The sequence below is a fragment of the Bradyrhizobium manausense genome, from assembly GCF_001440035.1.
GTDB classification, from domain to species: Bacteria; Pseudomonadota; Alphaproteobacteria; order Rhizobiales; family Xanthobacteraceae; genus Bradyrhizobium; species Bradyrhizobium manausense.
In genome coordinates this window covers 154767-212260 of the sequence record NZ_LJYG01000094.1, presented here as the reverse complement: position 1 = coordinate 212260, position 57494 = coordinate 154767, and the positions used below count along the sequence as shown (strand labels likewise).

General features: G+C 62.5%; 51 protein-coding genes and 1 pseudogene (1 of these 52 only partly in view). 47 read left to right on the top strand and 5 right to left on the bottom strand.

What is annotated here, in order from left to right:
- From AOQ71_RS22675 to AOQ71_RS22565, 22 genes are all read left to right on the top strand, one after another.
- Positions 1-194, top strand: the end of a protein-coding gene (locus AOQ71_RS22675; RefSeq protein ID WP_057751246.1) for an ABC transporter substrate-binding protein. Its footprint begins 1036 nt before the window's first position; the window shows 194 of its 1230 coding nt (coding positions 1037-1230); its start codon lies off the left edge, out of view; the stop codon is at positions 192-194.
- A 28-nt stretch (positions 195-222) separates the two neighbouring features.
- Positions 223-1131, top strand: coding sequence for an SMP-30/gluconolactonase/LRE family protein (locus AOQ71_RS22670; RefSeq protein WP_057751243.1), 909 nt, complete (start codon positions 223-225; stop codon positions 1129-1131).
- Complete coding sequence (locus tag AOQ71_RS22665; RefSeq protein WP_057751240.1) at positions 1131-3248, top strand: acetate--CoA ligase family protein; 2118 nt, start codon at positions 1131-1133, stop codon at positions 3246-3248. The genes AOQ71_RS22670 and AOQ71_RS22665 overlap by 1 nt, the downstream gene beginning before the upstream one ends.
- A 37-nt stretch (positions 3249-3285) precedes the next feature.
- Positions 3286-3825, top strand: coding sequence for a nuclear transport factor 2 family protein (locus tag AOQ71_RS22660; protein WP_157083627.1), 540 nt, complete (start codon positions 3286-3288; stop codon positions 3823-3825).
- Between the two features lie 25 nt (positions 3826-3850).
- Complete coding sequence (locus AOQ71_RS22655) at positions 3851-5431, top strand: glucose 1-dehydrogenase (RefSeq protein ID WP_057751233.1); 1581 nt, start codon at positions 3851-3853, stop codon at positions 5429-5431.
- A 154-nt stretch (positions 5432-5585) separates the two neighbouring features.
- Positions 5586-7220, top strand: a complete 1635-nt coding sequence (locus tag AOQ71_RS22650) for a flavin-containing monooxygenase (RefSeq protein WP_057751425.1) — start codon at positions 5586-5588, stop codon at positions 7218-7220.
- Positions 7221-8689: 1469 nt separating this feature from the next.
- Entirely contained in the window at positions 8690-9148 is a 459-nt protein-coding gene (locus AOQ71_RS22640; protein ID WP_063958288.1) for a hypothetical protein, read from the top strand.
- A 1107-nt stretch (positions 9149-10255) separates the two neighbouring features.
- On the top strand, positions 10256-15928 hold the full coding sequence (locus tag AOQ71_RS22635; RefSeq protein WP_057751222.1) for a beta strand repeat-containing protein: 5673 nt from the start codon (positions 10256-10258) through the stop codon (positions 15926-15928).
- An 84-nt stretch (positions 15929-16012) separates the two neighbouring features.
- A complete protein-coding gene (locus AOQ71_RS22630) occupies positions 16013-17725 on the top strand; it encodes a type I secretion system permease/ATPase (protein ID WP_083514414.1) in 1713 nt (570 codons plus the stop codon).
- A 10-nt stretch (positions 17726-17735) separates the two neighbouring features.
- Complete coding sequence (locus AOQ71_RS22625; RefSeq protein ID WP_057751219.1) at positions 17736-19103, top strand: HlyD family type I secretion periplasmic adaptor subunit; 1368 nt, start codon at positions 17736-17738, stop codon at positions 19101-19103.
- 547 nt (positions 19104-19650) lie between these two features.
- A complete protein-coding gene (locus AOQ71_RS22620) occupies positions 19651-19866 on the top strand; it encodes a hypothetical protein (RefSeq protein ID WP_057751216.1) in 216 nt (71 codons plus the stop codon).
- 93 nt (positions 19867-19959) lie between these two features.
- Positions 19960-20175: a hypothetical protein gene (locus tag AOQ71_RS22615; RefSeq protein WP_057751213.1), complete on the top strand. Its 216-nt coding sequence runs from the start codon at positions 19960-19962 to the stop codon at positions 20173-20175.
- A 101-nt stretch (positions 20176-20276) separates the two neighbouring features.
- Positions 20277-20783 (top strand): A24 family peptidase, encoded by a 507-nt coding sequence (locus AOQ71_RS22610; RefSeq protein WP_057751211.1) that lies wholly within the window; start codon positions 20277-20279, stop codon positions 20781-20783.
- 1 nt (position 20784) lies between these two features.
- Positions 20785-21750 carry a Flp pilus assembly protein CpaB gene (gene cpaB / locus AOQ71_RS22605; protein ID WP_057751208.1) on the top strand — a complete coding sequence of 322 codons (966 nt, stop codon included), beginning with the start codon at positions 20785-20787 and terminating at the stop codon, positions 21748-21750.
- On the top strand, positions 21750-22955 hold the full coding sequence (locus AOQ71_RS22600; protein ID WP_057751205.1) for a CpaE/TadZ family protein: 1206 nt from the start codon (positions 21750-21752) through the stop codon (positions 22953-22955). The genes cpaB and AOQ71_RS22600 overlap by 1 nt, the downstream gene beginning before the upstream one ends.
- Positions 22952-24397, top strand: a complete 1446-nt coding sequence (locus AOQ71_RS22595) for a TadA family conjugal transfer-associated ATPase (RefSeq protein ID WP_083514412.1) — start codon at positions 22952-22954, stop codon at positions 24395-24397. Before AOQ71_RS22600 ends, AOQ71_RS22595 begins: the two co-directional genes overlap by 4 nt.
- Positions 24394-25326: a type II secretion system F family protein gene (locus AOQ71_RS22590; protein ID WP_057751202.1), complete on the top strand. Its 933-nt coding sequence runs from the start codon at positions 24394-24396 to the stop codon at positions 25324-25326. The genes AOQ71_RS22595 and AOQ71_RS22590 overlap by 4 nt, the downstream gene beginning before the upstream one ends.
- Entirely contained in the window at positions 25323-26231 is a 909-nt protein-coding gene (locus AOQ71_RS22585) for a type II secretion system F family protein (protein WP_057751199.1), read from the top strand. Before AOQ71_RS22590 ends, AOQ71_RS22585 begins: the two co-directional genes overlap by 4 nt.
- A gap of 47 nt (positions 26232-26278) precedes the next feature.
- Entirely contained in the window at positions 26279-26881 is a 603-nt protein-coding gene (locus AOQ71_RS22580; protein WP_245317073.1) for a methyltransferase family protein, read from the top strand.
- A 56-nt stretch (positions 26882-26937) separates the two neighbouring features.
- On the top strand, positions 26938-27369 hold the full coding sequence (locus AOQ71_RS22575; RefSeq protein ID WP_057751418.1) for a hypothetical protein: 432 nt from the start codon (positions 26938-26940) through the stop codon (positions 27367-27369).
- 8 nt (positions 27370-27377) lie between these two features.
- Positions 27378-28796 carry a pilus assembly protein TadG-related protein gene (locus AOQ71_RS22570; protein ID WP_057751193.1) on the top strand — a complete coding sequence of 473 codons (1419 nt, stop codon included), beginning with the start codon at positions 27378-27380 and terminating at the stop codon, positions 28794-28796.
- Positions 28793-29212: a TadE/TadG family type IV pilus assembly protein gene (locus AOQ71_RS22565; RefSeq protein WP_057751190.1), complete on the top strand. Its 420-nt coding sequence runs from the start codon at positions 28793-28795 to the stop codon at positions 29210-29212. The genes AOQ71_RS22570 and AOQ71_RS22565 overlap by 4 nt, the downstream gene beginning before the upstream one ends.
- Positions 29213-29253: 41 nt before the next feature.
- Here AOQ71_RS22565 and AOQ71_RS22560 read toward each other — a convergent pair whose 3' ends face one another.
- The gene (locus AOQ71_RS22560; protein ID WP_057751187.1) at positions 29254-29454 is read right to left on the bottom strand and encodes a hypothetical protein; all 201 of its coding nucleotides are present in this window, start codon (positions 29452-29454) and stop codon (positions 29254-29256) included.
- 196 nt (positions 29455-29650) lie between these two features.
- Here AOQ71_RS22560 and AOQ71_RS22555 point away from each other — a divergent pair, with 196 nt between their 5' ends.
- The 3 genes from AOQ71_RS22555 to AOQ71_RS22545 all read left to right on the top strand — a co-directional run bounded on the left by AOQ71_RS22555 (position 29651) and on the right by AOQ71_RS22545 (position 32336).
- Positions 29651-31300, top strand: a complete 1650-nt coding sequence (locus AOQ71_RS22555) for a type II and III secretion system protein family protein (RefSeq protein ID WP_057751184.1) — start codon at positions 29651-29653, stop codon at positions 31298-31300.
- Between the two features lie 12 nt (positions 31301-31312).
- A complete protein-coding gene (locus tag AOQ71_RS22550; protein ID WP_057751181.1) occupies positions 31313-31717 on the top strand; it encodes a hypothetical protein in 405 nt (134 codons plus the stop codon).
- Positions 31718-31886: 169 nt separating this feature from the next.
- Complete coding sequence (locus AOQ71_RS22545; protein WP_240543397.1) at positions 31887-32336, top strand: tetratricopeptide repeat protein; 450 nt, start codon at positions 31887-31889, stop codon at positions 32334-32336.
- 37 nt (positions 32337-32373) lie between these two features.
- On the opposite strand, the gene AOQ71_RS22540 is transcribed toward AOQ71_RS22545, so the two are convergent.
- Complete coding sequence (locus tag AOQ71_RS22540; protein ID WP_245317072.1) at positions 32374-33288, bottom strand: hypothetical protein; 915 nt, start codon at positions 33286-33288, stop codon at positions 32374-32376.
- 333 nt (positions 33289-33621) lie between these two features.
- Here AOQ71_RS22540 and AOQ71_RS22530 point away from each other — a divergent pair, with 333 nt between their 5' ends.
- The 5 genes from AOQ71_RS22530 to AOQ71_RS22510 are packed head-to-tail and all read left to right on the top strand — an operon-like array spanning position 33622 to position 38428.
- On the top strand, positions 33622-33984 hold the full coding sequence (locus AOQ71_RS22530) for a VOC family protein (protein WP_057751176.1): 363 nt from the start codon (positions 33622-33624) through the stop codon (positions 33982-33984).
- Positions 33985-34022: 38 nt separating this feature from the next.
- Positions 34023-35048 (top strand): LLM class flavin-dependent oxidoreductase, encoded by a 1026-nt coding sequence (locus AOQ71_RS22525; protein WP_057751173.1) that lies wholly within the window; start codon positions 34023-34025, stop codon positions 35046-35048.
- A 35-nt stretch (positions 35049-35083) separates the two neighbouring features.
- Complete coding sequence (locus AOQ71_RS22520) at positions 35084-36184, top strand: flavin reductase (RefSeq protein ID WP_063958294.1); 1101 nt, start codon at positions 35084-35086, stop codon at positions 36182-36184.
- A gap of 3 nt (positions 36185-36187) precedes the next feature.
- Positions 36188-37066, top strand: coding sequence for an alpha/beta fold hydrolase (locus AOQ71_RS22515; RefSeq protein WP_057751168.1), 879 nt, complete (start codon positions 36188-36190; stop codon positions 37064-37066).
- Positions 37067-37102: 36 nt separating this feature from the next.
- Positions 37103-38428 carry an MFS transporter gene (locus AOQ71_RS22510; RefSeq protein WP_083514409.1) on the top strand — a complete coding sequence of 442 codons (1326 nt, stop codon included), beginning with the start codon at positions 37103-37105 and terminating at the stop codon, positions 38426-38428.
- Positions 38429-38490: 62 nt separating this feature from the next.
- Here AOQ71_RS22510 and AOQ71_RS48310 read toward each other — a convergent pair.
- Positions 38491-38568: pseudogene (locus AOQ71_RS48310) on the bottom strand (YciI family protein); the annotation flags it as partial.
- Between the two features lie 234 nt (positions 38569-38802).
- Between AOQ71_RS48310 and AOQ71_RS22505 the strand changes: the two are divergent.
- The 8 genes from AOQ71_RS22505 to AOQ71_RS22470 all read left to right on the top strand — a co-directional run bounded on the left by AOQ71_RS22505 (position 38803) and on the right by AOQ71_RS22470 (position 48328).
- Complete coding sequence (locus AOQ71_RS22505; protein WP_057751162.1) at positions 38803-40176, top strand: ABC transporter substrate-binding protein; 1374 nt, start codon at positions 38803-38805, stop codon at positions 40174-40176.
- Positions 40177-40251: 75 nt separating this feature from the next.
- Entirely contained in the window at positions 40252-41130 is an 879-nt protein-coding gene (locus tag AOQ71_RS22500) for an ABC transporter permease (RefSeq protein ID WP_057751159.1), read from the top strand.
- Entirely contained in the window at positions 41127-42032 is a 906-nt protein-coding gene (locus AOQ71_RS22495) for an ABC transporter permease (RefSeq protein WP_057751156.1), read from the top strand. Before AOQ71_RS22500 ends, AOQ71_RS22495 begins: the two co-directional genes overlap by 4 nt.
- Before the next feature lie 2 nt (positions 42033-42034).
- The gene (locus AOQ71_RS22490) at positions 42035-43135 is read left to right on the top strand and encodes an ABC transporter ATP-binding protein (RefSeq protein WP_057751153.1); all 1101 of its coding nucleotides are present in this window, start codon (positions 42035-42037) and stop codon (positions 43133-43135) included.
- A 21-nt stretch (positions 43136-43156) separates the two neighbouring features.
- Positions 43157-43648 carry a (2Fe-2S)-binding protein gene (locus AOQ71_RS22485; protein ID WP_194479802.1) on the top strand — a complete coding sequence of 164 codons (492 nt, stop codon included), beginning with the start codon at positions 43157-43159 and terminating at the stop codon, positions 43646-43648.
- Positions 43649-43650: 2 nt separating this feature from the next.
- A complete protein-coding gene (locus tag AOQ71_RS22480) occupies positions 43651-46038 on the top strand; it encodes a xanthine dehydrogenase family protein molybdopterin-binding subunit (RefSeq protein ID WP_057751150.1) in 2388 nt (795 codons plus the stop codon).
- Between the two features lie 11 nt (positions 46039-46049).
- Entirely contained in the window at positions 46050-46847 is a 798-nt protein-coding gene (locus AOQ71_RS22475) for an FAD binding domain-containing protein (protein WP_057751149.1), read from the top strand.
- 17 nt (positions 46848-46864) lie between these two features.
- Complete coding sequence (locus AOQ71_RS22470; protein ID WP_057751409.1) at positions 46865-48328, top strand: amidase; 1464 nt, start codon at positions 46865-46867, stop codon at positions 48326-48328.
- Positions 48329-48418: 90 nt separating this feature from the next.
- On the opposite strand, the gene AOQ71_RS22465 is transcribed toward AOQ71_RS22470, so the two are convergent.
- Positions 48419-49318: a LysR substrate-binding domain-containing protein gene (locus AOQ71_RS22465; protein ID WP_057751146.1), complete on the bottom strand. Its 900-nt coding sequence runs from the start codon at positions 49316-49318 to the stop codon at positions 48419-48421.
- Positions 49319-49397: 79 nt separating this feature from the next.
- Positions 49398-50366 (bottom strand): LysR family transcriptional regulator, encoded by a 969-nt coding sequence (locus AOQ71_RS22460; protein WP_057751143.1) that lies wholly within the window; start codon positions 50364-50366, stop codon positions 49398-49400.
- Positions 50367-50470: 104 nt separating this feature from the next.
- Here AOQ71_RS22460 and AOQ71_RS22455 point away from each other — a divergent pair, with 104 nt between their 5' ends.
- The 9 genes from AOQ71_RS22455 to AOQ71_RS22415 are packed head-to-tail and all read left to right on the top strand — an operon-like array spanning position 50471 to position 57480.
- Entirely contained in the window at positions 50471-51415 is a 945-nt protein-coding gene (locus AOQ71_RS22455; RefSeq protein ID WP_057751140.1) for a ketopantoate reductase family protein, read from the top strand.
- Positions 51416-51419: 4 nt separating this feature from the next.
- Complete coding sequence (locus tag AOQ71_RS22450) at positions 51420-51806, top strand: VOC family protein (protein WP_057751137.1); 387 nt, start codon at positions 51420-51422, stop codon at positions 51804-51806.
- A 13-nt stretch (positions 51807-51819) separates the two neighbouring features.
- Positions 51820-52290: a MaoC family dehydratase gene (locus tag AOQ71_RS22445; protein ID WP_057751134.1), complete on the top strand. Its 471-nt coding sequence runs from the start codon at positions 51820-51822 to the stop codon at positions 52288-52290.
- Entirely contained in the window at positions 52287-53513 is a 1227-nt protein-coding gene (locus tag AOQ71_RS22440) for a CaiB/BaiF CoA transferase family protein (protein WP_057751131.1), read from the top strand. Before AOQ71_RS22445 ends, AOQ71_RS22440 begins: the two co-directional genes overlap by 4 nt.
- A 3-nt stretch (positions 53514-53516) precedes the next feature.
- Entirely contained in the window at positions 53517-54344 is an 828-nt protein-coding gene (gene aroE / locus AOQ71_RS22435; protein WP_057751128.1) for a shikimate dehydrogenase, read from the top strand.
- A gap of 15 nt (positions 54345-54359) precedes the next feature.
- Positions 54360-55214 carry a shikimate dehydrogenase gene (locus AOQ71_RS22430; RefSeq protein ID WP_057751125.1) on the top strand — a complete coding sequence of 285 codons (855 nt, stop codon included), beginning with the start codon at positions 54360-54362 and terminating at the stop codon, positions 55212-55214.
- 51 nt (positions 55215-55265) lie between these two features.
- Positions 55266-55934 carry an amino acid ABC transporter permease gene (locus tag AOQ71_RS22425; protein ID WP_057751122.1) on the top strand — a complete coding sequence of 223 codons (669 nt, stop codon included), beginning with the start codon at positions 55266-55268 and terminating at the stop codon, positions 55932-55934.
- A gap of 10 nt (positions 55935-55944) precedes the next feature.
- Positions 55945-56601, top strand: coding sequence for an amino acid ABC transporter permease (locus AOQ71_RS22420; RefSeq protein WP_057751119.1), 657 nt, complete (start codon positions 55945-55947; stop codon positions 56599-56601).
- A 51-nt stretch (positions 56602-56652) separates the two neighbouring features.
- On the top strand, positions 56653-57480 hold the full coding sequence (locus AOQ71_RS22415) for a transporter substrate-binding domain-containing protein (protein WP_057751116.1): 828 nt from the start codon (positions 56653-56655) through the stop codon (positions 57478-57480).
- Positions 57481-57494: the final 14 nt, after the last annotated feature.

The window sequence follows — 57494 nt, the reverse complement described above, 5'->3', positions numbered from 1 at the left end:
ACGATTTCGAGATGAAGAATGTCAGCATCCGTGCCGACGGCCAGGTGATGCGGCCGCTCTATGCCGCGCGCATCAAGGCGCCGGCGGAGTCGAAATATCCTTATGACTACTACGAGATCACGTCGACCATTCCGGCCGAGGACGCCTGGCGCCCAGCCTCGGAGAGCACCTGCGATCTGCTCAAGACCCAGTGAACCAAGAGAGTATAAGCGGGACTGCTTGATGGCGCTGCAAGTGAGCCGGATATCGGCGACAGCTGCCCAGTTGGGTGAAAGCCCGCTCTGGGATGCCGAGCGGCAACGGCTGTATTGGGTCGATGGCGTCGCGCGTCGCGTGCATGCCTATGAGCCAGCGAGGGATGACACGCGGCATTGGGATGTCCCGTCCATGATCGGCTCTGTCGCGCTTGTCCAAGGCGATGCGCTGGTCGTCGCGCTCGTGGACGGCATTTACCAGCTCGATCTCGGCTCCGGCTCACTGACATCGCTGTTCTTGCCCGAGCCTCGCGATATCCGCGTGCGCTTCAATGACGGCAAGGTGGATCGTTGGGGACGGTTTCTCTGCGGCACCATGGGCGTATATGCGGAGCCGTTGGGGCAGCTCTTTCGCATGGACGCTGCCGGTGCGCATACGGTGCTTGCCGATGGCATTCGCATTTCGAATGCGCTTTGCTTCAGCCCCGACGGCCGCACGATGTATTTTGCCGACAGTCTCGACCGCGCAATCCGCGCCTATCGCTATGGGCCCGGTGATAAGCCCGATCGAGAACCCCGGATAGTCATCGACACCGCGCCATATCATTCCGGGCCGGACGGCGCGACCGTCGATTGCGACGGCTGCCTTTGGGTCGCGCTGGTGCAGGTGGGCAAAATCGCGCGGTTTACTCCGGAAGGTACGCTTGATCGTCTGATCGACGCGCCGACCGACTTGCCCTCATCGGTCGCTTTCGGCGGTCCGGATCTATCGACGCTCTATGTCACCTCGATCAAGGATTCAGGATCCGGACGCGCGGTTTCGCGGCACCCGGACGGCGGCTTTCTGTTCGCGATCGAGGGTCTCGGCGTTACCGGTCTGCCGGAAGCGCAATTCCGGGTTCAGCCGAACTCTTTCCCAACCAGGACCACGTCTTGATGCGTCAGCCCCCAGCCTCGCTCGATCCGCTTTTCAAGCCGCGGTCCGTTGCCCTGATCGGTGCCTCGGACGATGTCGCGCGCATCGGTGGACGCCCGTTGAGGTACTTGCGCGAGGGCGGCTTCAAGGGCGCCGTCTACCCGGTCAACCCGAAGCGGGATACCGTCCAGGGCATCGGGTCCTACAGCTCCGTCGCGGCGCTGCCGGAGGTGCCTGATGTCGCCATCCTCGCGGTGCCGGCGCAAGGCACGGTCCAGGCGCTGAGGGACTGCGCGGATCGCGGCGTCAACGCAGCCGTGGTGTTTTCAGCGGGTTTTGCCGAGGCAAGCGAGCAGGGGCGTCTTGCGCAGGATGAGATCGCCGGCATCGCTCGCCAGAGCGGCATGCGTGTTCTCGGCCCGAACTGCCTCGGATTGTTCAACGCCGGCATCGGCTATTACGGGACATTCTCGGCGATCCTCGATGCCGCGTTCGTCGAGCCCGGTCCGGTCGCGGTCGTGTCGCAGAGCGGGGCCTACGGCTCGCATATCGCCCACTTGGCGCGCCAGCGCGGCCTTGGCATCGGGCAGTGGATCACGACGGGAAATGAGTGCGACATCGATGTCGCCGAAGCGCTGCGCTGGGTCATTGATCAGGCGGATGTCAAGGTCGTAATGGCCTATGCGGAAGGCATTCGCGATCGCGACACATTCGTCGAGGCGCTGGAGGTCGCGCGCGCACGGGAAAAGGCCATCGTCTTCCTGAAGGTCGGCCGCTCCGACGTCGGCGCGCAGGCTGTGAGTTCGCACACCGCGGCGCTGGCGGGATCGGACGCCGTGTTCGACGCGGTGCTGCGGCAGTATGGCGCCTATCGGGCGCGGACCACCGCCGAGCACCTCGACGTGGCCTATGCCTGCGCGCGCGGGCTTTATCCCGCGGGCAACAGGTTCGGCATCTTCACGCTGTCCGGCGGCTTCGGCATTCAGATGGCCGATGACGCTTCGGCGTGCGGGCTCGACGCCGCACCGATGCCTGAGGCGGCGCAGGAGGAATTGAAGGCGATGCTTCCTTACGCATCGCCCCGCAATCCCGTGGATGCGACGGCGCAGGCGCTTACCGACCTGCCGCTGATGACGAGCTATATCGCCGCGATGCTCGAGAAGGGCGGCTATCACCTCTTCGCCGGCATTTTCGGCAGCGGACCGGCCAGCCCCACCTTCTCGGCCAAGCTGCGCCAGACGCTGCGGACCGCAACAGCCGGACATGAAGGCCGGGTCCTGGCGCTGTCCATGTCGGCGCCGGCGGAGATCGTTCGCGCCTACGAGAACGACGGTTTCCTGGTCTTCGAGGATGGCTCGGCGCTGGTGAACGCGCTGGCGGCACTGGTCTGGTTTCGCCGCAGCTTCGATGCGGCGAAAGCGACGCGCCCGGCCGCGCCGGCCGCGATGCGCATCGCGCCACCGCACGGCGCGCTCAGCGAGCACGAGGCGAAATCGCTGTTGCGCGCGGCGGCCGGCATTGCGTTTCCGAAGGAAGCGCTGGTGCGGCCCGACGAGGACGCCGGCGCCGCCGCGGCAGCGATCGGCTTTCCGGTGGTGGTCAAGATCTGCTCCCCTGACATCGCGCACAAGACCGAGATCGGCGGCGTCATCGTCGGAGTGCGGAATGAGGCGGAGGCCCGCGATGCCGCGCGAACCATTCTGGCCCGCGCGCGCGACCAGCGGCCGGACGCGCGGATTGACGGCGTCATCGCCTCACCAATGATCAAGGGCGGGGTGGAGACCATTGCCGGTGTGGTGCGCGATCCGACCTTTGGTCCTGTGGTCATGTTCGGGCTCGGCGGCGTTTTCGTCGAGGTGCTCAAGGATGTGACGTTCCGCGCAGCGCCATTCGACGTTGCCGAGGCGCAGCGAATGATCCACGAGATCCGTGGGTTTGCGCTGCTGGAGGGCGTTCGCGGTGCGCCTCCCACCGATATCGATGCACTGGCGGAGATGCTGTCGCGGCTGTCGCAATTCGCTGCCGACAATGCCGAACTGATCGAGAGCATCGATCTCAACCCGGTTCTGGCGATGCCGCGCGGCGAGGGCGTCATGCCGCTCGATGCGCTGCTGGTCCCGTGCAGATCCGGGTCTTGAGCATGGCGATTCTGGTTGGGGGAAGAGATATATGACGATCGATGCAGCGAAGCTCACCGAACTCCTGGACCGCGAGGCGATCCGCGATTGCATCTATCGCTATTGCCGCGGAGTCGACAGGGCCGATGAGGCCACGCTGCGCGGCACCTATTGGCCCGACGCCACCGATCAGCATGGCATCTATTCCGGGCCGGTGGAGGGCTTCTTCCTTTGGGCCCGCGAGATCTTCAAGAGCGGCGCGCGCAACGTCCATCAGGTCGGCAACCTTCTGATCGAATTCGTCGGCCCGACGCGAGCCGTGGTTGAGACCTACTTCCTCGCCATGCAGCGCGCTCACGGCAAGGACGGCGTCGTACGGCAGTACGTGATGGCCGGGCGCTACTGCGACCTGTTCGAGAAGCGCGGCGGGGAATGGCGGGTCGCGCGGCGCATCGTGACGTTTGACTGGGTGGAAGAGCAGGCCGTGCCGACCGAGGGCGAGGAGGTGCGTTTTGGCCCGCGGACGCCGATCGGAACGCGGCACCCCGAGGATCCCATCTATGAAGTTCTGGCCGATGCGCGCGCTCTGCGCATGTAGGTAAACGCATCGAAGGAAGTGGGCGATGCAAAAGCCAAGGCGCGTTGTCATCATCACCGGAGCGGCCGGTGGCGTCGGCCGGGCGCTGCTCGAGGCCTTCCATCGGGACCGTGATGTCATTGCGGCCGTCGATCTGCCTGGCACCGACGTCGGCGATATCACGGTTGCGCTCGGCGGCGAGCATGCGGCGTTCTATTGCGACGTGGCTTCTGAAGACGAGGTTGTGGAGCTCGTCGCCGCGATCGAGCGGCGGTTTGGACGGATTGACGTTCTCGTCAACAACGCCGCGCTCGGGCCGACCATGGCGGCGACGACAGACACGGACGTCGCCTCGTTTCGCAAGGCGTTGAGCGTCAACCTGCGCGGCCCCTTCGTGCTGGCGCGCGAGGCGGCGAGGCGCATGATGGGGCAGGGCGGCGTGATCGTGAACATCGCGTCGCTGGCCGGCGTTCTCGGCAATCCCAAGCGCAACGCCTATGCGGCGTCCAAGGCGGGGTTGATTTCGGCGACGCGGTCGCTCGCTTGCGAATGGGCAAAACATGGCATTCGCGTCGTGGCGGTGGCGCCCGGCTATGTCCGCACGCCCATGGTTGCGGAGTTGGAGCGCTCCGGCAAGGCGAACCTCGAACTGGTCCGGCGGCGCGTTCCACTGGGGCGCATGGGACGCCCGGACGAGATCGCCGCAGCGGCGCGCTTCCTCGCTTCGCCGGACGCAGGGTATGTCACGGGCGCAGTCCTTGCCGTCGACGGCGGCTGGCAATCCTTCAATCAGCCCGGCGACGCGCATCCTCCGGTCATGGGGGCGCCGGACGCCGAACTGAAAAAGCCCGAGCCGGCGCTGAAGGAGCGTATCGTGGTCGTGACCGGCGGCGCCAACGGCATCGGGGCGGCGATCGTCCAACGATTTGCGTCCGCCGGCGATACCGTGGTCGTCGCCGACAAGGATGGCGATCGCGCTGCCGAGCTCGTGCGCGCGCTCGGCACGAAACACATGGCCTTCGTCTTGGACGTCTCCTCCGAACAGGAGGTGCTGGCGGTGTTTGCCGCGATCCGGCAGCGCTTCGGTCGCGTCGACGTGCTGGTCAACGATGCCGCGGTGGCCGACGGTTTCGTGCCGGCGCTCGCGCAGTCCGCAGCGGAGCTCGACAAGGTCTTGGAGGTCAATCTCGTGGGCGCCTTTCTCTGCGCGCGAGAGGCAATCAAGCTGATGGGGAGCGGCGGCGTTATTCTCAATCTCGGATCGATCAACACATTCCTGCCTTTCGCGCCGCGCCACGCCTACGGCGCGTCGAAGGCCGCCGTCGACATTCTGACGCGGTGCATGGCGGCTGAGCTCGGCCCTGCCGGCGTGCGCACCGCCACCATTGCGCCAGGCTATGTCCGCACGCCGGGCGTGGCTGCGCTTCAGGAATCGGGGCGCATCGACAGCGCGCGGATCCGCCGCCGCGTTCCGCTCGGCCGCTTCGGCGAGCCGGCGGAGATCGCAAACGCGGCATATTTCCTGGCCTCGCCGGAAGCGTCCTACGTCAACGGCTCGATCCTCTATGTCGACGGCGGCTGGACCTCGTTCGGCGATGCCGGCGATGCGAGCACCGCGAGCGGTTGAAGACGGCGGGGCAGGCTCGGGTCTTTCATGGATGTGAAACTCACCCTGCGTGGCCTCAAAGCCGTGGTGGCGCCGCAGAACTCATGAGATGGTTTTCAACGTCAGCGCGATCGCCGCGTCAATCGAACCAATAGGCAAGCGAGGAAATGCCGAGATGAGCAGCAGTGAGGTGGGCGCACGACGCCTGGACGTCGTCGTCGTGGGCGCCGGCTTCGGCGGCTTGTACGCCGTGTACAAATTCCGGGAGATGGGCCTCAAGCTCGCGGCATTCGAGGCGGGCGGCGATGTCGGCGGTGTGTGGTACTGGAATCGCTACCCCGGGGCGCGCGTAGACCTTCCGAGTATCGACTACAGCTATTCGTTCTGTCCCGAGATCGAACAGGAGTGGACCTGGTCGGAGGAGTTCGCGTCACAACCGGAGCTTCTCGCCTACTTCAACTTCGTGGCTGACCGGCTCGACCTGCGAAAGCACTATCAGTTCAACACCCGCGTCATCAGCGCTATCTGGGACGAGACGCGCAAGCTGTGGAAGGTGACGACCGATCGCGGTGAGACCGTCGAGGCGACTTACTGCGTGATGGCGACGGGCCCGTTGTCGATCCCCATGGATCCCCAGATTCCGGGCCTTGCGCGCTACAAGGGCGAGTTGCTGCGCGCCGGCAAGTGGCCGCACCATCCGGTCAGCTTCGCCGGCAAGCGCGTCGGGGTGATCGGCACGGGGTCGACCGGCATCCAGATCGTCCAGGAGGTCGGCCGGAAGGCCGGCGAGCTCTTCGTCTTCCAGCGCACGCCAAGCTTCACCATGCCCATGCGCAATCAGACGCTGGAGCCGGACTACGTAGCCGAGGTCAAGCGCAACTACGCCGGGATCCGCGAGGCCGCCCGTAACAGCCCGAATGGCGGCGTGCGTCCGTGGACCACGCGCGCTTTCTTCAGCGTGACGCCGGTACGGCGTCGCGAACTCCTGGAAGACGCCTGGAAGGCCGGCGGCCTTGCGATGCTCGGGACCTTCACCGATCTCCTGAGCAACGAGGAGGCCAATGAGCAGGTCGCCGAGTTCGTGCGCGGCAAGGTCAGCGAGGTCGTCAAGGACCCCGTTACCGCGGAAAAGCTCAAGCCCCGCGGCTATCCCATCTTCGCGCGGCGGCCGTGTCTCGACACCGAATATTACGAGACGTTCAATCTGCCCAATGTCCATCTGATGGACTGCGTCACCGAACCGATCCTCGAAGTCACCGAGAAGGGTGTGCGGACGGAGGCCGGAGAAACCGAGCTCGACATGCTGATCCTCGCGACCGGCTATGATGGGCTCACCGGTGCGCTGACGGCCTTCGACGTTGTCGGCCGTCATGGTGGCAAGGTGAACGATAAATGGAAGTATGGGGCGAAGTCGTATCTCGGCCTGATGATGGAAGGTTTCCCGAACCTGTTCATGACCACCGGGCCGAACGGGCCGGCGGCGCTCGCCAACATCGTCAGGATCAGCGAGAACGACGTCGACTGGATCGCGAACCTGATCACGCACATGGCCGATCGGGGCCTTGCGACCGTCGAGCCGACCAAGGCGGCGGAAGACGGCTGGATGGAGCTCGTCGCGCGGCTCGCGCAGCGCTCGCTGCTCAACAAGGCGAAGACCTGGTATCTCGGCGCCAACGTCAAGGACAAGCCGCTCGGGCTTACGCTTTTCACGGGTGGATTTCCGAAGTACAGGGACTATTGTGCCGCCGCCGCGCAAGCGGGTTATCGCGATTTCGTGTTCGAGCGCGGACGAACGCCAGTGGCGGCCTGAGGTCGCTATCGTGCACAGTTCGGATGAACCAGCGATACGGGCGGCAACCACATCTCCGTTCAGCAGGTGGGCTTCTGGGCGCCGAGGAAGGGGCGCGCACCATCATTCCGGTACAAGGAGTTCGTGGTGGACGGCAGCCGGCAAGTGATCTGCGCTGCAAAGCTCGACTGCATTGACGAGCAGACGGCGAGGCGCCGCGCCGAACGTGGGCAATCTGTTCATCGAACCGCGCGCGTGAGTGGGTCTCCGGACCCCACAGGTCTCTAAACGGCTCTTGCTCTGTCGCTCGCTTTGCTCCGCCGTCGTCTGCCGATTGTTTTTGCTTCTACATGCCTGAGCTTACTTCGAAGCTTCTCCAACGCTCGAAGCTCCTCCAGCAGCACCTGGTGCCGTTCGCTCAGAACAGCACTCGAAAAAACCCGACGCGTACTCGACATCGCATACCTCAGAAAACGACTTGAAGTAAGAAGTCGACGAAAAGCGAGAGACAAAGAACGTTCGACCCAAGCTCAATGAGCTAAAGCCGCAGCCGCCAGATGCTCCCAGTACTCTGCCTCTGCAAGCAGTTTCCAGCTTCTCTCAGGTTGCAGTCCGGCAGTCTGTCGGCAAAGCAACGCCATTGCGCGAAAGCGGCGGGCAGCTTCCATTCCAACCTCCCATGTTTCTTTTCCCCAAGATATTTTTCAATTTCACGATGGAGTCATCATCATTCTATACAATAATCAAATATATCATTTAATGGCAGTCGATCTGGTCGACTTCGCGAGTCAGTCGGAAATTGGTTTCGGTTTTAGCTTCACATGGATTGCGAATGCTGGCTTACCGGGGCTCTGTCGCGCATTAAAGCGAACGAGAACGTGCGCGGGACAGCAACAGGATATGCGAAGCTTCGTGCGCGAACATCGCAATGTCGGAAAGGCCAATGGGGTCTCTTCTCGTCGCACTCGGGGCACGTGTGCCGGATAGCAAGCCATAGTCCGTCACTGGATCGCGTCAGCGCTCTGGCGACGCGCCGCGGTCCTGGAGCGCGCTACGCCGCCAAGGGCTCGGTGCAACGGAACTAGGATCTGGCCAACGCGGCCGCCCACCACTTCGCTGCGGGCCAGATGATCCCCGAGAGCTTCGTGGCGACGATCAATGACGGCCAAAGCTCGACGGCCAGGGCTCGACAGATCGCCGGACGTAGTTGGCACGATCGCAGGCACAAACGATGCGGCCACGGTCCCTTCCGAGGCGAGGTTCGTCACCAAAGGCATACCGCGGCGGCGCTCAATACCAGCGGCCAGCTCAGCATCACCGGCCCGGATAACGGAAGCCCGTGTCGTGGCGCAGGGCAATGCGCACGGCGGCTACGGCGACCTCTGATGCGCCATGGAAGCTGCCGCAGCTTCCGCTCCGGCTCGTCCGCTCGGCTTGGTGGCTCTCTTTCCGGAAAGTGCTAGGCTGGTGGCCGCAACCGGGGAGCGGTGATGGCCGATCGCGCGAAGGATGCAGGCCTTATGGGGCTGATCAGCGGTATTCTGGGCGCCACGCGCACGGAGGAGCCGCCCGCTGAGGCTGCGCCGCCGGCGCCGACGAGCGCGCCCGCAACTCCTGCCCCGCCGCCGGAGATGGAGGCAGCGCTTCAACGGAAGTCCATGGTCCCGGCAGCGCCGCGAACCAAGCCTCTCATATCTCTCGGCGGTCTCGACGAAAAACGAGCGCGATTGCCCGCCGTGGCGGTCGGTGACCTCGTGCTTGGTGAGCTGCGCAAAGTGGATGGCTTTCCGAGATCCGGCGTCTCGATCACTATCTACGGATACCGGAATTGGAACGCCATGATCAGGTTCGCGCCGTTCTCGACCACACTCCAGAACGCGGCACGGCTGCGCGAGGCCTTACCCGATATTGTCCACAGGCTTCGGCAGTACGTCGAGCTGGAGACCTAGGTTCTGCCCGCCATAGTCCACGATCGTGGCGCGTTCTTTCGATTGTGCGACGTGGGGTGAGCGACTCGCTGCAGTCGCTCCGCGCGCAACGTACGCCCCCTGCATCGGCGGGCCGACATTCAGGTTTCGGCGTCTATGATAGCGCTGGCGCTCAAGCGACAAAATTATTTTGAAGATTAAATTAGAAATAGCCTCGCCCGGAGCCGGATCGGGCTTTAGCGGACGCGTTTCTCCGGCCTGCCGACATGGTCCGTGGCGCTCGCGCATCAACAAACCCCGTAAAAGCACGGCCCCAATGAGAAATTTTCGAGTCTTCTTTCCGCGAGACGTCTCTTCACTGGACGTCGGCGTGTCTTTTTAGTGGATTTAGTGGCGTTAATTCTTAAATCAGTTGACATTTAAAATTAAATGGACGGAGATGGAAATCTAAGGCAGATTTAATTCGCTCCAGGCCGCGGGATATGACCGCTCCTCATCGCTGCGTCAGTCCTCAGAGCCGAAGAGGCGAAAGTATTTGATGACAAGAACCATGAGTGCGTGTCCCGACCGCGGGCCGGACACGGGCGGCAGGGGGGCCGAGGATCCTTTTCGCATAGCTTAGCAGACAGGCGATAGTTGCTTGTGGGCGGAGGTGACGTGGTTCGTCCGTCCGAGCGCTCGTGCTTTGCGTGAATTGATCCTGCAGAACCTCCTTGCTCTGCACTCGCAGACGAGGGACGTAAATGAGTTGCGTGCATTTTATGTGGCAGTCCGAGCCAACATTCGACTGGTCTCAAGTCGAAGCGCGTTCCGAGGCCATCTCGTATTCTCCTTTGTCCAATTGCGATCCTTCGCTCGAGCGAGTCGTAGCGAACGACTTGCGAGCCTTCGTGCACGGCCCGACGCTCAACACCGCCGCTTGGTTCTGTCGAGCCGCGACGACCGCGCCAAGACATCGCGCCGGGCGAGATAGCGCCAGTTCCGAGTGCCACTGATTGAGTTCGCTGCCATGATCGCGAGCACTCCTCAACGACACGGCATTTTCTTCCGGAATAGGAACGACGTGGTGGCCGACCATCACTGCGCCATTTGCGATTTATTCGGATCATTAGCTCGAGGATTTTAGTTATGGCAACGCAGGCGACGGGCGGTGGCAGCACAGTTTCGTTCGGGAATACTCCGCAAGCCAATAACGACATCTTCTCCTTTACAGAAGACGCCGCCAACATCCTCGTTCTAAACGTGATGGCTAATGATTTAGGAGGCGCAGCCAAAACGCTGTTTTCCCTGGATGATGGAACGAGTGCCTCGGCGTCGACCAAGTCCTATGCACCTGCGGATCTGCTGGTCAAAGACGTAACCTACAGCAATGACGCAGCTGGTGCGGCCGGAACGAGCGATCATAGTGCGCTGGGAGCGAGGATTTGGATCGAGTCGGATGGCACGGTTCACTACGACAAGGGCGATATCAATGCCAAGCTTCAGGCGCTGGGCGTCGGAGAAGCTTTAACCGATACCTTCACCTACGCCATTCAGCTCGGCAATGGCACGCTCAGCTGGGCGACCGTCACGCTCCAGTTCACCGGACTGAATGATGCTCCCACGATCGTCTTGGGTTCGACAACGGCCAACGGCGCATTCAGCGAGGCTGCGAACACCACGGGGTCATCGACTTCGGATCAAGCGACCGGAACGATTGTGTTTTCGGACATCGATGCTCACGATACCCACGCCGTTTCGAAGGCTGGGCCGAGTTTCGCGTGGGCGTCAGGGGCGCTCACCTCAGCACAGACCGCCGCCTTAACCGCTGCGAGCAACCTCAATCTCGTCACGACGGACAGCACCAATTCAGCGACGGCGATGGGATCGGTTAAGTGGACGTATAGCGCTGCGGACAAGGCATTCGATTTCCTTGCCGCGGGCGAAACACTTACGGTCACCTACACAGTGACCATCGATGATGGCCACGGTGGCGTCGTTTCACAGCCCGTCACCGTCACTGTCACCGGCACCAATGACATGCCCACCATCGTGGCGGGCTCGACCACGGCGAGCGGTTCGATCACCGAGGCGGCCAACGCCACTGGCTCGAGCACGGCCGATATCGCCTCGGGTTCGATTGCGTTTGCTGATGTCGACCTCTCCGATACGCACACGACCAGCGTCACCGGTGTCACTACGAGCGGCACCACGTCTGGGCTGCCGGCACCCAGCACGCTGCTGAGCTGGTTCAGCCTGGGGGCGGAGACCGATTCCAGCAATGGTGCGACCGGCACGCAAGCCTGGAATTTCTCGGCCAAAGACAAGAGCTTCGATTACTTGGCTGCGGGCCAGACCGTTACGCTCACCTACAGGGTCCAGGTGGCCGACAATCATGGCGGCACTACCAGCCAGAACGTGGTGGTGACGGTGACCGGGACCAACGATGCGCCGACGATCGTGGCGGGCTCCACCACCGCGACCGGTGCATTTAGTGAGGCGAGCAACACCACCGGCTCGACCGGCACGGACAGCACCAGCGGCAGCATTGGGTTTGCCGATGTTGACCTCAGTGACGCGCATACGGTGAGCCAGGCGGCTCCGACCTTTAGCTGGTCGGGCGGACCGCTGAGCGGCGGTCAGATCAGTGCGCTGACCAGTGCCAGCACGCTGGCGCTGACCAAGACTGACTCGACCAGCTCGGGTTCGGGCAGCGTGGCCTGGACCTACAGTGCCCAGGATAAGACGTTCGACTTCCTGGCGGCCGCCCAGACGCTCGCGGTGACCTACACCGTGCAGGTCGATGACGGCCATGGCGGCGTCGTTTCGCAGCCCGTCACCATCACCGTCACCGGCACCAATGACACGCCGGTCATCACCTCCAGTGCCCAGGGCGCCGCGCTCACCGAGCTCGCCAACACCACCGGCTCGAACAGTGCCGATCAGGCCAGCGGCGCGGTCACCTTCACCGATGCCGATCTGTCCGACACGCACACCGTCACCATCACGGGGGTGGTCGCCAGCGGCGTCACCTCCGGCCTGGCCGACAACGCCACCGTCAAGAGCTGGCTCTCGCTCGGCACGCTGAGCGATGCCACCGGCGGCAAGACCGGCTCGGACGCCTGGAGCTTCGCGGCCGCCGACAAGAGCTTCGACTATCTCGCCGCCGGCGAGAGCGTCACGCTGACCTACACCGTGCAGGTCGATGACGGCCATGGCGGCGTCGTTTCGCAGCCCGTCACCATCACCGTCACCGGCACCAATGACACGCCGGTCATCGTCGCCGGCTCGACCACGGCGACCGGCGCCTTCAATGAGGCTGCCGGGCAGACCGGCTCGACCGCCACGGACAGTGCAAACGGCACGATTGCCATTGCCGATGTCGACCTGTCGGATGCGCACATGATCAGCCAGGGCACGCCGAGCTTTGTCTGGTCCGGCGGCAAACTGACGGCTGGGCAGCAGAGCGCGCTGACGAGCGCCAGCACGCTAACGCTGACCAAGACCGACTTGACCGGAACGGGTTCCGGCTCGGTGGCGTGGACTTACTCGGCGCAGGACAAGACGTTCGACTTCCTAGCCGCGGGTCAGACCCTGACGGTGACCTATGCGGTCACGGTTGACGACGGCCACGGCGGCACCACCAGCCAGAACGTGGTGGTGACGGTGACCGGGACTAACGATCAGCCGACGATCGTGGCGGGTTCGACCATCGCGACCGGTGCATTTAGCGAGGCGAGCAACACCACCGGCTCGACCAGCACGGACAGCGCCAGCGGCAGCATTGGGTTTGCCGATGTTGACCTTAGTGACGCGCATACGGTGAGCCAGGCGGCTCCGACCTTTAGCTGGTCGGGCGGCACGCTCTCTGCGGGCCAGATCAGTGCGCTGACCAGTGCCAGCACGCTGGCGCTGACCAAGACCGACTCGACCGGAACGGGTTCTGGCTCGGTGGCGTGGACTTACTCGGCGCAGGACAAGACGTTCGACTTCCTGGCCGCGGGTCAGACCCTGACGGTGACCTATGCGGTCGCGGTTGAGGACGGCCACGGCGGTACCACCAGCCAGAACGTGGTGGTGACGGTGACCGGGACCAACGATGCGCCGGTGGTGACCGACACCGGTGGCTCGACGACCTGGACGGAGGCCTCCGGCACCGGCGCGAACACGCCTGTGTTGATCGACAGCGGCGTGACCGTGAGCGACGTCGACAATACGACGCTGGCGTCAGCGAAGGTGCAGATCACCGGCGGTTTCCACTCGGCGGAAGACGTGCTGGCGTTCACCAACAACGGCAGCACGATGGGCAACATCGCCGGCAGCTACAACGCCGGCACCGGGGTGCTGACGCTGACCTCGTCAGGAGCGACGGCGACGCTGGCGCAGTGGCAAGCGGCGCTGGATGCGGTAACCTACAACGACACCTCGCACAACCCGAACACGGGTTCGCGCACGATCAGCTTCACCGTGAACGACGGCACGCTGGACAGCGTGGCGAGCACCAAGACGGTCATCATCACGGCAACCGACACGGCGCCGGTGGTGACCGGCACCGGTGGCTCGACGACCTGGACGGAGGCCTCCGGCACCGGCGCGAACACGCCTGTGGTGATCGACAGCGGCGTGACCGTGAGCGACGTCGACAATACGACGCTGGCGTCGGCGAAGGTGCAGATCACCGGCGGTTTCCACTCGGCGGAAGACGTGCTGGCGTTCACCAACAACGGCAGCACGATGGGCAACATCGCCGGCAGCTACAACGCCGGCACCGGGGTGCTGACGCTGACCTCGTCAGGAGCGACGGCGACGCTGGCGCAGTGGCAAGCGGCGCTGGATGCGGTAACCTACAACGACACCTCGCACAACCCGAACACGGGTTCGCGCACGATCAGCTTCACCGTGAACGACGGCACGCTGGACAGCGTGGCGAGCACCAAGACGGTCATCATCACGGCTGTGGATACGGCTCCCGTAGTAACGGATAGCTCTGGGCAGACTTCGTTCATAAAACAAGGAGGGAACTCCACCGGTCCCGTGAAGATCGATACTGGCTTGACAGTTACAGACGCGGACAACGCAACGCTGGCGTCGGCGAAGGTGCAGATCACGGGCGGTTTCCAGTCGGCGGAAGACGTGCTGGCGTTCACCAACAACGGCAGCACGATGGGCAACATCGCCGGCAGCTACAACGCCAGCACCGGGGTGCTGACGCTGACTTCGTCGGGAGCGACGGCGACGCTGGCGCAGTGGCAGGCGGCGCTGGAGGCGGTGACCTACAACGACACGAACAGTGGGAATAACATCAATACGGGCACGCGCACGATCAGCTTTACCGTTAATGACGGCACTCTAGATAGTGCAGTAAGTACAAAGCAGGTCACTGTGGCCAAAAACCCCGCGGGTGTCGCGGGAGCTCCAATAAATTTGGCTCTCTCAGATCCTACCGGCAGTAACACCCAGGTTACTCTGCAAATCAGCAACACCCCATCCGACTGGACCGTAAGTGGGGCTTTTAAGAGTTCGGACGGCTCATGGAGCATGACGACCAGCGATATCGGGGAGCTAACCATTTCGACGCCGTCAACATACAGCGGCGCACACGTAGTGACCGTAACGGAGACTTGGATCAATGCAGATGGTAAAGCCGGAACGGCGGTCATTTCTGACAATATCGAAGCTTTCGCTCCAGGCTCTCCGATCTTCGCGTGGTCTGGCGACGACACCCTGACCGGCTCGAGTGGTCACGACACGTTCGTATTCTCACGACCGATCGGGAATGATGTGTTGCACAGCTTCGAAGTGTCATCGGATACGATCGACCTCATCAGCTACGGCTGGCACAGCTTCAGCGACGTTCAGGCCCACACCGCTGACGACGCCAACGGCAATGCGGTGATCACATTGGCTGCTGGCCAGACGATTACGCTGGATGGCGTACATGCAGCGGACCTCACGGCGACCAATTTCGAGTTCGACATGGCCCCGACGACCGAAAATCCGGGCATGATGACCGTCGGCGATGGCGCGATGCTGCCGCTGTCTGGCATCATCGACAATACCGGCACGATCGAATTGCAGGGTTCCGGCGATGAGACTCTGCTGCAACTGATCCAGACCGGCATTGTTCTGAAGGGCGGCGGTCAGGTAATCCTGTCCGATGATGACCATAACGTCATCGCTGGCACGGCTCCCAACGTCACGCTCGACAACGTCGACAACGTGATCTCCGGCGCCGGCCAGATCGGGCAGGGCAGTCTGACGCTGAGCAACCAGGGCACGATTGATGCCACGGGCGTCCATGCCCTGGTGATCGACACCGGCGTCAACGCAATGGTCAACATCGGGACGCTGGAGGCGACCGGCCCGGGCGGGCTTGTCCTCGACAGTGCGGTCGCCAACAGCGGACTGATCTGGGCCAATGGCGGCACCGTCACCGCAATGGGCGAGGTCACCGGCAACGGCAATGCCCTGATCAGTGGGGCTGGCACCATCGAGTTCGAGGCGGGAGCAGCGGCAAAGATCAACTTCGACGCGACTGCCGCCGGCCACCTGATCCTCGATGACGCCTTCCACTTCTCGGGCACGGTGAGCGGTCTCGATGGCAACGACGACATCGACATCAAGGGCATCAGCTTTGGCGCTGGCACCACGGTGAGCTTCACGGAAACTCAGGCGGGGACGGGCGGCACTCTGACGGTCTCGGACGGTGCTCACACCGCAAACATCGTCCTCCTAGGGCAATATGATCCGACGGGCTTTACCGAGAAGGCGGACACAACGAACGGAACGGTGATCAGCTATGACCCGCACCACATCGCCTGAGCGGTATGACTCGAGGCCAGTAGGAGTCGGTTGCTGCAATGCTTTGGGTCTTCTCAATGAAGTCGATTGCGTGAGGAATCAGCCTTGACGAAACCGTCCAAACGACATGATGAGTTGCGGCGACTGCTGACGCCTTCGCATGGCTATTTCGTCACCGCCGCCATCTTCAGCCTGGCGATCAATCTACTTTATCTGGCGGGACCGCTGTACATGCTGCAAGTCTACGACCGCGTGATCTCGAGTGCGAGCGAGGTCACGCTTCTCATGCTCACGATCGCGCTGCTGCTGGCATTCGCTGCACTCGCCAGTCTCGACATGGTGCGCGCACGGGTGCTCACGCGCGCGAGCATCCGCCTCGACCGGAATATCGCGCCTCGCGTCATGAGTGCCGTGATCGATCGTTCGGCGGCTTCCGGCGGAGCGCGCAGCCAGCTGCTGCGCGATTTCGATACTTTCCGCCAGTTCATAACCGGCACGGGGGTCCACGCCATCCTCGATTTGCCGTGGACGCCGGTGTATCTCGCGGTGATCTTCGCGTTGCATCCACTCTTGGGCGCATTTGCGCTGGGCAGCGCGATCATTTTGATCCTGATGGCTCTCTTCAATGAGTGGTTCGTCAAGCCTCCACTGTTGGAGTCCAATGAAGCGGCAAGCAGGAACTACAACTTTTCCGAGATGAGCTTGCGCAACACCGAAGTGGTGCGGGCAATGGGGATGACGGCAGGCCTGCTGAAACGGTGGGGCAGGGACCGCAAGCGGATGCTCGAGCGCCAGGTCGCCGCAAGCGACCGCGCTGCGACGATCCAGAGCATGATCCGTTTCTTGCGCCTTTCGATGCAGTCCTTGATCCTTGGCCTTGGCGCCTATCTTGTGATCGAGCGCCTGTCGACGGCCGGCGCGATGTTCGCCGCCAGCATCCTGCTTGGCCGCGCCTTGCAGCCGGTCGAGCAGATTGTGGGATCATGGCGCGGTCTTGTCTCGGCGCGCGGCGCGTTCTTCCGGCTCCGCGAACTGCTGGCAGCCGCCCAAACGCAGGATCCTCGCCTCACGCTTCCGCGCCCCGAGGGCCGCCTTTCTGTCGAAGCACTTTCGTGTGTACCGCCCGGCTTCTCGAAGCCGATTCTGCGGAATGTCTCGTTTCAGATCGAGCCAGGCGAGGTGCTGGGAATCATCGGGCCGTCCGGTGCTGGCAAATCAACACTGGCGCGCCACATCGTGGGTGTGCAGGTGCCATCGGCAGGCGCCGTTCGCATTGACGGGGCGGATGTATCCAGCTGGATCAGAACCTCGCTCGGCCAGCATCTTGGCTATCTACCGCAGGACGTCGAATTGTTTGCCGATCGCGTCGCGGCCAACATCGGCAGGTTCAGCGACGGAGAGGACAGGGAGATTATCCTGGCGGCGCGCATGGCCGGGGTGCACGAGATGATCCTGCGACTGCCCGAGGGCTACGACACGCAAATCGGGGAGGGGGGCGCGACCCTTTCAGGGGGATACCGTCAGCGCATTGGGCTGGCTCGGGCAGTCTATGGCAATCCCAGCCTGGTGGTGCTGGACGAGCCAAGTTCAAATCTGGATTCCGATGGCGACGCCGCTCTCGCCAACTGCATCATGCAGCTCAAGAAACGCGGAACAACGGTCGTGATCATTTCCCATCGGCCGTCCACTATCGGCATTGTCGACAAGATACTGATGCTCCGCGAAGGCGTCGTCGAAATGTTCGGACCTCGTGCCGAAGTTCTGGCGCGCCTGACGCGCCCGGTACCGATTCACGCAGTGCGGGAAGTGACCACCTAGGAGACTACAGATGGCGCTGTCGGATTTTGCGCTTAAAACGGAACGACCCGCTCCGGCTCCGAGCTGGGTGAGACGTGAGAATGACAATGCGCCGCTCGATTCCATCCGCTATGTGGCGTTCGCCGGATGGCTGATCATCGCGAGCTTTTTCGGCGGCATCGGCACCTGGGCGCTAACCGCGCCGCTGAACGGCGCTGTGGTCGCCAACGCAGTCGTGAAGGTCGATGGCAACCGCAAGAGCGTCCAGCACCTGGATGGCGGCATCGTCAAGGAACTGCATGTCAGAGAAGGCGAGCGGGTGCTTGCCGGCGATCTCCTGATCGTTCTCGACGAAACCCAGGCGCGCGCCGAATATGAGGTGCTCAGCCAGCAGTACGCCGTGCTTCGTGCGACGGAAGTCCGGCTCCTGACGGAGCTGGATCATAGGTCCGATCTCAACATGCCGTTGGACCTGAAGGCGCGCTCGGACGATCCGTATTTCAGGAGTGTCTGGAACGGTCAAATTAGCCAGTTCGAAAGCCGACGGGCATCACTGGAAGGGCAAAGAAGCGTCATTCGCGAGAAGATCAACCAGCTTCGGTCGCAGATCCTCGGTGCGGAGGCGCAGGTCAAGTCGTTTACTGATCAGATCAACTCCGTCCGCAGCGAGTCGAAGGATATTGCGCCCTTGGTGGAGCGGGGCCTGATCGCGCGCCCGCGCATCCTCCAATTGGAGCGGACTGCGTACGGTCTAGATGGACAGATTGCCGATACCAATGCCAACATTGCCAAAGCAAGGCAGGCGATCGCCGAGCAGGAGCAGCAGATCGCCCAACTCGATAATGATCGAATGACGGATATCACCAAGGACTTGCGAGACACGCAGGCCAAATTGCTCGAAGTCATTCCTAAAGCGCTGAGCGCAAAGTCGGTACTCGGTCGCATGGAAATCCGGGCGCCCTATACCGGCCACGTCGTGGGCTTGAACGTGTTTTCGGTGGGCGGCGTCATACAGCGCGGCGATAAGATCCTCGACATCGTTCCGGACGAGGACTCGCTGACCATCGAGGCGCAGGTCGCCGTCGAAGACATCAGCGACGTGCACCCGGATATGCGCGCCGAAGTCCATCTTACGGCCTACAAGCAGCGCATCGTGCCAATCATTCATGGCGACGTTATCCAGGTCTCCGCTGACCGCCTTACGGATCCGAAAACGAATGCGCCGTACTACACGGCCTTCGTCCGGATTGATCAGCGCGAATTGGCGGGCATGCCAAACATCCGACTGTACCCTGGCATGCCCGCGACCGTCATGATTCCGACGGTCCAACGAACCGCCTTTGAATACATCGTTGGACCACTCGCAATGTCGTTCAACCAGTCGTTTCGGCAGAAGTAGCCCATCAAGCAACCTCTCAACGCTATGCTGGCTGCGTTGAATGCATCCGGCCGATTTTGAATATCTGGTATCTCGCGGGGCTTGACCGAATCTCGCTCGAATTGCGATCAGCGCGATTGGAATCTTCGGAAGGGATCACCTCACCAGTGGTGGGCAGATGTGTTGCACTTTGCTCTCCATGCACGCCGGACGGGTCGCAGCATCCGCCCGATCTGAGTGGGTTGACAGGTTGATGCACCACGATAATTCATAATAATCGAATGTCCAAATAATCGAATTATTACCCCCGCTTTACCCGTATTAATCCGGTGATTCTTTGGTTTCTCAGCCGGCGCTCTGCCCAGGATTCGACCAACTAACGTCCTTTTACTACGGCGTTTTTGCAGTTTCGCGACGGGTTAATTCAAGAACGGCATTAATACATTAAATGTTGACGATAATAAATGTTTAATGGATAGTTTATCGCTGGCGGGGCCGGACATAAATCCGCAGCCGCTGAAATTGCCGAGGTGTCTGCAAATCCATCTTGAAACAAGGGATTCTTCCTATGTTGCATCATTTCATCGAGACCAAGGAAGCTTTGAAGCGTCTGCGGACGGACCAGGACGGCGTGGTGTCATTCGAGTACATCATCGTCGCGGTTTGCATCGTTGGCGCAGTGGGTGCCGTGTTCGGCGGTGGCGCTGGCGGCCAGATCGGAAAAGCACTGACGACCGGGATCACCGCCATCGTCACTGCTTTCAACACAGCGATCGCCGGCTGACACGGCCATCGTTCGAGCGAAAAAAAGAGTGCGCCCCACCGTCGGCAAGGCTTTGTCTGGCGACGGAGGGGGCTTACAAGGAGGCGTTCTCACATGTTGAGATATTACGTTGTAACCAGGGAAGCTTTGAAGCACCTGCGTGCCGACGAGGGCGGCGTGGTGTCGTTCGAGTACATTATCGTCGCCGTTTGCATCGTCGGCGCAGTAGGTGCTGTGTTCGGTGGTGGGGCTGGTGGCCAGATTGGGGCAGCGCTGACGACCGGGATCACCGCCATCGTCACTGCTTTCAATACGGCCATTGCTGGTTGATACGGCCATCTAATGCTGGAGGGGACAATCCAAGTTGCCCCCTCTCGCTAGCTCACCCATTTTTTCGTGCGCGTTCGACCTTTTTTTGAGGCGTGCATTTCATGAATTGGATTGCTCCCGCAACCTCGCTTCTGGAAATCCTATTGTTGCTATATGTAGCGACGATCGACCTCGCCACGCGGTTGATCCGGAACGAATTGTGTCTGGCCTTGGCGCTGCTCGGGATCGCCGCGCAATTGACCAGCCCCGCGCTACTTGCCCAATCACTGTTATCAGCTGCGATCCTGTTTCTGTTGCTGTTGGTCGTCTACATGCGGGGATGGATGGGCGGCGGCGACGTCAAGCTGCTGGTTGCGCTTGCGGTTGGTCTCCCGCTGACCGGCGTGATTGACCTGCTGACCATCACGGCGCTGGCCGGCGGCATACTTGCCCTGGTGCATCTGCTGATGCGCCTCCTGCCATATCCCAAGCTGGCGCCGGCCGGATCGTCGCTCGCGCGTCGCGTTTACGCGATCGAGCGCTGGCGCAATTTGCGGCACGCGCCGCTGCCTTATGGGGTTGCCATAGCCTGCGGCGGCATTTGGACGGTATTGAGCAAAGGATTATGAGATGTCATCCGCGTTGCGTCTGTCGATCATCATGGTGCTTCTGCTCGCAACCACTGCGTTCGGGCTGATTGCCTATAACATGAACCTCCCGAAGGCGCCGCCGCCGGGCCCGGTACAGGCCATAGAGACGGCTCCACCGCCGGCGGCGCCGTCAACCATTGGATACTTTGTCGCGGCACATCCCTTGCCGAAGGGCACATTGGCCCGCGAAGAAGATTTCACCGTGCGATCGGTGTCGCCGGAGCACGTTCCACAGGGGGCTATCCTAGAGACGCCCGAATCCAAGACCGGACTCCCCGGCTCTCTCATCCGCAGGTTCGTCGAAGCGGGCAGCCCTGTCACGTTGCAAGACATTCTGCGTCCGCGAGATCGGGGATTCCTTGCCAGTGTCCTGGCACCGGACAGCCGCGCCATCAGCATCAAGGTTGACGAAGAGGCGGGTGTCTCGGGCTTGATCAGGCCGGGAGATCATGTCGATGTCGTGCTGACCCAGGTCTTCGAGAAGGCCGATCCCGCGCGGCGCGCGCTGAGCGAAACCGTTCTGCGCAATGTTCGAGTCATCGCGATTGACCAGGAGATCGCGGAGGGCGGGCGGCCCTCTAGCGGGATGGCAGGCAAGCAATCGCAAACCGTGTCACTGGAGCTTGCACAGGAGCAGGTCAAAAAGATCACTGTCGCAAAGCAGCTCGGAACGCTGTCGTTGGCCGTGCGCGCGGCAGTCGATCAGTGGGACAAGTCGGACACGGGCGCGATGTCCAGCTGCGATGTGTCGCCGGAACTTGCTCGACAGAATGCAATTGCAGCGCAGAGAACGGCGATCGTCATTCATTCGGGCGGAGAGGTCAAGCAATACACGGTCAGGAAGCAAGACGAAGATGCTCTCGTCAGCTGCGATGGGTCGTCGGGAATCGTCCGCCAGACTGCAACCGCTATGGGTGACGTTAGCAAGTTGCCGGAGAAACGTTGATGAACATTGCCATAGCCACTCCGCCCGAAGAATCGATATCGATCGTCACGCGTAACCGCGTCGTCTGCTTCGTAAACGACGAGATCAGCGCCGCGGCTTTGCGCAAGGGGCTCGAAGGCGCCAACCTTTTGATCAGGCGCGGTACCATCCGCCATGCGATACGGATGCTTGAAACCGATACTGACCTGTTCGCGCTGGTGACGGACATCAGCGGCATCGATGATCCCTTCACCGAACTGGAAAGGCTGGCCGGGGTCTGTCCACCCGATGTCCGCGTTGCTCTGATCGGCGAAAACAGGGAGATCACCTTCTACCGTGAGCTTTTGGAGCTCGGCTTGACCGAGTACCTGCCACGGCCGCTCACGCGCGATCTGGTGCTGGACCAGCTCCGCCCGAAATTACTCGGCGACATGGCGGCCAACCAGATCGATCGTGGTGGGCACGTGGTGTCGATCTGCGGCGCACAGGGCGGCGCCGGTGCCACGAGCATCGCGATCAATCTGGCACTGCAGCTGGCCGAGACCACCAAGGCCAAAGTGGCGCTGCTTGACCTTCATCTGCAGGGTGGAGAGGCCGCAGTGATGTTGGGGGTTCGTCCCGGGCCGGGGTTGCGCATAGCACTGGAAAATCCGGCACGGGCGGACACACTCTTCCTCGAGCGCGCCGCAATCGAGGTCAACGAACGCGTTTGCCTGGTCTCGGCCGACGAGGACCTCGATGCGCAGCTCGAAATCACGGAAGCTGGCGTGCGACACGTGCTGGGTCTCCTCCGCCAACGGTTCAACTACATCGTAGTCGACGTACCGGTCCCGTTCCCGCCATCAATCTACCCGGTGATTACGCTGTCCCGTCACGTGATGGTGCTGCTCGAAGCGGAGGTGACCGGACTTCGCAATGCCCACGCGCTGCGCGCCGCCGTGATCAACATCGCCGGCAAAGACCGGGTTTTTACCTTGCTCAACCGGGCCGATCGTCCTGGCGGCCTTCCGAGGGCGGCGGTCGTCAAGGCATTGGGCGCAGAACCCGACATGATCGTTCCGGATCTGGGTAAGGGGATGACCCAGGCAGTCAATCTCGGAATTCCGGCTCTGAAGCACGTCAGGAAGTTGCGACGTCACCTGGCGCCGATTGTGCGGGAGATCAGCGGTGTCGGTGCCGAGCGGAGTGGATGGTGGAGGAGGGTGCTCAAAGCACATCTGCGATGAAAAAGTTCGGCAGGCGTGATGACGACGCGCCCATTTTCGTAGCTGCTTTGGGGACTGAGCTGCCTGGTCCTGCGACAGGCTCGCCTCTGTCGATGCCCAACGTTGCCGCATCCGGACCGAGCGGGCCTCCACCCGCCTCAAACGTGTTCGCATCCGCGCCCAAGCGCGACGAACTCCCGATCCACCATCCGCTGATACCGGCTTCGTTGCGTGAACGGGTCATTGAGCAGATCGAGCCATCGGTGGCCGCAACCGTTTCGCGCGAGGTTCTTCGGCGGCAGATCGAAGAGATCATCCATCAAATCGCCAACCAGGAACGGCTCGAGCTGTCGGGGCGCGAGCAGCTTCAGCTTGCGGACGAGATTGCCGACGACATGACGGGCTACGGGCCGCTTCGTCCGCTGCTGCTGGATCAATCGATCAGCGATATCATGGTGAACGGTCCGAGTAACGTTTACGTGGAGCGAAACGGCAGGCTGGAACGAATTGCGGTGCGATTCCGCGACAATGATCACATCACCTCCGTCGCTCAGAAAATTGCCGCGCAGGTCGGCCGGCGCGTCGACGAATCCAGTCCGATGGTGGATTGTCGCCTGCTGGATGGCAGCCGCGTCAACATCATCCTGCCGCCGCTTGCGATCCATAGTCCGTGCATCTCCATCCGGAAATTTCCAAGTCGCCGCCTGGATATCGCCGGATTGATTGAAAATGGCTCAATGACCGCGGCCATCGGACAACTGCTGGAGATCGCCGCCCGGTCCCGGCTCAATGTTCTGGTTTCCGGCGGTACGGGATCCGGCAAGACGACGCTCTTGAACGCGATGAGTCAATTCATCGATCACAACGAACGCATTGTCACGATCGAAGATGCGGCAGAGTTGCAGCTTCAGCAGCCGCACGTGATTAGCCTGGAGACCCGGCCTCCCAGTCTGGAAGGCACAGGGCAGGTGACGCAACGGGATCTGCTGGTGAATGCCCTGCGCATGCGGCCCGACCGGATCGTCGTTGGCGAGGTCCGCAGTGCGGAAGCTTTCGACATGCTGCAGGCGATGAACACCGGCCATGACGGTTCGATTTCCACGGTCCACGCGAATAGTACCCGGGATGCCCTGACCCGCATCGAAAACATGGTCCAGATGGGACAGGTCAATCTACCGTCGCGCGCCATTCGAGCTCAGATCGTCGCTGCACTGGATCTCATTGTGCAGGTCGAACGGATGCGGGACGGACAGCGCCGTATCGTTCAGATCAGCGAGGTCATCGGCCTGGAGGGCGAGGTGATCACCACCAATGACATCGCAGCCTTCGAGTACCAGGAGGAGGATGTGCATGGGCGACTATCCGGCACCTATAGGTCCAACCTTGCTACCCCGAAATTCAAGAGTCGTCTTGTCTATTACGGGCTGGATGGCGTCTGGGCCGAGGCGATGAGGCAAATATGATGCCGGAGTCCGTGATCGTCGCCGTTCTGGCGCTTGCGATGTGCGCAGCAGCGATTTCGTTGTGGCTCGACGCTCGGGAAAGACGCTTCGATCGCCAGCTTGCGGTTTCCCTGCCGGATTCACATCCAGCTAGCTTGCCATCCATTCGCCGTTCGGAGACTGGGTCCCGGTCTCTGCTTCTCTATCGCCTCGCCAATTACAGGCCCGAGATACCTTACGCCTGGCATCCGGCCTATGTGTTGCTTGCGGGCGCCCTCGCGGCAGCGGCAATCTTTTATGCGAATAGCCAGCTGGGATATCCCCTTGTTTACGCGTCCATCGTCGCCGCAATCGTAGCCATCATCGTGATGCGAGGCCTGTTCGGATGGCAGCAACGTCGCTTCGCCCTTCGACTGTTTCGGCAGCTGCCGGATGCCATCCAGTTGGTGACAAGTACAGTTCGAACGGGCCTGCCTGTGAACGAAGCATTTCGCGCCCTCGCGCGCGACATGCCGGAACCAACGGCTGGGCAGTTTGCCATCGTATGCAGCGAAGTGAGTCTGGGGAGACCTCCGGAGGAGGCGGTCCAAGCTGTCTATCGACGAACACAAGTCCAAGAGTATGCGATGTTTGCAGTGACACTTGCAGTTCAATTGAAGTCCGGCGGCAGCCTGGCCGAAACCTTACAGAACCTGGGAGAGACTGTGAGACAGCGTGTTGCGCTGGCTGCTCGAGCCAAGGCGTTGGCGGGAGAGGTGATCTTTTCCTCACGCGCACTGACAGTCTCGCCCTTGATCGGCGGCGGAGTCCTATACGCGGCCAATCCGCAAACGGTTGATCTGTTGTTCACCGATCCAGTCGGAAACAAGCTGCTGGCTTACGCGGTCGCCTCGGTGCTTGTCGGAGCCGTGGTGATCAGTTGGATGGTCAGAAGGGAAACAACACTATGACGTTTGGTCTCGGTCTGGTGGCCCTCGCAATAGCAGCTGGGACTGCGACGAGCCTGTTGATCATCCGCGAAATACACCTGCGCGAATTGGACGCGCGTGTGTCAAGCGCCGTGCTGGGAATTGCCGGCGAGGCGGCAACTTTCAAGGACATGACCAGTTGGGTTTCATCGCTCGGCATGCGGTGGCGCCGCTTCTACGCCGAGGAAAATCTGGATCAACTGCGAGCCATCCTTCAATCGTCAGGTTTCAATCATCATCGAACCTTGCCGACCTGGATCGGTATCAAAACCGTCAGCATGTTCCTGTGCCCAATTATCGCCGGGGGGGCCGCTCAGCTCTCGGGAAAGGCACCGACGGATGTGTTGGTCTTCACCCTCATGGGCCTGGCGATCGGAATTGTAGCGCCGCGATTGATACTGGGGGTGCTGAAGCGGCGGTTTGATGCTGCTGTTCGGCTGGGCACGCCAGATATGATCGATTTGCTGGTTGTGTGCAGCGAAGCGGGAATGGGCCTGGAGAGCGGGCTGGCACGTGTCGCGCAAGAAATGAACGAGACCAATCCCTCGATAGCCCGGGTGTTGCACGGTCTTCTTGATGATCTCAGGATACTGCCAAACCGCAGCGACGCCTTCGAGAAATTGGGATCCACGTCAGACGGGCTTCGTCGGTTCGGCACCATGATCGCTCAAAGCCTGCAATACGGAACGCCAGTCGGCCAGGCTCTGCGGAACATCGCTGTCGACCTGCGGCGTGAACGCATTACCAAGCTGGAAGAAAGAGCGCACAAGTTGGGCGCCAAGCTGACCATTCCCATGGTCCTGTTCCTGCTTCCGGCCATGTTCGTCATCTTGGGAGGAAGCCCCATTCTGCATCTAGTACGTTCGTTTGCCAGCTTCGGTAAATAGCCATGAGCACCGTTGTCCTGTCGAAAACCTCCTCTTACGATCGGACGATGCAGCTGTTCGGCGGCATGTGGTTCATGTTGCTGGCACTTGGCGTCGCCATCAGGATTGGCTCGTCGCCCCATGATCCTTGGCCCTCGCTCTTGTCGAGTGTGTGCCTTGCGACCTTCTATGTCCTGCTGGCGCTGTTGACCATCACGCGGCCGCCAGCAAAGGCGCAGGCGGACGGTCTTCTCCCAAGGATCGCGGCGTTCGTCGGCACCTATATGCCGTGGACGATCGCGTTCTTCGGCAAGACCGACGAAGCGTTGCCAAACCTGGCATCCACCGCTTGCGTGCTGATCGGCATGATCATGATGCTGGTCACCATCAGACATCTTGGCAGATCGTTCAGTTTGGTGCCGCAGGCGCGCAACGTCGTGCAAACGGGCCCTTATCGATGGATCAAGCATCCGCTCTACCTCGCGGAAGAAGTCGCGGTTTTGGGTGTGGTGCTTAGAAATCCGACGCCCCTGACAGCAGCGTTGCTCGTCCTGCATATTGGTGTCCAGGTTTGCCGGATTTATTACGAAGAGGACCTGCTCCGACGCAACTGTCCTGAATATTCCAGTTACGAGACCTCGCGCTGGAGATTGATCCCGCATGTTTGGTGAGTGCTATTGATCCGGTCGACGACCCAGAACCGTGAGTATCGGTCGAGGTGGGGCTCATGAGCCACAAGAAGTCTTTCATGGCGGATCAGCGCGGTGCCGTCGCGCTTGAGACATTGATCGTCTATCCAGTCCTGGTGGCGTTCCTGCTGATGTCGCTCGCCGAGGTGGCCATCGCGGGCTTGCAGTTTAGCTCCGCCTGGGCGGCGCTGCGCGGCTTCGGGCAATACTTGCAGTACCATAATCCGCTCGGACCTGACGGGACGGTGATCTGTTGCTCGGGGCTACAGACAACAGTCGCCGGCTATCCGATCAGCAACATCCAGGTGATATGCGGAGACGCACGTGTTGCCTGCTCGTCGAGCAATATTGCTACCCCGAAATATTTTTCATTCACGACAACGGTCACCTTGTCCCCGATTGTCTGGCGACCGGTGCTGTGTCCCACGAGTTGTACATACACGCTGCTTTACTCAGAGCGCTTCCAATAGGTGCTTCCATGCGTGATCTGCTCCACTCACGACGAGGCTCGGTCGCATTTGCAACAGTCATCGCGCTCGTGCCGCTCATCGGCGTGGTCTCGCTCGGGGCCGAGGCCGGATCGTGGTACGTCACCCAGAAGAACGCGCAGAACGCGGCCGATGCGGCAGCCTATTCGGGCGCCTTGCGGCTTGCATGCACGATAGCTGGTGCGACGAACTGCGATCCACAATCGGTGGATTATCGCGGCAAGGAATTCGCGGCACAGAATGCGTTTTGCAACTCAAGTCCAGCGGACAACACGGCCTATCCCGACAGCCGGTGTGCGACGAGTCTTCCGAGCGGAATCTCGCGGGTCGTGCAGATCGATATCGGCGATTATGTCGGCGACTCCAATGCGGGCACGTTCACAACGCCCCCTGCAGGCACCGGTAATGCTGTTCGCGCCATAGTCAGGCAGCAACAGCCGGCCTACCTGGCGGCAGTGCTGGGTTTTAAAACCGTCACCATCCCCGCCCAAGCCATTGCTTTGGTCCAGAACCCGACGAAGCTGTGTGCGTTGGCACTCGGGCCTGACACGGGCGCGCTCAAGCTCGGTGGTAACCTCAGCAACAACGGAACTGGCTGCGGGATGATGTCGGACACCACCGTTCAGTTTGCCAGCACGCCAACTTTCACGGGTTCGGGATGGGCCATTTATGGTGTAAGTGGCTGCACCCCTTCAGGGACCTGTAGCAATCCTGGCGTGACGCACAACTATTTCATGCCGAACGCAACCAATCCACTTAGCAAGCTGGACAGCGAATCGTTCAACAGCAGGACTGGCAGCTCCAATCCAGAAACAAAGCTAACATCGTGTCCCACCTCGCCAGCGCCGCCCGCCGGCACCAAGACTTGTTTTACGGCGTCCCCGAATGCTCCCCCTGCCACGGGGGCGTACGGAAGCCTGAGCGTGACGACCGGGGACTGGCTGGATTTCGCTCCCGGCACGTACGTCTTTTACAATGCGACAATAAAGATCAATGGCGGAACAGTCACCTGCAACGCCTGCACAAAGTGGCCGCCTGCTGGCACAGGTCTGGGCGTAACCCTGGTGTTGTTGGGGGATTCGAGCCTTTCCATCAGCGGTGGCACGGTCGCTCTCTCTGCTCCCGTCACCAACAGTTTTTCGTCAGATCTGAACGGCGTTTTGATCGATGATCAGGCGCCGACGAAGTCCAAGAATGCTGTCACGATCAACGGTGGTGGTACGGTCGCACTTGGGGGAGCGACGTATTTCCCAAAGGTCGACGTGACCTGGAACGGAGGGACTCAAAGTTCGAACACGACGTGTTCAGAGGTGATCGCCAAAACGCTCACCATGAGCGGCGGCGGCTTCCTGAGTACGCAAGGGTGTGGTCCTATCGCTTACACCCAAGTTGTCGCTTTGGTGCGATGATGAGAAAGCTCGACAATCGCGGTGCCGCGGCGTTCGAATTTGTCCTCGTCTTCATAGCGTTTTTCACATTGATATTCGCCATCTTCGACCTCGGACGCTATGCGATCACCATGCAATCCTTGCGGACGCTCGCGAGCGCCGGCGCCCGGGCAACGATGATCAAGTGCTACACACCTAACGTAACCAACAACACGGCGCCCTCCGGCTGTATCGATATCAATACCTACCTGCCTGACCCACAGAGGCAAAATGTTGCGCCTTTCCTGTATTTCGGTGGTCTCACGCCGACGATGACCGCTGGGTCCAGCAGCAACAATTTGACGGTTACAGCTTCCCAAGCAAACTTTAAGATGCTGATGCCGATCTGGGGCACGGGATTGAACGCGCCGAGCGCCTCCACGAGCATTCCGTTTTAGCGGCGCCGGCCTGCATGCGGTGCCGACAAAGATCATCAGGATCAGGTCTGGTGGCCCACGCAGCAGCGGGCAAGGGCCGGCAGCGGAACCCGATCTTCCACGCCTGCGTGCAATACCTCCTGACCGACGGAAAAGTGGTGCGCGGGGGCAACATCCGTAAGGTTTTTCGGGTCTTGCGGCACTGCGGCAAACGTCTTTCCTTGCACGCAGTTGGTATGAAGGACGATGATCTGCCGCATCATTCGCAGCTCAGCTGGGGGTGTCCCGCGCGAGCGGGAGGTAAGGTTCCGTCTCAACTGATGTGCGCCGGGAAATAACGGTAACGGATTTGTAGTGGGAGAGACCGTAAACTCTACGATGGGCGCGAGGTGGAGTTGTGAGGCTGCCGAGGACGTAGATTTACGGGACAGCTGCAGAAGGCGGCGGGGGGAAACCGGAATGGATGGCGGTCGCGTTTCGAGTTGGACGGGAGCAGGGCTCCTCGCCTTGAGCGTCCTGGCTGCTGCGCTGACGGTGTTGAATTCCGGTGATCGCGCAACTGCGGCTGACCGGCGGAATACCTCGGGCGGGGTGTTCGTCAGCGAAATGAATGACGTCCAGCGGGTCAAGGTCGTCGTCAACAAGTCGCGTACGTTCAAGGTCGATACGGCCTTCGCGACCATCGTGGCCGGCTCGCCTGACATCGTCGACGTGAAGTCGCTCAGCGATCACCTGATCTACGTCCAGGGCAAGCAGACCGGCACCACCAATGTCATCCTGCTCGACTCCTCGATGAAGCAGATCGGCATTCTCGACGTCGAGGTCGTGATCGATACCGGTAATCTCCAGCAGAACATCCGCAGCAGCACTGGCGGGAACGGGATCCGCGTCTCCGCTTCCGAGGGGCAAGTGGTCCTCAGCGGAACGGCGGCCGACGCGGTTACGGCCGAGCGGGCCATGGCGATCGCCACCAGCACGGTTGCGAAGGGAGGCACTGTCGTCAACGCAATGAGCGTCGCGGCCCCGCAGCAGGTGATGCTGGAGGTGCGCTTTCTCGAGGTCTTTAGGCAGGCTGGCCGCGACCTCGGTGTGAACCTTTATGCGGCCAATGCCAATGGCACGAACGTCGGTAATACCGGGTTGGGGGGTGTGACACGCGCCGGTCGAGCTCCGATCGGTGGTATCAATACCGCCAACGGTCCCCTCGGTGCTGGGGGAGGACCTGTCGGCGATCCCCCGACCGGCAGTCTTCCGGTACTCGGAACATTGAATACCCTTATTGGCACCGCGGGCGGTGTGGCTCCGATACCGTTCGGAAGCTTGTTGACCAGCATCGTCCGAACAAGCAACGGCGGCTCGGTGGACTTGTTGATTTCGGCGTTGGAAACCAAGGGATTGGCTCGCCGGCTGGCGGAGCCCAACTTGACCACGCTTTCCGGCGATGCCGCCCGCTTCCTGGCCGGCGGCGAGTTTCCAGTTCCCATCCCGACTCAGACGACTAATGGTTTTCCCACCATCACGATCGATTACAAGAAGTTCGGTGTTGAGCTCGCCTTCGTCCCTACCGTGCTCTCGCGCGGCGTGATCAACCTTCGGGTTGAGCCGTCGGTCAGCGAGCTTGATTTCACCAATGCGATTACCATTCAGGGCACCACCGTGCCGGCACTTACCCGACGCGACGCCCGCACCACGGTCGAATTACGCGATGGCCAGAGCTTTGCAATTGCCGGCCTGCTCCAGACGCGCAACCGGCAGGACGTGTCGCAATTGCCATGGATCGGCTCGGTGCCCGTACTTGGAACCCTGTTCGGCAGCAAATCGTACCAGCAGGAAGAAACGGATCTGGTGATCATCGTGACGCCGCGCCTGGTGGCGCCGGCGGCGCCCGGTCAGCAATTGGCTTCGCCACTCGACTCGCGCCTGCCGGCTAACGACGTCGATTTCTTCCTCAACGGCCAGATGGAAGTTCGCAAGCGCTACGATGACTACGTCAATTCCGGTGGCGAGGTGAAGGGACCGTACGGACATATCATCGCTCCCGAAATCAGGGCGCCCGTCGTGGCTCCAGCCTCTGCTGCCGACCAGCCGGTCGTCAAAACCCTCAACTAGAGGACGCGCGAGATGATCATCAGATACCTGGCTGTGTTCGCGCCCATCCTGCTCGGCGGATGTTACGGCCTCGCCGGTCATGACGAGGTGGACCGCTACTTCCAGCGTTCCGACACCATCACGATGAGTGCCGGCAACGCCAAGGAGGTGAACGCCGTCACTCATACCATCCATCCCTGGCCGCGATATGTCGGCGATCGCCGGATCGCATACGACGCGCGTCGCGTGGGTGCTGCCGTAACGCGTTACGGCAATTCGCAACAGCCGATCGATCAGCTTCCTGATAACGGTGATCCGACGAAACAGATGGGCCAGCGCCCTCCTGTCACCCAGAATGTCAATGTAACTGGATTGGGAGCGGGAGCATCGTCGGGAATCTCGGTGCCGGTCGGCGGGCCAGCGGCAGGGACCAGGTAGCGGTGTTTTTGCAAGTGAGTTGAGCGACGGGCATTTGCGCTTGGTGCAGTGAATGCGCTGAACCGAGCGGGAGACGAGGGTTATGCGACGTGCCATTGTATTGCTGACCTGTTGCTGGTTGGCGCCAGGACTTGCGGGTTGCGACTACACAACGAGGGAAGCCGCCATCGTGGCTCCCGTTGACCCGCCGGGCGGGGACCCCGTGCAGGAGCCGACCGACGTCAAGTACTACCCGTCGGACGAGCCTGTGCGGCTGGGCCTGGAGCATTACAATCGCGGCAGTTACGGACTCTCGCAGCGCTATTTCAAGGATGCCGTCGAGAAATCACCCAAGGACGTCACTGCCTGGATTGGGCTCGCGGCGAGCTACGACAAGCTCCGTCGTTTCGACCTTGCCGACCAGGCCTACGCCCAGGCGATCCGGCTGGGAGGCGAGACGGTTCAGATCCTGAATGACCAGGGATATTCGTACATGCTGCGCGGCAATCTGAATGCGGCGCGCCGAAAGTTTGAGAAGGCTTATTCGCTCGATCCAGGCAACCCGGTCATCGCCAATAACCTCGAACTTCTCAACGGCAGCCGGCGCTTCATCGAAAGGCCGCCAAACAATCAGCCTTAAGGCGGCGATCGGCTCCTGCGATCGCGGCCAGTTCTCGTCAATTTGGCCCAATCACAGCGTCAGCTTGACGGCTGCCGCTGCGGACGATGACAACAACGCCATTGCGAACGGTAAATCGTGCGCCGAGCAGTTTCCGCACCTTGTCCGTGATCGCAGAGGGAAAGGGAACGGTTTCTCCCACGACGGGATCGCCGACCTTTATCGTCTCAGTCGCGGGGCCGGCAGCAGGTGCAGGCTTGATATAGTCCCGGACAAACTGAATCTCTTCACGTGACAGGATGAGCGGCGCCTGGTCAGGTTGGGTCTCCAACGGCGGCTTGGGTGTTCCACTGCTTGCCTTTTCGCGTATCTCATTGGCGCTTGCGATCTGATCGAGCCTGGCTACGCGTAGCTTGAGCGCGATGATATCACGTTGCAGTGTTGCGATCTCCAATTTGCGCGCGTTGACCTGCATGAAGACAATGATTACGCAGACGCAACTCACGACCAAGCCGACGCTCAGCAGTGCGATCAACCACCGCTCCAAGTTTCCCATCGACCCTCCGGTCGTCCGGGGGAGTTGATCGCGCTGGAGATGGCGTCGCCAGATGCGACCTGCTCGGTCGATCCAATTGGTAGAGCCCGTGACGCCGGTCGCCGCCTGGCCCGACCCAAAATGCGCGGGCGACGAGGCGGCTTCTTCTCGGGCCGCGTCAACGAACGAGGCCGCGTCGACTTGCTCACCTAGGTTCTCAGGGTCGCGATCCGCCGCCGTCAGATGACCGGCAGGGTGGAAGGGATCCATCTGCTTATCGAGCCTGCCCATCTCCGCTCTCATGCAGCCATCCATCAACTTCAGCAGTTCCGCCGACGCGGCTAGAATAGGGTAGCCGAGGATCCGATCAATCGGAACGGAAAAGGCTCCAAGCCGCCGCGTGAACTGCTCTAAGGGCAGCTTCAAGAGATAGGGCACCAACTAGAAGCCGGGTCGGTTAGTCACGGCTTTCGGTCTTGCCGCCGAACACCGCGCCCCACTCCCGCTCGATCAGATGTGCCGCGCTCGTCGTCAGGCCCGCCAGCGGCGCGATCTTCCTTCGAGGCCATGGCCTGCTGGCTCGCCTGCATAACGCGGGAGTCCGAAAGGCAATTTCGACCGACCGAATGCCTCGGCGCGGCTTCTTCTCCAGATCTGCTTCCTTCGACCCGCTCAGGGAATCGAGATTGACACAAATGAAGACGGGGAGCATGATACAACAATAGCGCATATATTCAACAATATTGAATACATGGAGAGGAGGAAAAGGAGATGCCCCTTGGTGCCATCAGCAGCGTCTACACGGTCGTCAACGACATGGATCGCATGCAGGCCTTCTACGCCGAGGCGCTGGAGCTGCCGCTGTCGTTTCGCGATCACGACAGATGGTGCCAGTTCAAGGCCGGGCCGCTTGCGTTTGCACTGAGTTCGGCAGCTGAGGCGGCGAAGGACGCGCGCGGCAGCGTGATCGTGTTCGACGCGTCCGACCTTGCGTCCGTTGCAGCAAGGATCGAGCGGCTCGGCGGCCGGCATCTGGCAAGCCGCGACATGGGCGCGCACGGCAGCGTCGCAACCTTCGCCGACCCCGAAGGCAATCGGTTTCAGCTTCATGTCCGGCCCGGCCCCTCGGCTTGACTCGGCCTGCGCACATCAATCCAACGAGGAGATCCATCATGAAATTCGGCGTCTTCGACCAGAATGACCGTTGCGGCCTTGCGCTGGCGGAGCAGTACGAGAACCGGCTTCAGCTCGCCGAACTCTACGATCGTCTCGGCTTTCATTGCTTCCACATGAGCGAGCATCACGGCACGCCGCTGAGCACGACGCCGTCGCCCAGCGTGTGGATGGCCGCGCTGTCGCAGCGCACCGAGAGGCTGAGGCTATGTCCGCTCGTCTATCTGCTGCCGACCTACAATCCGGCGCGCCTCTACGAAGAGATCTGCATGCTCGATCATCTGAGCGGCGGCCGGTTCGAGTTCGGGATCGGGCGCGGCGCCTCACCGCACGAGCTCGACGCAATCGGGATCGACTCCGCGAAGGCGGCGAAGATGTATGCGGAGGCCTTTGAGACGATCCAGCGCTGCTTTACGCAGGAGTCCGTCACGACGACGGGCGAGTTCTGGAGCCTGAATGATTATACGGTGGAAATGAAGCCGCTGCAGCGGCCGCGTCCGCCGATGTGGTACGCGGTTGGCTCGCCCGATTCCGTGGTCTGGCCGGCGCGCAACGGCGTGAACGTGGTCTGCGGAGGGCAGGTCTCGCGCGTGCGTGCGATTTCGGATCGCTATCGCGAGGAAATGGCCACGGCCGGCTTGCAAGACAGCTCGCCGCTCATCGGCGTCAATCGCTACATCATCGTCGGCGAGACCGACCGTGAGGCCCATGAGCTCGGTCGGAAGGCCTGGCCGACGTTCTACGAGAATTTCATCAAGCTCTGGCGCAAGCACGGCACGCAGCCCGTGAATGCGAAGCTGCCGCCCGCGTTCGACCAACTCGTCGAATCCGGCCATGCGATTGCCGGCTCGGCCCGGACGGTGACGCAAATCCTGTCCGACCAGGTCGCGTCGGGTGGACTGAACTATGTGATCGGAAGCTTCATGTTCGGGACCATGCCGCACGCCGAGGCCGCGGCCTCGATCCGCCGCTTTGCCGAGCATGTCATGCCGGCGGTGGAGTCGGCCGAAGCAGTTGCCGCGTAAACGCAAAAGAACGGATGAACGCTGAGGAGGTGGAAATGCCCGATGCTCCTTTGTTCGACAGCCGCGACCTCAGGCGCGTGCTCGCAAGCTTCGTCACGGGCGTGACTGTTGTCACGACGGTCGATGGCGCCGGCCAATTCCACGGCGTGACGGCCAATTCGTTCAGCTCGGTGTCGCTCGATCCGCCGCTGGTGCTCTGGAGCCAGGCCGTGAAAAGCGGCAGCCATCCGGCCTTCTTTGAGGCCGAGCGCTTTGCCGTGAATATCCTGGCTGAGGACCAGATCGAGCTGTCGAGGCGGTTTGCGAAATCCTCGCATGCGAAGTTCGCCGGCATCGAGGTCGATCTCGGCGCCGGCGGCGTGCCGCTGCTTCGCGATTGCAGCGCCCGGCTGCAATGTCGGGTCGTGTCCCGGGTGCCGGGCGGCGACCACACGATCTATGTCGGTGAGGTCGTCGCGATCGACCAAGCCGAGCGGAAGCCGCTCGTCTTCGGCAATGGCCGGTATCTGCTGGCGGATCCGCATGATCTGGCCGACAGCACGCTGTCGTCCGATCGCAGGCAGGTCCAGCTCTCGGCGATGCGGCTCGGCAGGCGTGCGATCGAGCGTCTGGTCAGGCGGTTCGACGAGACGATGGCGCTCGCCGTCTGGGGCGCCCACGGTCCGACCATCACCCATTGGGAGCCGGCATCCGCTCCGGTGAGCGAAGCGCTTCCCGTGGGGTTGATCCTCCCGGTGACATCGACGGCGACTGGTCTGGCCTTCGCTGCGTACCTTCCTCCTGAAGCAATTGCTGAGACGGCCTTGCCGGGTCAGGACCTGGCGAGGGCGGAGAGCGATTGGCACGAACGCCTCGCGGAGGTGCGCCGCCAGGGACTCGCCAGGCAGGGGCTGGAGACCTTCTATCGCAGCGAGACGGTCATCAACGCCCTCAGCGCGCCCGTGCTTGATGCGGATGGCCGCGCGGTGCTGGCGCTGACCGCGGTGGGTGAGGCGGGCCGATTCCGCGCCGAGCTCGACGGCGCATTCGCCCGCGCCCTGCGCGACGCTGCGAAGGATCTGTCGCACCGGCTTGGCTACGAAGCTGAGCGTTCTGCCGAGGCCGCCAGACGGCTCGATCTCGTGGTCGGGGCTTGAGTGATGGCTGATTTGTCTCCGGCCGATGCCGAGCTGCTCAGACAGGAGCTGCCGGCGCTCGCCCGGGTCGATGTCGCGTCATCGATCTATTCCGGGCAGCAGGGCCAGATCGAATATCGCGCCGCCGGAGACCCGAACAATCCTGCGGTGCTGATGCTGCACGGGCTGGGCTCCAGTTCGGCAGGATACCGCGCGCAGTTCGCCGGGCTATCACGCGATTTCCACGTGATCGCCTGGAACGCCCCCGGCTTCGGTGGAAGCTCACCAATCCCGGGGCAGGACGCAAAGATCGACGACTACGCGAGCGCAGTGGAAGGTTTGCTGCGTGCGCTCGGCGTGCGCCGGCTGGCGGCGCTGGTCGGCAGCTCCTGGGGGAGCATTGTCGCGACGGCTTTCGCCAGACGATATCCCGCGCTGGTCGGCAGCCTTGTTCTATCGGCACCCAACACCGCCAGAGGTCATCTCGTCGGCGATACGCGTACCGCCGAGCTCAACGCCTGGCTTCGTACGGCGGACGTCAACATCCCGGTGCCGCGTGCGACCATCGCGGACAGGCTGCTGACACCGGACACGCCGGCACTGGTCCGGCAGCACGTTGAGCGCCTGCGCGACGCAATGACGACCGAGGGTTGGCGACAGGCGATCCGGTCAACGTTCACCGTTTACACGCCCGACATCATCTCCGAGGTGCGCTGCCCGATCGCCATCCTCTCCGGCACGCGCGATCAGGTCGCGCCGCAGCAGGATCACGCCGAACGGCTCCTCGCCGCCGCACCTCGGGCGACATCGTATCCATTCGAGGATTGCGGTCACATTCTCAAGCTTGAAGCTCCCTCGAAATTCAACGCGGTCGTTCGCGAGATGGCCGCTCAAGCGAAGTGAAACGGGCGCAATGACGTCAGGGAGAGAAGGAAACGCATGGAAACCGAACAAGAAGTCGAGCGGCCTCAACTCGGTGATTGGTGGTTGGTTGGCGTCCTGTGTCTCGTGAATGCTGTTGCGTTCATCGATCGCGCAGCACTGCCGCTCTTGGTGCAGCCGATCAAGCGCGACCTGCAGATTTCAGACACGCTGATGAGCTTACTGATCGGAGCGGCCTTCATCATCACCTACGCGGTCGGCGGATGGTTCGTCGGCATGCTGGTCGATCGTTTCCCGCGTCGGCGGGTCCTGGCCATGGGGATGACCGTGTGGGGCATCTCGACGATGCTCTGCGGCTCCGTCACCACCTATGCAGGCCTCTTTCTTGGCCGCTGCGGCGTTGGAGCAGGTGAAGCCACCTGCGGACCTTCGAGCATGTCGCTGGTCAGAGACGCCTTCCATCCCCGGTTTCGCGGGCGGGCCGTCGCGATCTGGGCCATGGGCGCGAGCATCGGCGGCGGGCTGGCGCTATTGGGCGGCGGCGCAATTCTTCACTTCGTGGGGGAGAGCGGAAGCTACGTGCTACCCTTGCTGGGGATCACCGTTCGCTCATGGCAGCTCGTGCTGATCATGTGCGGCGCGATTGCGCTACCGGTCGCCTTGCTCGTCTACACGTTCAAGGAGCCGGCGAGGCGGTCCGTCGGAACGGGTCAACCCATCGCGCTCAGGGACGCCTTCGAAGCCGTTCGCGATCGCTGGCTCGTTTTCGTCCCGCTGTTTCTGGCGAATGCCGCAACGATCATGTTGTCGGTGGCGTACTCGTCCTGGATACCGGCCTTTCTCGGGCGCGTGTGGAAGCTTCCGGCCGGCGAGATCGGACTGACCTATGGTCTCATCGTCCTGTTTCTCAGCACAGCCAGCCAGTTCATCGCCGGCTTTCTCGTCGATGCCGTCTATCGCCGGTTCGGATTGCCGGCGATCCCGGCCCTGGGTGTGGGGATCTCGGCGCTGATCTTCCTACCGGCAGTCCTTGTTCCGGTCGCGGGGTCCATCGTTGCGGTCTGGATGCTGCTCGCTGTCTTCAATCTTCTGGCCGCGAGCCTGTTCACCATCGGCACATCGACGATCGTGCATCTGTCGCCTGGAGCTGCGATCGGCAAGATCACGGCGGTCCATTTCGCCTGGGTCGGCATTACCGGAACGGCGATCGCGCCGACGCTGGTCGCCGTTGTTGCCGCGCAATTCTTCCAGGGCACTCTCGGCTCGGCTCTCGCGATCGTCGGCGGCGCGCTGGCGGCGATCGGCGGGCTCTGTCTCCTTGTCGTGTACTGGCAATTGCGGCCAGGCGATCCGGTTTCGTCGCTCGCGTGTGAGACGGCTTAAGCGAATCCGCGTTCAGGCGTGACCGGCGAGGAGGTGATCGCGTAGCCCAGCTCAAGGACGTGTCACGTTCGGCCCTGTCGCCGCAGAAATCCCGTGATCGTGACCTTCTCCCAGATGCCCGCCGCGGCGAACGGATCGGCGCGGTAATTGGCAAGCGAGCGAGTGATCGATGACCCGCGACCGCTGCTGCCTTCGTGGGCCGCGTGCCGTGATGACGTGCAGAGAGTTGAGCCATTAGCGGCGCTTATGTCGCGAATTTTTACTTCCAATTTTACTTCGCAAATGCCCGCCCCTAGCCTCGCGCGCATGGATCACATCCGCAGCCGATCAATGGCGATCGGTGCAAGCGTTCATCGTAACCAGCGAGGGTTGCCATGTCTGATGAGACGAAGGGCACGTTCACTTCCGATCCGGCGGGAACGGGGGCCAAGACGGGGGGCAAGGCTAACGTCAAGTCTGCGAAAAAGCTGAGCCGGCGCACGCTGTTGAAGGGTGCGGCTGCAGTTGCGGGCGCAGCCGCGGGGTCGGACGCGATCCGCGGATTCCCGACCATCTGGGCGCAGGAGATCAAGGACATCGAGCTGCGCCATGTCGGCGTCTCCTATTCGGTGGTGAAGGCGATCGGCGACCAGGCCGCCAAGGATCTCGGCTTCAAGGTGACGATGCAGAACCTCGACACCTCAGCCGCCATCAACCGCTTCATAAGCCAGCCTAATACGGTCGACATCGCCGACCTCGAGGGCTGGCAGGCCAAGCTCGCCGCAAAGCGTGGCGTCATCCAGGGCATCGAGGTCAAGAAGATCAAGGAATTCGACAACATCCTGCCGATCTTCACCAAGGGCGAGATCGACGGCCACAAGATCCCGCGCCAGGGCATCTCGCCCTATGAGGCCATGTATATCGCCAAGCCTGATGCGACCGATTTGAACGACGGCGTCACCGAATGGGCGACCTTCCTGCCGCAGGTCTACAACGCCGACTCCATCGGCTATCGTCCCGACCTCGTCGGCCACGAAGTGACCGAGTGGAAGGACCTGATCGATCCTAAATTCAAGGGCAAGGCGGCGATCCTCGACGTGCCCGCGATCGGCATCATGGACGCCGCGCTCTGCTTCGAGAGTGCCGGGCTGATCAAGTACGGCAACAAGGGCAACATGACCAAGGAGGAGATCGACTTTACCTGCAACAAGCTGATCGAGTTGAAGAAGCAGGGCCAGTTTCGCGCGACCTGGACCACCTTCGACCAGTCGGTGCAGCTGATGGCCGCGGGCGAGGTGGTGATCCAGTCGATGTGGTCGCCGGCAGTCGCCGCGGTGCGCGTCAAGGAAATCCCCTGCGTCTACGCGCCCGTGAACGTCAAGAACGGCAAGGAAGGTTATCGCGGCTGGTGCAACGGCATGGGCCTGATGAAGCACCTTTCCGGCAAGAAGCTCGACGCCGCCTACGAATATCTCAACTGGTATCTGTCCGGCTGGCAGGGCGGCTTCGTCGCACGCTACGGCTACTACAGTCCGGTGCCGTCGACCGCGAAGAAATTCCTCACGCCGGCCGAATGGGCGTTCTGGTACGAGGGCCAGCCCGCACCTGAAGTCGTCAATGATCCCTACGGTGTTGCGATGGAGAAGGCCGGCACCAAGCGTGACGGCGGCTCGTTCCTCGACCGCGTCAAGAACATCTCGTGCTGGAACACGCTGATGGACGAGGCGGCTTACATGAACAAGCGCTGGAACGACTTCAAAGTGGCCTGAAACCTGCTTTCCCTGACGTAAGCGAGAGCCGGCGCGGCGACGCGCCGGCGGCAAGGACCGAAGGCGTTTGTCGAGATGCAGCCCAGTCAAACCCCATCACGCGTCAATTTCGCCGGCTGGCTTTATGTGTCGCCGCTGGTCCTGGTGCTCGTGCCGTTCTTCGTCGCGCCGATCCTGGTCGTGCTGGCCGCGAGCTTCTTTGCCACCGATGGGTTTGGCGGGCTGACGCCCGGCTTCACGCTGGCAAGCTATGTCGAGGTGCTGCATTCGGCACTGACGCTGAAGTTGTATCTGGCGACCATCAAGTTCACGGTGCTGACCTGGATCTTCACGCTGATCATCGGCTTCTTCGTCGCCTATTTCCTGGTGTTTCACGTCCGCAACCAATTGCTGGCGATCGGCCTGTTCCTGCTCTGCACCGTGCCGTTCTGGACCTCGAACATCATCCGAATGATTTCCTGGATCCCGCTGCTCGGCAAGGAAGGCCTGATCAACCAGGTGCTGCTCGCCATGGGCGTGATCCGTCAGCCGCTGGAAATCCTGCTGTTCTCCGACCTCGCTGTCGTCATTGCCTATGTCCATCAGCTCACGATCTTCATGATCGTGCCGATCTTCAATTCCATGGCGCGGATCGACAAGAAGCTGATCGAGGCGGCGATCGACGCCGGCGCCAGCCGCCTCGACATCATGCGCCTGATCGTGGTGCCGATGTCCAAGAGCGGCATCGCACTCGGCACCATTTTCGTGGTCTCGATCGTGATGGGCGACTTCTTCGTGGTCAAGGTGATGTCCGGCGGCGGCTCGGCTTCCGTGGTCAGCGCGTTCTATGAGGACGTCGGCGTGCTGCAATATCCGACCGCAGCGGCGAGCGCCGTGCTGTTGACACTGGTGTTGGTTGCGATCGTCTCGCTGATCCTGCGCACCGTCGACATCAGGCAGGAGATCACGCGATGAGCGCGGTTCTTGCCGACATGCCCAAGACCGAGACCTCCAAGACGGTGGTGCCGGCATCGACCAAGGCCATTGCGCCGAGCAAGGGCGGTCGTCCCTGGACCTTCTACGCGCTGGCGACGCTGTTCGCGGCCTACGTGATCGCGCTCTACGGCCCGATGTTCTGCATCTACGTCCTGTCGTTCCAGGACATCCGCGGCGGCCTCGTGTTCCCGATGAAGGGACAATCGCTGCACTGGTTCGTCGATCTCTTCACCCAGGTGCGGACCGGAGACGTCAAAGGCTCTTTCGACCGTTCGATCAAGCTCGCGGTCATCGTCACCATCATCACGGTGGTGGTGTCGTTCTTGGCCGGTCTCGGCTTTCGCAAGCGCTTCCGCGGCGACACCGTCGTCTTCTACATGATGATCGGCAGCCTGGTGGCGCCCGGCCTCGTGCTCGGCCTTGGCACGGGTCTGTTGTTCCAGGCCTTGGGGCTGAACGCGAGCTGGTACACCTCGGCGCTTGGCGCACAACTATCCTGGACCTTGCCGTTCGGCGTGCTGGTGATGTTCGCGGTGATGTCGCGCTTCAACCATGCCTGGGAGGAGGCGGCCTATGATCTCGGCGCCAGCCGCTGGCAGTCGGTCCGGCTGGTGATGATCCCGGTCCTGGCGCCCGGCCTCGTCGCGGTGGCCTTGTTCGGCTTCACGCTGTCCTACGACGAATTCGCTCGCAGTCTCCAGACCGCGGGCTCGCTGAACACGCTGCCGCTGGAGATCTGGAGCATGACGCTGAACGTCACCTCGCCCTCGCTCTACGCGCTGGGCACGGTGACCACAATCGTCTCCTTCATCGTCATCGGTGCAAGCCTCGGCACCATCGTACTGATCCAGAAGAAGCGCGGCAGCCGGGCAAAGGGTTAGGAATGAAGAACGATCGCGGCGATATCGAACTGGCGGGTGTCTGCAAGAGCTTTGACGGCGTGACTAACGTGGTCGACGGCGTCAATCTCAGGATCGACGACGGTGCCTATTGTTGCTTCATCGGCCCGTCCGGCTGCGGCAAGACCACGATCCTGCGCATGATTGCCGGCCACGAGGACCCCACAGCCGGCGAGATCGTGATCGGCGGCCAGAACGTTGTGGGGCTCGCGCCGGTGCAGCGCCGCACTGCGATGATGTTCCAGTCCTACGCCCTGTTCCCGCATCTGACCGTGCGCGAGAACATCGCCTTTGCCTTGCGTGTCCGCGGCCAGTCCAAGGCCGATCGCCTGCGTGCGGCCGATGCCATGATCGAAAAGGTGCGGCTGACGCAGTTCGCCGATCGTCTGCCGGCGCAGCTCTCCGGCGGCCAGCAGCAGCGTGTCGCGCTGGCGCGCGCTGCCATCACCGAGCCGCGCGTGCTGCTGCTCGATGAGCCGCTCTCCGCGCTCGACGAGCAGCTCCGCGTCCAGATGCGCCAGGAGCTCAGGCGGATGCAGCAGGAGCTCGGCATCACCTTCATCCATGTCACCCACACCCAGCTCGAGGCGATCGCGCTTGCCGACCTCGTGGTGGTGATGGAGCAGGGCAGGATCAAGCAGGCGGGTGCCGCGCGCGATGTCTACGCCCATCCACACGACCGCTATGTCGCCGAGTTCATGGGTGGCCAGAATGTGCTGTCGGGCCGGGTCGAGAAGGTCAACGGTGCCAGCTTCACGCTCGCGGCACCTTCCGGCATCGAGGTGCCGCTCCAGGCTCGGCCCACCGTCAACGTCGGCGACCAGGTCGATATCGCAGTGCGCCGCGACGATGTCGCACTTGTCAGGCCGGGCAGGGACTTGCCATCAGGCTATACCACGTCCCTGCCGAGCCGCGTGCTCGCGATCGAATACCAGGGCTATTTCGTCAAGGTCATGCTCGACACCGTGCCCGATGACGAGTTCGTCGCCTACGTGCCGGAAAAAACCTTCTTCGCAGATCCCTTCACCGTCGGCGATGTCGTGATGGCCACATGGGCCACCGGCAGCGCGTTGCCACTCGCCTAAAGCCTCGTCGCGCACAGGAGTATGACCGTGCAGATATCCTTCACACTTAACGGCCGGCCGACCACTGTCGATGTCGAGCCAGCGACGCTCGTTGCCGAGTTGCTGCGCGAACAGCTCAATCTCACGGGCACCCATATCGGCTGCGATACCAGCCAGTGCGGCGCCTGTGTGGTCCATCTCGATGGGCTTCCGGTGAAGAGCTGCACGCTGCTGGCGCCCGCGCTCGACGGCGCGACACTGCTCACCATCGAGGGCCTGCAAGGCGCGCCCGGCTCGAACCAGATGCATCCGATGCAGGAGGCATTCCGCGAGCATCATGGTCTGCAATGCGGCTTCTGTACGCCGGGCATGTTGATGACGGCGGTCGCACTCGCGACCGAGAAGCCTGATCTGACCGAGGCCGACGTTCGCCATGGCCTTGAAGGCAATATCTGCCGCTGCACCGGCTACCAGAACATCGTCGTCTCGGTGATGGCAGGCGCTGCCGCCATGAACGCCGCCAAGGGAGAGTGACCATGGGCAATGTGATCGGCATCGGCGCTGCACCGAAGCGGAAAGAAGACCAGCGCTTCCTCACCGGCCGCGGCAATTACGTCTCCGACATCAAGCGCCCCGGCATGACGTCAGGCGTGTTCGTACGCTCGCCGCACGGGCATGCGGTGCTGCGAGGCATCGACAAGAGCGCGGCGCTGGCCTCACCTGGCGTGATTGCGGTCTTGACCGGCGACGACGTCAAGGCTGACAGCCTGGGTTCGCTGCCTTGCGGCTGGGGTATCACGGACGCCAAGGGCACGCCGATGAAGGAGCCGCCATTCCCGATGCTGGCGCAGGGCAAGGTGCGCTTCGTCGGTGACATGGTCGCCTTCGTGATTGCCGAGACGCCGGAGCAGGCCAATGCGGGCGCCGAGCTGCTCAAGATCGATTACGAGGTGCTGCCGTCCGTGGTCGGCGTGCTCGAGGCCGTCAGGCCCGGTGCGCCGCAGCTGTTCGACGACGTGCCTGATAACATCTGCTGCAACTGGGAGCTCGGCGACAAGGCCGCGGTGGAGGCCGCGTTCCGGAAAGCGGCGCATGTCGCCAAGCTCAGCCTCGTCAACAACCGCCTGATCGGCAATCCCATGGAGCCGCGCGCAGCGATCGCGGAGTATGAGCCTGGCACGGACCGTTTCACGCTGTGGACCACCAGCCAGTTTCCGCACGTCGTGCGCTTCCTGATGGGCGCGCTGGTGCTGAACATCCCGCAGCACAAGTTGCGCGTGGTCGCACCCGACGTCGGCGGCGGCTTCGGCGTCAAGCAGTTCCATTACGGCGAGGAGGCCGTGATCACCTGGGCCGCCAAGCGGGTCAAGCGGCCGGTGAAATGGGTCGCGAGCCGCTCGGAGGGCTATGTCTCCGATCGCCACGGCCGCGACCACGTCACCGAGGCCGAGCTGGCGCTGGATGAAAACGGAAAATTCCTCGCCTTCCGCGTCAACACGCTTGCCAATATGGGCGGCTATCTCTCGACCTTCGGGCCGAACATTCCGACCAATCTCTACGGCCCGCTGCTCAGCGGCGTCTACACCACGCCGGCGATCTACTGCAACGTGAAGGTGGTCTTCACCAACACCGTCCCCGTCGACGCCTATCGCGGCGCGGGCCGGCCCGAGGCGACCTTCGTGCTGGAACGCATCGTCGATGTTGCAGCGAGCGAGATGGGGATCGACCGCGTCGAGATCCGCCGTCGCAACATGATCCCGAAAGAGGCGTATCCTTATCAGACGCCTGTTCTGGTGCAGTACGATTCCGGCGATCCCATGGGCTGCCTCGACGGCGCGTTGGTCGCAGCCGACGTGAAGGGCTTCGGTGCGCGCAAGGCGGCTTCCGCGCGCAAGGGCAGGTTCCGCGGGCTCGGCTACTCCACCTATGTCGAGGCTTGCGGCCTGGCGCCGTCGCGCTTCGCCGGACGCCTCGGTGCGCGCGGTGGCCTCTACGAGAGCGCCACCGTACGCGTGCATCCGACCGGCCAGGTCACGGTCATGATCGGCACCCACAATCACGGCCAGGGCCACGAGACGACCTTTGCGCAGATCGTCTCGGACAAGCTCGGCGTCGCCTTCGAGAATGTCGACATCGTGTTCGGCGATACCGATCGCGTGCAGTTCGGGATGGGCACCTATGGCTCGCGCTCCCTCGTGGTCGGAGGCGCGGCGCTGTCGAAGGCGACCGACAAGGTGATCGCCAAGGGCAAGAAGATCGCCTCACATCTGCTCGAGGCGGCGGAAGCCGACATTCACTTCGAAAGCGGAAAGTTCTCCGTCGCCGGTACCGACCGCATGAAGACCTTCGAGGAGATCGCAGGCGCCGCCTACGTGCCCCACAATTATCCGCTCGAAGTGCTGGAGCCGGGACTCGAAGAGCAGGCCTATTACGACCCCGTCAACTTCACCTATCCCGGCGGCTGCCACATCGCCGAGGTCGAGGTCGATCCGGAGACCGGCACGGTGACGCTGGTCAATTACACCGCGGTCGATGACGTCGGGACGGTCATCAACCCGATGATCGTGGAGGGGCAGCTTCACGGCGGCATTGTCCAGGGCGTCGGCCAGGCGCTGTTCGAGAACGCGGTCTATGACGAAGGCTCCGGCCAGCTATTGTCGGGCTCGCTGATGGATTACTGCATGCCGCGCGCCGATCATCTGCCGATGATGAAGGTTGCGACCCACTCGACGCTCTGCACGCACACGCCGATGGGCGTGAAGGGCTGCGGCGAGGTCGGCACCATCGGCTCGCCGGCCGCCGTCATCAACGCGGTCGTCGACGCGCTGTCGCATCTCGGCGTGACTCACGTGGACATGCCGGCGACGCCGAACCGGATCTGGCGCCTGCTGCAAAACGCGTCGCTGCCGGTCGCGGCGGAATAGGGAGGACAACAATGAAACCATTCGCCTATCACCAGCCCGATGGGATCCCGGATGCCGCCAAGCTGCTGATCTCGATCGAGGACAGCAAGCTCGTCGCCGGCGGCATGACGCTGATCCCGACGCTGAAGCAGCGGCTGGCGAGTCCCGCGGCACTTGTCGATCTGTCGAAGCTGGGCTCGCTCAAGGGCCTTGCCGACGGCGGCACCACGATCACCATCGGCGCAATGACGCCGCATGCGGTGGTGGCCGCATCAAAATTGGTGCAAACGAAAATCCCGGGCCTTGCGGCGCTGGCTTCGATGATCGGCGATCCCGCCGTGCGCAGCCGTGGCACCATCGGCGGTTCCGTCGCCAACAACGATCCTGCGGCGGACTATCCCGCCGGCGTGCTCGGCCTCGGCGCCACCATCATCACCAGCAAGCGCGAGATCGCGGCCGACAAGTTCTTCCTGGGCCTGTTCGAGACGGCGCTCGAGCCGGGCGAGATCATCACGGCGATCCGTTTTCCGATGCCGCTGAAAGCGGGTTACGCAAAGTTCAAGGCGCCGGCGTCGCGTTATGCGCTGGTCGGCGTGTTCGTCGCGAAATTCGCCGATGGCGTCCGCGTCGCCGTAACAGGCGCGGGTCCGGGCGTGTTCCGCGTGCCGCCGATGGAGTCGGCGTTGTCGGAGAATTTCGATCCGTCCGCGATTGCGGCGATCAAGATCAATACCGACGGCCTCACCTCCGATATCCATGCCGAAGCCGATTACCGTGCGCATCTCGTCACGGTGATGGCCAAGCGCGCCGTCGACGCGGCGCTCAGCTAGCTCTCTAAGGGTTGATGATGATTGATGGTTCCGGCCGAGCGGCGTTCCCGCCGGCGCCGACTGGCCTTGGCGCGCTTTCTGCAACCGAGATCATGGCCGGCTATCGGCGCAAGGCATTCACCCCGCGCGATGTCGTCGATGACACCATTGCCGCGCTCAAAGCCACGGATGAAGCCTGCAATGCGGTGGTGACGCCGATGTATGAGCAGGCGAGGGCGGAGGCCGATCGTCTCACCAAGGAGATGCGTGCGGGCGACGCCAGGGGACCTCTTGCAGGCGTGCCGGTTACGATCAAGGATCTCGTCTTCGTCGCGGGCGTGCCCGCCTATGCCGGCTCGCCGATGAACACGGCGTTCGTGCCCGACGCCGATGCCGCCGTGGTCTCGGCGCTGAAGGCATCAGGCGCGATCATCACCTGCAAGACAACCACGTGCGAGTCCGGCTACAAGCTGACGGCCGACAGCCCGGTCACCGGCGTTACGCGCAATCCCTGGAATCCCGGTCGTACCAGCGGCGGGTCGAGCGGCGGCGCGGCGGCAGCTGTTGCTGCCGGCTGCGGACCGATCGCGATCGGCACCGACGGCGTCGGCTCGATCCGGGTACCGTCGTCCTTCTGCGGCGTGTTCGGGTTCAAGCCGACATTCGGCCTCGTGCCGCGCTCGCCGGGATTCTCGCCGCCGTCCTGGGCCTCGCTCGCTCATACCGGGCCGATCACGCGCACGGTCGCGGATGCCGCGCTGACATTGGAGATCATCGCTGCTTACGATTTGCGCGATGCCGCAAGCCTTCCGGTGTCCGCGCGCCGTTTCGATACGGATGCGGGCCGGCTGGACGGCATTCGCATCGGCGCCAGCGCCGATCTCGGCTATGCCGCCGTTAGCCCTGACGTCTGCGCGGCCTTTGGCAAGGCGCTCGCCATTCTCGATTCCTGGGGCGCGCAGGTCACCATGGATGGCCCCGGTCTCGACCCCGGCATCCTGGAGCATACTCTGAAGCCCATCGCTTTCACCGAACAAGCCGCTGCGGTCGCGACCAAGACGACGGCCGATCTCGCCAGCTCCGAAGCGGATTATCGCAATATCGTCAGCGCCGGCCGCCGCTACAGCGGCACGGATTATATCGAAGCGAGCTACCGCCGCGGCCAGGCGCGCAGTGCCTTCGTCAAGCTGTTCGAGCGCGTCGATGCGCTGGTGACGCCGACCGTCGCTGTCACCGCCTTCGAGGCTGGGCAGATCGGCGTCGGCAAGATCGACGGTCGCGAGGTCGATCCGCATCTCGGCTGGTCGCCTTTCACCTGGCCGATCAATCTCGCCGGTCTGCCGGCGGCGACGCTGCCCTGCGGCTTCGACCGCGACGGCATGCCGATCGGGCTTCAGGTCATCGCGCCCTGGCTCGACGAGCCGACAATCTTCCGTATCGCGGCCGCCTTCGAGCAGGCGCAGCCCTGGGCAAAATTCTGGCCGCGGGTTGCGTTGCGCTAGTCGGAGGGGGAAGCGCCAGCGCGCGAAAAACCCCTTTGCAATCAAGGGCCGTTCTACTGTGCATGGGGTTGTTTTCGAGCGTTGGGCGGCCTAGCCCAGCTCGATCGGAATGCCGCGGCCGCTGAGCTCTTCGTCGAGGCGCAAATAGTGCGCGAGGTAGTCATGCAGCGCGGTCGCCGCCTTTGAGGTGGCGCCGCTCGATTTGTAGAGCAGCAGCTCGATCTTCGGCAGCGGCGGCAATCCCTCGCTGGATCCGATCTCGCGCATCGCCGGGACCAGCGCGCTGCGGCCGAGCACGGTGACGGCCATGCCAGCGAAGGCCGCGGCCTGCAGGCCGCCGACACTTTCGCTGACGCAGGCGACGCGCCAGCGCAGGTTCGCGCGCTCGAGCGTGTCGATCGCGTAGTCGCGATAGATGTTGCCCGGGGGCAGCAGAGCGAGCGGAATCGGCCGTTCCTGATGCGCGGCGGATTGCTCGCCGGTCATCCAGACGAGCTGCTCGCGGCGCACCACCTGGCCGCCGGTGAAATCATTCATGCGGGTGACGAGCGCGATGTCGACGTCGCCGCGCTTGACGAGGCCGACCAGCGGCGTCGAGAGCGCACAGTTGAGCTCGACCTGTACACGCGGAAAGGATTTGCGAAATACGCTGAGTATCGACGGCAGCATGAAGGCCGCGTAGAGATCCGGCGTGCCGAGGACGACCTGGCCCTCGATCTCCTGCGAGGCCAGCTGCGAGATCAGCTCGTCGTGCAGCCGCAGGATGGACTTGGCGTAGGTCAGGACCGTGGTGCCATCCTCGGTCAGCGTGAGCCGGCGCCCGCCATGGAGAAAGAGCTGCTTGCCGGTCAGCTCCTCCAGCCGCTGCAGCTGCAAGGTGATGGCCGGTTGAGTGCGGCCGAGCCGGCGCGCAGTCTCGGTGATGCTGCCGGTCTCGACAACCGAGATCAACGATCTGAGCATACGGATATCGAGACTGATCAGGTTCATAAGGCAATCCGTTTTGCTCAGGAACTATGCAATTCCCATGCTAGACGACCCATTCCGCGATCGGCACGATGGCCGCCAGTCAAGTCGGCTTGCGTCTCGGCGGTCGGCTTGAGCGATGCAGGCCGCGGACGTCCTGTTGCTGGAAAAGCTCGGCGCAAACCCCGCGCAACCATTGGCTTGCGGGATCATGATGGAATCGGGCGTGCCAGTATTGTTTGACTGTAAAGCTGGGGATTGGTAGCGGGCACGCGAGCACGCGCAGCCCGTAATAGTGTGCCAGGGTTTCGCCGATGTGGCGCGGCAGCGTGGCGATCAGGTCGGTGGTTCCGACGATCGCGGGTAGGCCGAGAAAGCCCGGCAGCTCCAGCGCGATGTCCCGCTCGATCCCCTGTTCGCGGGAGGCGTCAGCGAGCAGCTGATGCCCCGTGCCGGACCGAATGAGCACGTGAGCCTCACGCCTGAAATCTCTTAGCGTGATGCGGTCCTTGATGCGAGGATGTTGAGCGTTCGCCAAACAGACCCAATCCTGCGGAAACAGCGCCTGCTGGAAATGGCCGGCATCAAGATCGGAGATGTAGCCGAGCGCGAGATCGCCCTCGCCGGATTGAAGCATGTGAGGAGTATCCGTGCCGATCTGCGCCGCCTCGATCCGGATGCCCGGCGCGACGCGGCGAACATGGGCGAGGATGGCTGGAAGCAGCGTCACATGGCTCGCGTCCGTCATGCAGATGCTGAAGCGCCGTTTGGCGGTGGCAGGATCGAAGTCCGTGCGCAGCTCGGCCAGCCGCCGCAGCATTTCCAGTGCCTGCCTTGCGGTGCCGATAAGCGCCTCGGCCCGAGGCGTCGGCAGCATTCCTTCCGGCGAACGGACGAACAGCGGATCGTCGAGTTCCTGCCGCAGGCGGGCAAGCCAGATCGACACCGTCGGCTGGCTTTGACCCAGCCTCTCGGCCGCCTTGGTGACGCTGCCCGTGGTGAAAAGCGCGTCGAACAGCCTGAGCAGGCGGGGGTCGAGCAGGTTGGTGTGGGGCAGGTCACGACGCGTCATTGCGATTCACAATAATCAATATAAGTCCCATAGAATAGCAAAATGTTCCGCCGGCTGCTATCCGGGCTTCCAACGCCAAAAGTTGCGCAGGGAGAAGCGTTCGGATGAGAATCTGCTTTGTCGGAGCGGGGGCTTTGGGCTCGACGATCGGCGGCACGCTGGCGCGGGGCGGGGCAGACGTCTTCCTGATCGATCCGTTCCGTGCACACGTCGAAGCGATCAATGCGCATGGCCTCCGCATGCTGGAAGGCGATGTCGAGAGCATTGCAAAGGTCACCGCGTGCACCTCCGCGGCCGAGGTCGGTGGGGTGGCGGACCTCGTCATCGTCCTCGTCAAATCCTACCATACGCGGGATGCGATCCGGGCGGCCGCGCCGATCATCGGGCCGCAGACGGTCGTGATGTCGCTGCAGAACGGCCTTGGCCACGAAGACATCCTTGCGGAGGAAGTCGGTCGTAACAGGGTCATGGCAGGAAAGACCTATGTTGGCGGCGTGCTGCTCGGCCCGGGTCATGTTCGCTCCGGAGTGGTCGGCAAGGAAACCATCATCGGCGAGCTCGATGGACGCTTGACCGAACGCGCACAGCGGATTTCCGAGACGTTCAATCGTGCCGGCATTCTCACGCTGCTCAGCGACAACATCCTGGGCACGATGTGGGACAAGCTGTTCATCAACGTCGCCGGAGGAGGAATCACCGCCGTTACCGGGCTGACTTATGGCGGCCTCTATTCACTGCCGGTCCTGGAAGAGTGTGCGCTCGCGGCGATTTCCGAGGGCATCATGGTGGCGCAGGCCGCAGGCGTGAAGATTTCGATCACCGATCCGCGCCGCGCGTGGACCATGGCATCTGCCGGGCTGCCGCCCGAGTTCAAGACGTCGATGCTGCAGAGCCTGCAATCGGGCAATCTGACCGAGGTCGATTACATTCACGGCTCGGTCGTGCGCTGGGGCGCCAAGCTCAACATGCCCACCCCCGTGAATTCCACCATCGTTGCGTTGGTCAAGGGCCTGGAATATGCCCGCACCGACTATCCTGGAAAGGCCTGAGGCGATGACGCTCCCCCGCGCCTATGTCGAACACGTTGCCATCCGGGTGCCGGATGTCGACCGCCACGTCGATTTTTTCCGCCAGGTGCTCGGCCTCGGTATCCGCGACGAGCAAGCGGCCGAAGGCGGGCGCCCGCGCCAGGTATGGGTGCTCGGAAGCGTGCAACTCATCGAGGATCCGAACTTCGTCGGACCGGAGGGGCGTCTCGCCCATCTCGGCATCATGGTCGACGACTACGAAGGTGTGCTCGCCCGTGCTGCTGCGTGGGGCGCCAAAGCGCTGCCCGCCGGGCCGAACTGGCTCGAACTGCCGGGCGGGCTGAACGTCGAAATCTTGCAAGCCAGCGCGGGCACCGTGGAAGCGGCGCTGGCGATCAATCCACGGGCCTAAAGGAACACGCGACATGAGCGATGAGCGCTACTGGGACGATGCCAAGGTCGGCGACGAATGCGTCACCCCCGCGGTGACGGTCACCGAAGCAATGGTGAATGCCTATGCCGAACTGACAGGCGATTTCACGCCTGTTCATGTCGACGAGGAATACGCCAAGACCACGCCCTTCGGCACGCGCGTCGCGCACGGGCTGTTTGGCCTGTCGCTGGCCGACGGTTTGAAGACCCGCGCCGACTACCGCTTCCTTCCGGGAATGTCGCTGGGCTGGACCTGGGACTTCAAGCTGCCGATCAAGCTCGGTGACACCGTGCACGTCAAGTTCCGCGTTGGCTCGATGCGCGCCACGAAGCGCGAAGGGTGGGGCATCGTGGTGCTGCCCTCGGAGCTGATCAATCAGCGCGGCGAAGTGGTGCAGCTCGGCGAGCACCGCCTGATGATTCCGATGCGCCCGAAGACCAACGCCGCGGGAGAGCAGGCATGACCGCACAAGATCTGCCTCTCAAAGGCATTCGCGTCATCGACTACAGCCATTTCCTGGCAGGCCCGTTCATGGGGCGTTGCCTCGCCGCGATGGGCGCTGAGGTCATCAAGGTGGAGCGTCCCAAGCAAGGCGATGCGGGCCGCGCCCATGGCTATTTCAAGGACGGACAATCCGGCTACTTCCTGCAGCAGAACATGGGCAAGCAGGGCCTGTGCATCGACCTGCGCGACAAGCGCGGTCTGGACATGATGATGAAGCTGGTCGACACGGCCGATGTCTTCATCGAGAACTATCGCCCCGGCGCGCTCGATCGCCTCGGGCTTGGCTACAAGGCGCTGTCGGCGCGCAATCCCAAACTGATCTACTGCTCGGTCTCCGCCTATGGCCACACCGGTCCTTATGCCGATCGTCCGGGCTTCGGCCTGATCGCAGAGGCGATGTCGGGCGCTCTGGCGCAACTGGGCAATCCCGGCGAATCGCCGCCGCTGCTGCGGATGCCATTGGCCGACATGTATACCGGCATTCACGGCGTGGCTGCGATCAATGCCGCGCTGGTCGGCCGCGCGTCGTCCGGTCGCGGCCAGCATATCGATCTCGCGCTGTACGACTGCATGGTCTCGATGCACGACTATGCCGTGCAGCGCTACTTCCTCTCCGGCGGGACCGACCTGCCGAAGCAGACCGGCAGCGGTCAGCCGGACTCGACCGTCTACGGCGTGTTTCCGGCCAAGGACGGCAATCTTGTCATCGCTGCGCAAGTCGACGATGCTTGGCGACGATTGGCGAGCCTGATCGGGGGAGACAATTTGGCATCCGACCAACGCTTCACCACGCCTGCTGCGCGCAACGCGCATTACGCCGAAGCGATGGAGATTGTGCGCACCTGGACGCTGTCGCAACCCTCTCGGGACGCCTGTCTTGCCGCACTCGACGAAGCAGGTGTGCCGTCGGCTCCCGTGCAGACCATCGAGGAGGTCGTGAAGGATCCGCAGATTCAGGCGCGCGGCATGCTGGTCGAGCAGGAGCATCCCGTGCTCGGCAAGGTGACGTTGCCGAACCTGCCGTTCCGGTTCTCCGATTGCGATACCACCGTGCGTACGCCGGCGCCGCTGCTGGGCCAGGACAATCGCCGGATTGCACAGTCGCTGGGCCTGTCGGCCGATCTCGTTGAGGCGATGGTGCGTGACGGCGTGCTCTACAACGAAGTCGCAGTGCAGGAGTGAGCGATGAGCGACCGTTATGCGGTGATCGGCAATCCGATCGGCTTCAGCAAATCACCTCTCATCCATGGCACTTTCGCCAGGATGACAGGACAGGACCTTGTCTATGAGGCGATCGAGGGGCCCCTCAATGGCTTCAACGAACGGGTTGATCAGTTCCGGACAGAGGGCGCCAAGGGCCTGAACATCACCGCGCCGTTCAAGCTCGATGCCTTCGCCTACGCAAACGAGCTTTCAGAGAGCGCCGACCGAGCTGGCGCCGTAAACTGCCTGAAGTTCGTCGGCGATCGGATCATTGGCGAGAATTTCGACGGGATCGGCCTTGTACGGGACATCACGGTCAATCTCGGCGTCTCGATGGCCGGCCGCCGCGTCCTGATGCTCGGGGCTGGAGGGGCGGCGCGTGGCGCGCTGCTGCCGTTCCTGCGCCAGGAGCCGTCCGAGCTGGTTCTCGTCAACCGAACGCTGTCGAAGGCGGTCGCATTGGCCGAAGAGTTTGCGGGCTGCGGCCCCCTGATGGTCAGCGGCTACGCTGAGCTGGCCGACCTTGCCGAGGGCTATGACGTCGTGGTCAACGCGACGTCGGCCAGCCTGCGCGGCGAGATGCCGCCGCTTCCGCGCAATGTCTTTCGCGGTGCAAAACTGGCCTACGAACTTGCCTACGGCAAGGGGCTAACTCCCTTTCTGCAAGCGGCCCGCGCCGAAAGCGTCGCCAAGCTGGCCGACGGCGTCGGCATGCTGGTCGAGCAGGCCGCTGAAGCTTTTGCCTGGTGGCGCGGCGTTCGGCCGAGTACGGCTCAGGTCATCGCCGAACTGACCATCCCCTTGAGCTGAAGGGCGATACCGAATATGCATCCCAAACCCAGCTTCCTTGTCGGCCTGATCGGCAGCGGCATTGCTGCGTCGCGCACTCCGCCCATGCACGAAGCGGCTGCTGACGCCGCCGGCATCCGCTATCTCTACAAGAAGATTGACTTGACTGAGTTGAAACTTGGAGCAGAAGCGCTGCCGGAATTGCTGATGGCGGCAAAGCGGATGGGCTTTGACGGGCTGAACGTGACCCATCCCTGCAAGCAGGCCATCATCCCACTCCTGGACGAGCTTTCGCCCGACGCCGAGGCGCTCGGTGCCGTGAACACCGTGGTCATCAGGAACGGTCGGATGACCGGCCACAACACCGACTGGTTCGGCTTTGCCGAGAACTTTCGCCGCAACATGCAGGGTGCGCCGCTCGGTCGGGTCGTCCAGTTTGGCGCGGGCGGAGCGGGCGCGGCGGTTGCGTTCGCGCTCATGAAGCTCGGCGTGCGGGAACTGACCATTGTCGATGTCGACTTGGCCAAAGCGCAGAGTTTGGTAAATAGCTTGTCTCCCCGATTTGCGGAGGGGCGCTTGAGGGCTGGCCAGGATGTTGCCGCGTACGTCGCTGCCGCCGATGGAATCGTCAACGCGACGCCGATCGGCATGGACAAGTATCCAGGCACGCCGCTGCCGACGGATCTGCTGCGTCCCGATCTGTGGGTCGCGGAGATCGTCTATTTCCCGCTGGAAACCGCCCTGCTGCGCACGGCACGTAGCCGCGGCTGCCGCACCGTCGACGGTGGTGGCATGGCGATCTTCCAGGGCACCGAAGCATTTCGCCTGTTCACGGACATCTCACCTGATCCGGACGTCTTCTTCGCCACTTTTGCATCCCTGGGTGGGTGATGTCTGGCCGATGGGCGAGCGGCACGCACAACGCCCGAGAGGAAACGCTTAATGGGCTATACGCTCGATTTCTCGGTGGTTTGGCATGCGATGCCCGCCCTGCTGTGGGGGTGCGTGGGGACATTGGGCCTGGCGCTCGCCGGCATGACGCTCGCGATGGTGATCGGCGTCGCCGGCGTCGCGGCACGCGATTCGAAAGCGGCCTGGTTGCGGGCCATCGTGATCGGCTTCGTCGAGGTCGTGCGCAATACGCCTTTCCTGGTGCAGATCTTCTTTCTGTTCTTCGCGCTGCCGCTGATCGGGTTGAAGCTCAATCCAACCGCGACCGCCATTATCGCTCTCGGTGTCAATGGCGGTGCCTATGCCATCGAGATCATCCGCGGCGGGGTGCAGTCCATTCATAAAGGGCAGGTGGAGGCCGGCTACGCGCTCGGACTGCACAAAGGACAGGTGTTCCGGTTCATTGTGCTCAAGCCCGCGCTTCGCGCGATCTACCCCTCGCTCACGGGCCAGTTCATCATGCTGACGCTGACCTCGTCGATCTGTTCGGCGGTATCAGCCTACGAATTGACGTCGGTTGCCCAGCGCATCGAAAGCGATACCTTCCGTAGCTTCGAGGTGTATTTCTCCGTCACCTTCCTCTATCTCGCGATCTCCTGGCTGTTGATGCTGGGCTTTGCGGCGATCTCTCACCGCTTCTTCTCTTATCCGACACGCTGAGGGGGCGATCATGACACCGCATTTTGGTCTTCCCGAGTTCGGCTTCCTGCTGCGTGGGCTGCAATGGACGGTGCTGCTGACGCTGGTCGCATTCGCTGGCGGCTGCACGGCGGGGCTGGCCGTCGCATTGCTGCGCACCTGTGGTCACAAGGGCGTGGAATGGGCCACCCGCATCTACATCGGGATATTCCAGGGCACGCCACTGCTGCTGCAGCTTTTCGTCGTGTATTATGGCTTGGCGCTCACCGGGCTGAAGCTCGACGCCTTCGTCGCGGTGGCGATCGGCTTCACCGTGAATGCCTCCGCGTTCCTTGGCGAGATCTGGCGCGGCGCGATTGAGGCCGTGCCGCGTGGCCAGACCGAGGCGGCGATGGCGCTCGGATTGCACTATTCGTCCCGCATGCGCGACATCGTGCTGCCACAGGCAATCCGCATCTCGCTGCCCGCGACGATCGGCTATCTCGTGCAGCTCATCAAGGGCACGTCGCTCGCCGCCATCGTCGGTTTCATCGAACTCGCCCGCGCCGGTCAAATCGTATCGAACCAGACTTTCCAGCCGTTGCTCGTGTTCGGCGTGGTCGGCGCGATGTATTTCATCCTCTGCTGGCCCCTGTCATGGTGGGGCAGCCGGATGGAGGCCAGGCTCGCCCTGGCCAGCCAAAGGTAGCAACGGCGCACCTATTCAATCACAAACAGCCATCACCAGGAGGAGATACTTATGTTGTTTTCACCCAATCGTCGCCAGTTCGGAGCCGCGCTGCTGGCGTTGGCGGCCGTCGCCATCGCGGGCAAATCGCAGGCCGGCACGTTGGACGATGTGAAGAAGAAGGGTGTCGTCGTCATCGGCATTCAGGGCGACAATCCTCCCTGGGGCTATGTCGACAGCTCGGGAAAGCAGGATGGCATCGACGCCGACATGGGCCGCGCCTTCGCCGACTATCTCGGCGTGAAGGCCGAGTTCGTTCCGCTCGCGGTGGCCAATCGTATTCCGGCGCTGACCACGGGCCGCGTCGACATTCTGTTCGCGACAATGGCCATGCTGCCCGAGCGCGCAAAGGCGGTGCAATATTCCAAGCCATATGTCGCCAACGAGATTACGCTGGTGGCGGCCCAGGCAACCCCGATCAACAGCAATGCCGACATGGCCAAGTTCGTGATCGGCGTTCCCCGATCCTCCACGCAGGACACCCAGGTCACCAACAATGCTCCGGCGGGCACTGAAATCCGCAGGTTTGATGATGATGCGGCCACGATCCAGGCGCTGCTCTCGGGCCAGGTGCAGGCCGTCGGCGCGAACAGCTTCTACCCGCAGCGCCTGAACGCCGCAAAGCCGGAGCTCGGGTTCGAGCCCAAGCTTCACTTCACCGCTCTGTATAACGGGGCCTGCACCCGCCTCGGCGATAAGGAGTGGAACGAGACGGCCAACAAGTTCATCGACCAGATCAAGTCGAACGGCAAGCTGGCCAGCTTCTACGCCAAATGGATGAAGGCGCCCGTGCCGATCTTCCCGGACTCGGTCCCCGGCGTTCCCTTCACAGTTCAGTAGCCACCCGCGAGCGG

Bases quoted from the DNA above. Each gene is read 5' to 3' on its own strand.
- AOQ71_RS22670 (WP_057751243.1), top strand. From the start codon at position 223: ATGGCGCTGCAAGTGAGCCGGATATCGGCGACAGCTGCCCAGTTGGGT.
- AOQ71_RS22665 (WP_057751240.1), top strand. From the start codon at position 1,131: ATGCGTCAGCCCCCAGCCTCGCTCGATCCGCTTTTCAAGCCGCGGTCC.
- AOQ71_RS22655 (WP_057751233.1), top strand. From the start codon at position 3,851: ATGCAAAAGCCAAGGCGCGTTGTCATCATCACCGGAGCGGCCGGTGGC.
- AOQ71_RS22650 (WP_057751425.1), top strand. From the start codon at position 5,586: ATGAGCAGCAGTGAGGTGGGCGCACGACGCCTGGACGTCGTCGTCGTG.
- AOQ71_RS22640 (WP_063958288.1), top strand. From the start codon at position 8,690: ATGGCCGATCGCGCGAAGGATGCAGGCCTTATGGGGCTGATCAGCGGT.
- AOQ71_RS22635 (WP_057751222.1), top strand. From the start codon at position 10,256: ATGGCAACGCAGGCGACGGGCGGTGGCAGCACAGTTTCGTTCGGGAAT.
- AOQ71_RS22625 (WP_057751219.1), top strand. From the start codon at position 17,736: ATGGCGCTGTCGGATTTTGCGCTTAAAACGGAACGACCCGCTCCGGCT.
- AOQ71_RS22620 (WP_057751216.1), top strand. From the start codon at position 19,651: ATGTTGCATCATTTCATCGAGACCAAGGAAGCTTTGAAGCGTCTGCGG.
- AOQ71_RS22615 (WP_057751213.1), top strand. From the start codon at position 19,960: ATGTTGAGATATTACGTTGTAACCAGGGAAGCTTTGAAGCACCTGCGT.
- AOQ71_RS22610 (WP_057751211.1), top strand. From the start codon at position 20,277: ATGAATTGGATTGCTCCCGCAACCTCGCTTCTGGAAATCCTATTGTTG.
- cpaB (WP_057751208.1), top strand. From the start codon at position 20,785: ATGTCATCCGCGTTGCGTCTGTCGATCATCATGGTGCTTCTGCTCGCA.
- AOQ71_RS22600 (WP_057751205.1), top strand. From the start codon at position 21,750: ATGAACATTGCCATAGCCACTCCGCCCGAAGAATCGATATCGATCGTC.
- AOQ71_RS22595 (WP_083514412.1), top strand. From the start codon at position 22,952: ATGAAAAAGTTCGGCAGGCGTGATGACGACGCGCCCATTTTCGTAGCT.
- AOQ71_RS22590 (WP_057751202.1), top strand. From the start codon at position 24,394: ATGATGCCGGAGTCCGTGATCGTCGCCGTTCTGGCGCTTGCGATGTGC.
- AOQ71_RS22585 (WP_057751199.1), top strand. From the start codon at position 25,323: ATGACGTTTGGTCTCGGTCTGGTGGCCCTCGCAATAGCAGCTGGGACT.
- AOQ71_RS22580 (WP_245317073.1), top strand. From the start codon at position 26,279: ATGCAGCTGTTCGGCGGCATGTGGTTCATGTTGCTGGCACTTGGCGTC.
- AOQ71_RS22575 (WP_057751418.1), top strand. From the start codon at position 26,938: ATGAGCCACAAGAAGTCTTTCATGGCGGATCAGCGCGGTGCCGTCGCG.
- AOQ71_RS22570 (WP_057751193.1), top strand. From the start codon at position 27,378: ATGCGTGATCTGCTCCACTCACGACGAGGCTCGGTCGCATTTGCAACA.
- AOQ71_RS22565 (WP_057751190.1), top strand. From the start codon at position 28,793: ATGATGAGAAAGCTCGACAATCGCGGTGCCGCGGCGTTCGAATTTGTC.
- AOQ71_RS22560 (WP_057751187.1), bottom strand. From the start codon at position 29,454: ATGATGCGGCAGATCATCGTCCTTCATACCAACTGCGTGCAAGGAAAG.
- AOQ71_RS22555 (WP_057751184.1), top strand. From the start codon at position 29,651: ATGGATGGCGGTCGCGTTTCGAGTTGGACGGGAGCAGGGCTCCTCGCC.
- AOQ71_RS22550 (WP_057751181.1), top strand. From the start codon at position 31,313: ATGATCATCAGATACCTGGCTGTGTTCGCGCCCATCCTGCTCGGCGGA.
- AOQ71_RS22530 (WP_057751176.1), top strand. From the start codon at position 33,622: ATGCCCCTTGGTGCCATCAGCAGCGTCTACACGGTCGTCAACGACATG.
- AOQ71_RS22525 (WP_057751173.1), top strand. From the start codon at position 34,023: ATGAAATTCGGCGTCTTCGACCAGAATGACCGTTGCGGCCTTGCGCTG.
- AOQ71_RS22520 (WP_063958294.1), top strand. From the start codon at position 35,084: ATGCCCGATGCTCCTTTGTTCGACAGCCGCGACCTCAGGCGCGTGCTC.
- AOQ71_RS22515 (WP_057751168.1), top strand. From the start codon at position 36,188: ATGGCTGATTTGTCTCCGGCCGATGCCGAGCTGCTCAGACAGGAGCTG.
- AOQ71_RS22510 (WP_083514409.1), top strand. From the start codon at position 37,103: ATGGAAACCGAACAAGAAGTCGAGCGGCCTCAACTCGGTGATTGGTGG.
- AOQ71_RS22505 (WP_057751162.1), top strand. From the start codon at position 38,803: ATGTCTGATGAGACGAAGGGCACGTTCACTTCCGATCCGGCGGGAACG.
- AOQ71_RS22500 (WP_057751159.1), top strand. From the start codon at position 40,252: ATGCAGCCCAGTCAAACCCCATCACGCGTCAATTTCGCCGGCTGGCTT.
- AOQ71_RS22495 (WP_057751156.1), top strand. From the start codon at position 41,127: ATGAGCGCGGTTCTTGCCGACATGCCCAAGACCGAGACCTCCAAGACG.
- AOQ71_RS22490 (WP_057751153.1), top strand. From the start codon at position 42,035: ATGAAGAACGATCGCGGCGATATCGAACTGGCGGGTGTCTGCAAGAGC.
- AOQ71_RS22485 (WP_194479802.1), top strand. From the start codon at position 43,157: ATGACCGTGCAGATATCCTTCACACTTAACGGCCGGCCGACCACTGTC.
- AOQ71_RS22480 (WP_057751150.1), top strand. From the start codon at position 43,651: ATGGGCAATGTGATCGGCATCGGCGCTGCACCGAAGCGGAAAGAAGAC.
- AOQ71_RS22475 (WP_057751149.1), top strand. From the start codon at position 46,050: ATGAAACCATTCGCCTATCACCAGCCCGATGGGATCCCGGATGCCGCC.
- AOQ71_RS22470 (WP_057751409.1), top strand. From the start codon at position 46,865: ATGATTGATGGTTCCGGCCGAGCGGCGTTCCCGCCGGCGCCGACTGGC.
- AOQ71_RS22465 (WP_057751146.1), bottom strand. From the start codon at position 49,318: ATGAACCTGATCAGTCTCGATATCCGTATGCTCAGATCGTTGATCTCG.
- AOQ71_RS22460 (WP_057751143.1), bottom strand. From the start codon at position 50,366: ATGACGCGTCGTGACCTGCCCCACACCAACCTGCTCGACCCCCGCCTG.
- AOQ71_RS22455 (WP_057751140.1), top strand. From the start codon at position 50,471: ATGAGAATCTGCTTTGTCGGAGCGGGGGCTTTGGGCTCGACGATCGGC.
- AOQ71_RS22450 (WP_057751137.1), top strand. From the start codon at position 51,420: ATGACGCTCCCCCGCGCCTATGTCGAACACGTTGCCATCCGGGTGCCG.
- AOQ71_RS22445 (WP_057751134.1), top strand. From the start codon at position 51,820: ATGAGCGATGAGCGCTACTGGGACGATGCCAAGGTCGGCGACGAATGC.
- AOQ71_RS22440 (WP_057751131.1), top strand. From the start codon at position 52,287: ATGACCGCACAAGATCTGCCTCTCAAAGGCATTCGCGTCATCGACTAC.
- aroE (WP_057751128.1), top strand. From the start codon at position 53,517: ATGAGCGACCGTTATGCGGTGATCGGCAATCCGATCGGCTTCAGCAAA.
- AOQ71_RS22430 (WP_057751125.1), top strand. From the start codon at position 54,360: ATGCATCCCAAACCCAGCTTCCTTGTCGGCCTGATCGGCAGCGGCATT.
- AOQ71_RS22425 (WP_057751122.1), top strand. From the start codon at position 55,266: ATGGGCTATACGCTCGATTTCTCGGTGGTTTGGCATGCGATGCCCGCC.
- AOQ71_RS22420 (WP_057751119.1), top strand. From the start codon at position 55,945: ATGACACCGCATTTTGGTCTTCCCGAGTTCGGCTTCCTGCTGCGTGGG.
- AOQ71_RS22415 (WP_057751116.1), top strand. From the start codon at position 56,653: ATGTTGTTTTCACCCAATCGTCGCCAGTTCGGAGCCGCGCTGCTGGCG.